The sequence below is a fragment of the Janthinobacterium sp. BJB426 genome (assembly GCF_002735705.1).
Lineage (GTDB): Bacteria > Pseudomonadota > Gammaproteobacteria > Burkholderiales > Burkholderiaceae_D > Janthinobacterium.
Genome location: NZ_PDZL01000013.1, coordinates 1 through 55,535, shown reverse-complemented (window position 1 = coordinate 55,535; position 55,535 = coordinate 1). Strand labels below are relative to the sequence as shown.

The following is a 55,535-nucleotide window of genomic DNA, read 5'->3' as shown; positions in this document are numbered from 1 at the left end:
AGATGGCGACCGTTTCATTGAAATCTGGAATCTGGTGTTCATGCAGTTCAACCGCGACGAAGCGGGCGTCATGCACAAGTTGCCGAAGCCATGCGTCGACACGGGCATGGGCATGGAGCGCCTGGCCGCCGTGCTGCAGCACGTGCATTCGAACTATGAAATCGACCTGTTTCAGCACCTGATCAAGGCCGCCGCGCGCGAAACGGGCGCCACGGACCTGGAAAACAAGTCGCTGCGCGTGATCGCCGACCACATCCGCGCCGCCGCCTTCATGATCGTCGACGGTATCATTCCGGGCAGCGAAGGCCGCGCGTACGTCTTGCGCCGCATCATCCGCCGCGCCTTGCGCCATGGCCACAAGCTGGGCCAGACGAAGCCGTTCTTCTACAAGCTGGTGGCTGACCTCGCCATCGAGATGGGCGGCGCCTATCCGGAGCTGGAAGAAGCGAAAGACAACGTCGCCAACATGCTCAAAGCCGAGGAAGAACGTTTCGGCGAAACCCTGGAAACGGGCATGAAAGTGCTGGAAGCGCAGCTGGCCAAGGATGCCACCGGCATCGACGGCGCCACCGCTTTTACTTTGTACGAAACCTACGGCTTCCCGCCAGACCTGACGGCCGACATTTGCCGCGAACGCGACATCACCTTTGACCAGGCCGGCTACGACGCGGCGCTGAAGGAAAGCCAGGAACTGTCGCGCAAGGGCGGCAAGACGCACAAGGACAGCAAGGTCGAGTACACGGGCGAGAAAAACACCTTCGTCGGCTACGATCAACTGACGTTCAGCAGCAAGGTCGTGGCGCTGTACGCAGCCGGCACGCCAGTACAGGAACTCAAGGCCGGTGAAGCGGGCATCGTCGTGCTCGACACGACGCCGTTCTACGCGGAATCGGGCGGCCAGGTGGGCGACCAGGGCGTGATTGCCTCGGGCGCGGGCAGCTTTGCCGTCAGCGACACGCTGAAAGTTCAGGCCGATGTGTTCGGCCACCATGGCGTGCTGGAATCGGGCAGCTTGAGCGTGGGCGACGCCGTCTCGGCGCAAGTCGATACGGCCAAGCGCGCGCGCACCATCCGCAATCACTCGGCCACGCATTTGATGCACAAGGCCTTGCGCGAAGTGTTGGGCAGCCACGTGGCGCAAAAGGGTTCGCTGGTCGATCCGGACAAGACCCGTTTCGACTTCAGCCACAATGCACCGATGACGGCCGAGCAAATCGCCGCCGTGGAAACCATTGTCAATAAAGAGATCCTGGAAAACCGCGCCACGCAAGCGCATTTGATGTCGTTTGACGATGCCGTCAAGCATGGCGCGATGGCCTTGTTCGGCGAGAAATACGGCGACGAAGTGCGCGTGCTCGACATCGGCAGCTCGAAAGAGCTGTGCGGCGGCGTCCACGTGCAGCGCACGGGCGACATCGGCCTGTTCAAGATCATCGGCGAAAGCGGCGTGGCCGCCGGCATCCGCCGCGTGGAAGCCGTGACGGGTGAGGGCGCGCTGGCGCTGGTGCAAACCATCAACCGCCGCCTGGTCGAAGCGGCCAATGCCCTGAAGGCGCAGCCGGAAGAGCTGACTGCCCGCATCGTCCAGGTGCAGGACCACGTCAAGGCGCTGGAGAAGGAACTGGCCGCGCTGAAATCGAAACTGGCGTCGGGCCAGGGCGATGAACTGGTCACGCAAGCCGTCGATGTCAATGGCATCAAGGTGCTCGCTGCCGTGCTGGACGGCGCCGACGTGGCCCGCTTGCGCGAAACCATGGACAAGCTGAAGGACAAGCTGAAAACGGCCGCCATCGTGCTGGCCAGCGTGGCGGACGGCAAGGTCAGCCTGATCGCCGGCGTGACGGCGGACGCGACTTCCAAGGTCAAAGCGGGCGAGCTGGTGAACTTCGTTGCACAGCAAGTGGGCGGAAAAGGCGGCGGACGCCCCGATATGGCGCAAGCGGGCGGTACCGATCCGAGCGGCCTGGCGAACGCCCTGGCAGGCGTGCCGGCCTGGGTCGGCGAACGCGCAAAATAAGGCGTAAGCTAGGGGACATGCGCGGTTTTCGCCCCACAGCCCCTTGAAAACGGCCCGCAGACACTGTTTGTGGGCCGTTTTGCCGTGTGGAATCTCGTTGTGACACCACAACAGCCGATGAACTATTTTGGTGCAGCGCGTCAATGCCCCTGATTTAGAGTAGTATGTCGAAAATCAGTACAACAAAAATGGCGGGATATTGATGATGAGCGACACACTACTTGATACCGAGATTATGGAATTTCACAAAGAACTCGACGCGCGGGGCTTGAATTGCCCCTTGCCGATTCTGAAGGCGAAAAAGGCTTTGTCAGAGCTGCAGAGTGGGGAAGTGCTGCGCATCATGGCAACCGATCCCGGTTCCGTGCGCGACTTCCAGGCTTTCGCCAAGCAAACGGGCAACGCCCTGCTGTCGCACGTGCAGACGGGCACCGAATTCGTCTTCCTGATGCAACGCAAATAATTCTGCCAGCCGGGGCCGCCGTGGCGCGGCCTGGTTTTCCTTTCCATGCCGGCTCTTTTGCTGCCCTGCAGCGTAGCGGCGGACTCCCCTGAAATCCTCAAAGCCGGACAGTTTAGATGGATTGCTCTAACAAAAAATCGCACGATCGTGCTTAAATTCGGTTCAGGATTCAAATTTCTCTTATAATCGAACGCACAATCAGCACTTGATCCGTCATTTTTATAATTTCCCAAAGGCATAGCTATGAAAGTCTTGGTACCCGTCAAACGCGTGGTCGACTATAACGTCAAAGTCCGCGTCAAGAGTGACGGCACTGGCGTCGATACCGCCAACGTCAAAATGTCGATGAACCCTTTCGATGAGATCGCACTGGAAGAAGCGATGCGCCTGAAAGAAGCCGGCAAGGTCACTGAAGTGGTCGCCATCTCCTGCGGCGTGACGCAGTGCCAGGAAACCCTGCGCACGGCCATGGCCATTGGCGCCGACCGCGGCATCCTGGTGGAAACGACGACCGAACTGGAACCGCTGGCCGTCGCCAAGCTGGTGAAAGCCCTGGCCGAGAAAGAGCAGCCGCAACTGATCATCCTGGGCAAGCAAGCCATCGATGACGACAGTAACCAGACCGGCCAGATGCTGGCAGCCCTGCTGGGTTGGCCGCAAGCCACGTTCGCTTCGAAAGTCGTGCTGGAAGACGGTAAAGTCACCGTTACCCGCGAAGTCGACGGCGGCCTGGAAACCCTGGCATTGACCTTGCCAGCAATCATCACCACCGACCTGCGCTTGAACGAGCCACGCTATGTGACCTTGCCGAACATCATGAAGGCAAAGAAAAAGCCGCTCGAGACCGTCAAGCCGGAAGACCTGGGCGTCGATGTTGCGCCACGCCTGAAGACCCTGAAAGTCGTCGAGCCAGCCAAGCGCTCGGCCGGCATCAAGGTCCCGGACGTCGCTACCCTGGTCGCCAAGCTGCGTACCGAAGCCAAAGTCATCTAAGCGGCTTTGCCGTCTATCCAGAACAATTACAGGACATATCATGGTCGCATTAGTTATTGCTGAACACGACAACGCTACCTTAAAGGGCAGCACCCACCACACCGTGACCGCGGCTGCCCAGTGCGGCGGCGACGTGCACGTACTGGTCGCAGGTTCGAACGCATCGGCTGCCGCTGCTGCTGCCGCGCAAATCGCCGGCGTGACGAAAGTCATCGTGGCCGACGCGCCATATTTTGCCGACGGCCTGGCCGAAAACGTGGCCGAGCAAGTGCTGGCCATCGCCGGCAACTACAGCCACATCCTGGCGCCAGCCACCGCCTACGGCAAGAACATCCTGCCGCGCGTGGCCGCCAAGCTGGACGTGGCGCAAATCTCGGAAATCACCAAGGTCGACTCGCCTGACACCTTCGAGCGCCCGATCTACGCCGGTAACGCCATTGCCACCGTGCAATCTGGCGACAAGGTCAAGGTCATCACCGTGCGCACCACCGGTTTCGACGCCGCTGCCGCCACCGGCGGTTCGGCTGCCACGGAAACCGTCGCCGCCGTTGCCGACAATGGCAAATCGGCTTTCGTGGGCCGCGAACTGGCCAAGTCCGACCGTCCTGAACTGACCGCCGCGAAAATCATCGTGTCGGGCGGCCGTGGCATGGGTTCGGCTGAAAACTTCCACATCCTGGAGCCGCTGGCCGACAAGCTGGGCGCCGCCATGGGTGCTTCGCGTGCCGCCGTCGACGCCGGCTTCGTGCCGAACGACTGGCAAGTGGGCCAGACGGGCAAGATCGTCGCCCCATCGCTGTACATCGCCGTCGGCATCTCGGGCGCGATCCAGCATCTGGCCGGCATGAAAGACTCGAAAACCATCGTCGCCATCAACAAGGATCCGGAAGCGCCGATCTTTGCCGTGGCCGACTACGGCATCGTGGGCGATCTGTTCGAGATCGTGCCGCAATTGGTCAAAGAACTGGGTTAAGTCACACCCCTTCCGGTTTTGTTACTGACAAAGCCACGCCGGCCCGCCCCACACGGCGAGCCGCGCGTGGCTTTTTTCTTGGAGAAAAGAAGATGAGCTATCAAGCCCCGTTGAAAGACATGTTGTTCGTGATGAACGAACTGGCCGGCCTGGCCGAAATCCATACGCTACCTGGCTGCGAAGACGCAACGCCCGACACGGCTGAAGCCGTGCTGGAAGAGAACGCCAAGTTCTGCGGCGGCGTGGTGGCCCCCTTGAACGGCCCCAGCGACAAGGAACCGAGTTTTTGGCACGACGGGCAAGTGACCACCTCGAAAGGCTTCAAGGAAGCGTTCAAGGCGTATGGCGAAGCGGGCTGGCAGGGCGTGCAGCATCCGACGGAGTTCGGCGGCCAGGGCTTGCCCAAGCTGCTGGCCACGCCCTGCATTGAAATGCTCAACTCGGCCAGCATCTCGTTCGCCCTGGTGGCCCTGCTGTCGGACGGCGCCATCGAAGCGCTGCTGACGGCTGGCAGCGATGAGCAGAAGGCGGTCTACCTGGAAAACCTGGTGTCGGGCAAGTGGACGGGCACCATGAATCTGACGGAGCCGCAGGCCGGTTCCGACCTGGCCGCCGTGCGCACGCGCGCCGTGCCGCAGGAAGATGGCACCTATAAAGTGTTCGGCACGAAGATTTTCATCACGTACGGCGAACACGACATGGCGGAAAATATCGTCCACCTGGTGCTGGCCCGCACGCCGGATGCGCCCGCTGGCGTGAAAGGCATCTCGCTGTTTATCGTGCCGAAATTCCTCGTCAATGCCGATGGCAGCCTGGGCGCGCGCAACGACGCCCATTGCGTGTCGATAGAACACAAGCTGGGCATCAAGGCCAGCCCGACGGCCGTATTGCAATTTGGCGACCACGGCGGCGCCATCGGCACCCTGGTGGGCGAGGAAAACCGCGGCCTCGAATACATGTTCATCATGATGAACGCGGCCCGCTTCGGCGTCGGCCTGCAAGGCATCGGCCTGGCCGAGCGCGCTTACCAGCAGGCCGTGGCGTTCGCCAAGGACCGCGTGCAGTCGCGCGACCTGGCCGGTTCACCCGGCCCCGTCTCCATCATCCACCACCCGGACGTGCGCCGCATGCTGATGTCCATGCGCTCGCAGACGGAGGCGGCGCGCGCGCTGGCCTACGTGGGCGCGGCCATCAGCGACGTGGCGCACCACCATCCGGACGCGGACGTGCGCGCGGAAAGCCTGGCGACCTATGAATACCTGGTACCCGTCATCAAGGGCTGGGCCACGGAAATGTCGCAGGACGTCACGCGCGACGGCGTGCAAGTGCATGGCGGCATGGGTTTCATTGAGGAAACAGGTGCCGCCCAGCATTACCGCGACGCCAAGATTCTGACCATCTACGAAGGCACGACGGCCATCCAGGCCAACGACCTCGTGGGCCGCAAGACGGTACGCGACGGCGGTGCCGTGGCGAAAGCCATCATTGCCCAGGTGCGCGCCACGGAAGCCCAGTTGGGCGAACTCTCCGGTGCCGACTTCCAGGCCTTGCAACGCCACCTGGCCGAAGGCAGCGCCGCGCTCGAAGCGGTAGTTGAGTACGTAGTGGCGAACATGAAGACGGACATCAAGGCCGTGTTTGCGGGCAGCGTGCCGTATCTGAAACTGGCCGGCATCGTGCTGGGCGGCTGGCAAATGGCGCGCGCGGCCGTGGTGGCGCAGCAAAGGCTAGGAGAAGGCAGCGGCGACGCGGCGTTCTACAAGGCAAAAATCGCCACGGCACGCTTCTTTGCCGACCACATCCTGTCGCAAGCGCCAGGACTGCGCGCCACCATCATCGACGGCAGCGCCGGCGTGATGGCGCTGTCGGAAGAGCAGTTTTAAGTGGCATCCTGGCCGGTGAAAGCCGGCAGTATGTAAAAAAAGCGCTGGAGAGTGATCTCCAGCGCTTTTTTATTTAGTTCTGCGTTCTTAGCGGCGGGCGATGCCGTTGCCGGAATTACGCACGAGGTCGCCAGCTGCCAGGCCTGGATCCTGGTCAAAAGCGAAGTCAGCCTTGGCGCCCGTTTCATATTGCACGGTGACGGTCCACACCTTGCTGTTTTTCATGTGGCCTTCGACTTGCTTGCCCGCGAAAGCGCCGCCTGCTGCGCCGGCCAGGGTGGCCAGATCCTTGCCGCGTCCGCCGCCGACCTGGCGGCCCAGCAGGGCGCCGGCCACGCCGCCGCCGATCATGCCCAGGGCGCCACCTTCACCGGCTTTTTCAGCGACGTTGACTGCCAGCACCTTGCCGCAATCGGCGCAGATCTGCTGTTGAGCTGGCTTGTTGTTCTGGCCTGCATACGAGTTGCCGGCTTTTTGCGCGGCCTTGGCGTTGATGATGGCCTGGTCGTATTCGCCCTTGGCATCGCGCAGGCATTGCATGCGGGCTTTCGAGCTGCTTTCTTCTGCGCACAGTTTCTTGTCGTCCGCGTAGCGCGTGTTCGCTTGCTTCGTGTCGTAGGCGTATTGCGCCTTCGGCGACAGGTTTTGCGCGAAGGCTGAGGTGCTGAACAGGGCCGTGACGGCGACTGCGAGGATGAGTGGGCGACGAATCATGATCTTCTCCTAGGGGGTGTTGAATGTGCCAGTAATGTCGGCATTGTGAATGCAGTATAGAGGAAAATCATGATTGCTTACCAACACTTACATGTGCGTGCGGGGTATGGCAAATGATGGCATTTCCATGCGGAAATTAACCGTAGGCACCGCCTGTATACAGCAAGTCGAACAGGCGCGCCATGGTGGCGATCAGCACGCCTGCGCCTAGCATCAAGGTAGCGACCAGCACCACGGCCAGGGGCCAGCCCGTGTCCGACAGGTGGCCGGAGGCGGCGTTGTAGCGCGCATCCCACTTGTCGTCCGGCATCAGGCCCAGTACCAGCGCTTCCAGGAAGCCGGCCAGGGCGGACAGGGTCAGCGGCAATATCTGGTAAAACCAGTCGGCTTCGGGAAGCAACTGGCGCAGCAGCAAGGAGGCGGGCAGGGCGGCCAGGTGCAGCCATCCCCACCGGTCCTTGGCGCCATGCAGGTAGAAGCGGTGGGCGCCCAGCATGCCCAGCAGGAAGGCCAGCAGTGTCGTGAAAGCCTTGTTCTTGTGCGACTGTTGCAAAATGGTAGCGGTGGTCATGGGACTCCAGAGTTGCTCATCGGTAAAGATTGCCAGTATCGGTCATCCTCTCGCACAACGATAGCACTTTCCTGTGGCGTTTATGTAATGATTTCGCCTGATTTCAAGCCATGGCCGGCACGATAGGCGCACGCGCCTATTGCGTCTTCGGCCATGACTGGTCATAATGTTCGATTAGCCCAAATTACACGCCCGTCATCATAACGCTTGCTGCCTGGCGGTAAAGCGCGCTATAATTTGCGGCTTTTTCCGCCTCAGCACACTTTTTGGAAATATTATGGTCGTTATTCGTTTAGCTCGTGGAGGCGCCAAGAAGCGCCCGTTCTTCAACATCGTCGCTACTGATTCGCGCAATCGCCGCGATGGTCGCTTCATTGAGCGTATCGGTTTTTACAACCCGATGGCGCAAGGTGGCGAAGTTCCACTGCGTATCACCGCAGACCGTCTGGCCTACTGGCAAGGCGTTGGCGCACAATTGTCGCCAACCGTTGCTCGCCTGGTAGCTAGCAACAACAAAGCAGCAGCTTAATTAGATCACTGGTTTGACGGTCAAGACTGCATCCGGGGTGAAAGTCCCCGATGACCTGGTACAGGTAGGCTATGTCTCCGGTGCTTATGGCATTGCTGGCGGGGTCAGGATCACTCCTTTCTCCGACGACGCGGATGCATTATTAAGCGTCAAAACCTGGTGGTTTGATAAACCGACCTTGCATGATGTTCAAGTCAGGCAAGCGAAGTTACACGGCGGCGACGTCGTGGCCCAGCTGGTGGGTGTGGTCGGGCGGGATGCCGCAGAAGCGCTGAAAGGCGTCTCTGTGCAAATTCCGCGTAGCCATTTCCCGACGCTGACGGCCGATGAATTTTATTGGTCCGATCTGATCGGACTGACAGTCGAGAATTTGCAAGGCGAGTGCCTCGGCACAGTGCACGACATGATGAGCAATGGTCCGCAGTCGATCTTGCGCGTTACGCCCGTCGCCACTGCCGATGAGACCGTTGAAAAGGCGCCTGAGCGCCTGATCCCGTTTGTTGGCCAGTTTGTCATTAACGTTGACAAGGCTGCCAACAAGATCACGGTCGACTGGGGCCTCGATTATTAAACCGCCTGCGCTTAACAATGCGCCGGGCAAACGTTGCAGGATAGTGAGCGATGCAATTTGATGTCGTGACCCTGTTTCCGGAAATGTTTGCCGCGCTGACGCAGTCGGGTGTGACCCGGCGCGCCTTCGAGCAGGGGAAATGTGGCTTGTCGCTGTGGAATCCCCGTGATTTCACCACCGATAATCACCGTACCGTGGATGACCGCCCGTATGGCGGCGGCCCCGGCATGGTGATGATGGCCCGTCCCCTTGAAGCGACAATTCATGCCGCGAAGCAACGCCAGACCGAATTGGGCCTGGCGGCGCCCCGCGTGGTGTTCATGTCGCCGCAAGGCCGTCCGCTGACGCACGAGCGCGTCACGCAGCTGAAAGCCGAACCTGGTTTGGTGATCCTGTGTGGCCGCTATGAAGCCGTGGACCAGCGTTTGCTGGACCGTTGCGTCGACGAAGAAATCAGCGTCGGCGACTTCGTCCTGTCTGGCGGTGAATTGCCTGCCATGGCGCTGATGGATGCGGTGATCCGCTTGTTGCCGGGTGTCTTGAACACCGAGGCATCGGCCATCGAGGATAGCTTCGTCAATGGCTTGCTCGATTCGCCGCACTACACGCGGCCGGAAACGTATGAAGGCATGGCCGTACCGCCGGTCTTGATGGGTGGCAATCATGCCGAGATCGTCAAGTGGCGCCGCCAGCGCATGCTGGAAGCGACCGCGACAAAGCGGCCTGACCTGCTGGTCAGTGCGCGCGCCGCCGGCTTGCTCAGCAAGACCGACGAAAAATTCCTGGCCAGCCTGTAAGCCGTCTTCGGATGGTGGGCAGGGTGGCTTTGCAGTGCCGGGCATGTTGCCCAAATTGGTAATACCCATCCTCTACCGGGCGGATACTTGCTATCCACAGTGCGCCGGCATGATGGTTTTCGGAGTTATAAAATGGACTTGATTCAACAATTAGAGCAAGAAGAGATCGCCCGTCTGGGTAAATCGATTCCTGACTTCGCACCAGGCGATACCGTTATCGTCAGCGTCAACGTAGTCGAAGGTACGCGCAAGCGCGCCCAGGCTTACGAAGGCGTCGTTATCTCCCGTCGTAACCGTGGCCTGAACTCGAACTTCATCGTTCGCAAGATCTCGTCCGGCGAAGGCGTTGAGCGTACGTTCCAACTGTACTCGCCGCTGATCGCTTCGATCGAAGTGAAACGCCGTGGTGATGTTCGCCGCGCCAAGCTGTACTATCTGCGTGAGCGTTCGGGTAAATCGGCGCGTATCAAAGAAAAATTGCCAAATCGCCGCGTTGTGGCGAAAGCAAGCGCGTAATATCAGCGTCTGCGTTGGGAAAAGGGGTGCCTCTGATGGTGCCCCTTTTTTTATTCTGAATTGCTATTGAGGCAAGCTGCCATGGCCACTATCGCATTTGATCCAAAACAACTCGCCATCGATTCGATCGCCGGCGAGGCGGCGCTGGACGCCGTGCGCCTGACGCCCGGCTGGCTACGCCAGCGCCTGGCCGAACAGCCCGACTGGCAGCCCGAGATTACCCAGGATTTCCTTTCCGCCCGCGCCGTGCCCGTACGCGCCGCCGTGCTCATTCCCCTCGTGCAACGGCCGCAGGGCCTGACCATTCTGCTGACCATGCGGACCGATCACCTGAGCAGCCATGCGGGCCAGGTCAGCTTTCCCGGCGGGCGCAGCGAAGCTGTCGATGCGTCGCCCATCGCCACGGCCTTGCGCGAAACGGAAGAAGAAGTGGGCCTGGCGCGCGAGCACATCGAAGTGCTGGGTTGCCTGCCCGACTACCTGACGGGCACCGGCTACCAGGTCACGCCCGTGGTGGGCCTGGTGACGCCGCCGTTCGAGCTGCGCGCCGACCCGTCCGAAGTGGCGGAAATTTTCGAAGTGCCGCTGGCCTTCCTCATGGATGGCCTGAACCACCAGCGCCTGTCGGTGGAATTGCCCGGCGGGCGGCGCTCGTTCTACGCCATGCCCTACGAACGCTTCTATATTTGGGGCGCCACCGCCGGCATGCTGCGCAATCTGTTTCACCTCTTGCGCGCGTAAAATGATGCCCCGCACGTAATAAGTTTGATTCCAGCACTGCACTGCGCTATCGTAGCGGGCATTGCGGTATTGCTGAAAAAGACAAAAAGGACGTTTGATGACATTTCTCTCCATACTTTGCGCATTGCTGATCGAGCAGCTCAAACCTTTGCGCGCGGACAATCCGATCTACGCCGAAATCAAGAGCCTGGCAATGCGCATGGAGACCTGGTTCAATGCCGGCCACGCCAACCATGGCCGCATGGGCTGGTTCCTCATGATCGGCGTGCTGATGGTGCCGACGGCAGGCATTTACTGGCTCTTGCAGCATTATCAGCTGACCCTGCTGGCCTTTGCCTGGAACGTCCTCATCGTCTACCTGACCCTGGGCTTCCGTCACTACAGCCATTACTTTACCTCGATCCAGCTGGCCCTGAGCGCCGGCGACGAAGCGACCGCGCGCACCTTGCTGGCCGAGTGGACCAAGCTCGACACAGTGGGCATGGAAGCGAGCGAGATCGCCCGCATCGCCGTGGAAAAAGCCCTGGTCACCACGCACCGCAATGTATTTGGCGTGTTCTTCTGGTTCCTCATGCCGCTGGGCCCTGCCTGCGCCGTGATGTACCGCGTGGCCGAATACCTGGCGCGCGCCTGGAACGAACCCGAGCACATGCGCAATGAAGCGTTCGGCCAGTTCGCCGCGCGCGCCTTTTACTGGATCGACTGGATTCCCGTGCGCCTGACGGCCGTGGCGTTTGCCGTGGTAGGCAATTTCGAGGATGCCATCTACGCCTGGCGCAACTTCGCCCAGCGCTGGCAGGATGAGGCCATCGGCATCATCCTGACGGCCGGCGGCGGCGCCATGGGTGTACGCCTGGGCACGCCAGCGGAAACGGCGGCCCGCGTGGTCGTCACGCCGGACATGGCCGTCGATGACAGCGACAGCGAAAGCGATATCCTGCCGGGCGAAGAGCCGGGCGCGCGCGCCTTGCAGAGCACGGTCGGCCTCGTGTGGCGCGCCTTGCTGCTGTGGATGCTGCTGCTGCTGTTGATGTCGGGCGCCGTTTTCCTCGGCTGACGCGGGCGCACATGCGCCATCCATGCGCCTTGCGCGTGGAACAAGGTTAAAATAGGGGCTGGCGCGCTAGGCGTGCCGGCCCCTGTTTGCATCGCCAGGGCAGATCGAGGTAGAACCCAAGTCTTCTATAAGATATAATACTGGCTTACCGCAGCAAACGTAGTTGAATTACCAGCCCGGCTTACCCGCCGGGGCCATTCACGCAATCCAGTCCCGACAAGCCACATGGCCGAGTTATCTCAAAAAACAGGGGAACTCTCAGACGAGTTCTTCATCCTTGGTCTCACCAGCAATGGCAAGCAATTCCGACCCAGCGATTGGGCCGAGCGCCTTTGTGGAGTGATGTCCTGTTTCAATCCCGAAGGTGGCGGGCGCAACGCGCACCTCCAGTATTCGCCGTACGTGCGCCCGACCGTCGTCAATGGCGTCAAGTCGGTGGTGGTCAACACCAAGTTGCGCGAGATCGAGCCGATGGCGTTTCACTTCGTGCGCGAATTTGCCAAGGATAACGACCTGCAAATTGTCGAAGCCTGCTTCCTGCCGCCTCCCGAAGAAAAGTAAGACCCGTTTCATTGATGTGCCTCAAACCTGCCAGCCTGCTGGTGGGAGACATCATGAGCGCGCAACTGCTGACGGCCAGCGAAGACGAAGACGAAGACGAAGACGTCTACGACACCATCGAACGCATGCGCGTCAACGGCATCCGCCGTCTGCCCGTGGTCAACAATCTGGGCGCGCGTTCCGGCGTCGTCAGCCTCGACGACCTGCTCGCCTTCCTGGCCCAGGAGATGGCCGAACTGGCCCGTATCAGCAGCGGCCAGCTGGTGTACGAAAAGCGCACTAGAAAATAAGCCCGTATTGCGCAATTTCAGTCAAATCCCCGTCACCCGAAAATGCTACAGTCGCTGCTCGTTCAACGGGAAGCGCGCATGCACTATCTGGCCAAGGCACTCTGGTATATCGAATCGCATTATGCGGAGAATATCTCGCTCGGCGATATCGCCCACGTGGGCGGCGCCTCGCCGTGTCACCTGACGCGCGCGTTTGGCCTGGCCACGGGCCACTCCGTGATGCGCTATGTGCGGGCGCGCCGGCTCAGCGAGGCGGCCCGCGCGCTGGCGCAGGGCGCGCAAGACATCCTCGCCGTCGCCCTGCAGGCCGGCTACAGTTCCCACGAGGCATTTACGCGGGCCTTCCGCGAGCAGTTCCAGCTCACGCCGGAAAAGGTGCGGGCCCAGCGCCACGTCGCCAACCTCGCGCTGGTGGACGCCATCAAACTGGATGTGGCGCCGGGCGTGGCCCTGGAAGCGCCCCGTTTCGAGCAGGGTCCCGCCTTGCTGCTGGCGGGCCTCGTCGAACGTTATCGCGCAGAAACGGTTGCCGGCATCCCCGCCCTGTGGCAGCGCTTCCTGCCCCATGCGGCGCCCGGTCAGGTGCTGTATGGCGTGTGCTGCAATAATGACGATACGGGCAATTTCGATTACCTGTGCGCGATGCCGGTGAGCGACTTTTCCCAGGCCCCCGAGGGCTGGATGCGGCTGCGCATCGCGCCGCGGCGCTATGCCGTGTTTCACCACCGCGGCCACATTTCCACCATCCGCGCCACCTGGCACACGGTGTGGAACGAATGGTTGCCCCAGTCGGGCCTGGAAGTGGCCGACGCGCCCGATTTTGAACGCTACGACCAGCAGTTCGACCCCGTCAGCGGTAGCGGCGGCGTGGAAATCTGGCTCCCCTTGAAAGCATGACCATGCTCAATACCTTGTCTGCGCCGATCCTGTTTGCGGGCGGCACCGCGCTGCGCCAGCGCCTGTTGCAAATCGCCGCGGCGCTGGCGGCGGGCCTGCCCCTGTACTGGGTGCTGGGGCCGCAGCCGCTGGGCGCGCTGGCCTGGTGCGCGCCGCTGCCCGTGCTGTGGCTGGCCCTGCGCTCGTCGCCCCGCGATGCGGCCTGGATGACGTTCCTGGCTGCCATGCTGGGCCTGTCATCGAACGTTGACTATTTCCGCCTGCTCATGCCCTTGCCGGCCGTGCTGGCCGCGATCGCCGTCAAGGCACTGCTATGGCTGCTGGTGGTGCTGGCCACGCGGCGCCTCGTGCTGCGCTACCGGGCAAGCTGGACGGTGCTGGTGTATCCCGTGCTGTGGGTGGCTATCGATACGCTGATGGCGGCCTTGCTGCCGGACGGCAACTGGGGCAGCCTCGCGTATTCGCAAGCGGATAACCTTGCCGTGCTGCAGCTGGCGGCCCTGGCGGGCGTGCCTGGCCTGCTGTTCATGTTGTGCCTGGCGCCATCCGCGCTGGCCCTGTTGCTGGCCGGTGGCCGTGTGTATGCGCCAGTGGCGGGCGTGACCGTGTTGCTGCTGGCGGCCGCGTTCGCCGGTGGCGCCTGGCGGGTGCACGGTACCCCGACTCCTTCCGGGCCGCTGGCGGGACTGGTGGCCATCGATGACTTTATCGGCCCGGCCACGCCGCCGGCGCGCGCGCAAGCCATCTGGGACCAGTACGCGCGCCACGTCGAAGCGCTGGCCGGACAGGGCGCCACGCTGGTGCTGCTGCCGGAAAAGATAGCCGTGCTGGAACCCGCGCAGGCGGACGCCGTGCGGCAGCGTTTCCAGGCGCTGGCGCGTAGCACGGGCGCGTGGATCACCTTGGGGCTAGGCGTGCAGGACGCTGCCGGCCGGCGCAACCTGGCCTGGCTGTTCGCGCCCGATGGCACCGCGCCCGTCAGCTATCAGAAACATCATCTGGCGCCGCCCGAGCGCGAGTTTCTTGCTGGCAGCGCGTACGCCGTGCAGCTGGTGGCGGGGCAGACCATGGGCCTGGCCATCTGCAAGGACATGCATTTCGCGCCCCTGGGGCAGGCGTATGGCGCGGCCGGGGCGCAGGCGATGCTGGTGCCGGCCTGGGATTTCCAGCTGGACGCCTGGATGGGCGCGCGCATGACCGTCATGCGCGGCGTGGAAAACGGCTATGCCGTGCTGCGCGCGGCGCGCGAGGGGATGCTGACGGTCAGCGACGCGTATGGACGCGTGCTGGCGGAGCGGGCCAGCAGTGCCATGCCGGGCAGCACCTTGCTGGCGCCGCTGCCGGCGCACCGGTCTGCCTCCCCTTCGGCTGGATGGCTGGGGCCGCTGTTCGGCTGGCTGTGCGTGGCGCTGGGCGTGATTTTGCTATGCATGGGCCGCCGCGCCGCGTCCGCGGCCTGACGCATCACGCCACGTTTTGCTGCAATGCGCAAAACCGTATCGCACGGCCTTCCTTTATATTCTCCGTACATAGCAACATAATCGCCGCCGATGATTGCACCATTGCCGTGCATATATTCGGCGCGATACCGGCATATATATTGCACTGCAATAAGTGGTGTTATCTGGTATTGAGAAATTCGGGCAGCTGGTATTAATTGGTACTTAATTCGGCCACGAAGTCATACATATCGCCGCGGAAGTAGGAGCGGCAAAATTCCACGGCGCGGCCATCGCGCAAAAAGCCCAGTCTTTCCACCGACAAGCCCGCGTCACCTTCCTCCGCCTGCAACAGGCTGGCCTGCTCCCCCGTCAACAACAAGGCGCTGAGGCGCTGCAAGGCGCGCACGGGCCGGTTGCCCGCCTGTTCCAGCGCGTCATACATGGAGATATCGACGGCGTCGAGGTCTGGCAGGCAACTGGCGACGATGGTCGCGTACTCCAGGCACATCGGCACCTCGTCCGCATAGCGGATGCGGTGGAAACGGTACACGGGCGCGCCCGGCGACAGCCGCAGGCGCAAGGCCTCTTCCGGCGTGACGGTGCCCTCTGCGCGCTTGAGCCACACGCTGCGCGGCGTGCGTCCGCGCGCCCGCATGTCCTCGGAAAACGAGGTCAGCTTGGCGAAATTTTTCTCGATGCGCGTATTGATGAAATTGCCCGAGCCGGGGCGCCGCACCAGCAAGCCCTCGTTGACGAGGCCATCGATGGCCTTGCGCACGGTGATGCGCGAGACGGACAGGTCGCTGGCCAGCTGTCGCTCGGCCGGCAAGGCTTCCTCGGGGCCGAGGATGCGCTTGTCGATCGCTTCGCGCAGCGCGCGCTGCAGTTGCTGGTACAGGGGCAGGCTACTCGTCTGCCCCAGGCCTTGCATGATGTGAGCCAGGGTTGTCATACGCTGAGGGTCTCCGTTACGGCGCGTTGCAGACGCGCTCTGTATCTGTTTTGTGTCGCTGGATAATACCAAAAAAGGCCGTTATAAAACCAATTTGAATTATCAGGCCAGCAATTTATGCCTGGCCTCGCAGGTATTTAGCCTGCTCATACGGGCTACAGATTGATTTGGATAAAGTGGTCTGTGTGATTCAAACAACGTTATAAAAAAAAAGTTGCAACTGGTAGTGTTCTGGTATTGGATAGTAGTATATTGGCGTTGAATTGGTTTTGTAAGTGGTTGTGCCGAAGGGTCTGCAGCATGCCGGCGAGAATGGGCGGGCTGGAAAGAAGACCTACATTAAAAATGAAAAGGTTCCAATCCTGGAGCCTAAATCAAGGGGGAGTACATGAAACGCAATTTGACACCTGCAACTGCCGTCGTGAAATCCGGATCGCGTAGCCGTACGCCGATCGCTGCGGCCGTTGCCGTGATGGTCGCCGGCCTGGCTTTTTCGGCACAGGCGCAGGAAGCAGCCGCCGATGACGTTGCTACCGTGACGGTGACCGGCGTGCGTGCCTCGCTGGAAAAGTCGCTGAAGCAAAAACGCAATGCGGATTCCGTGGTGGAAGTGATCACCGCCGAAGATATAGGCAAGATGCCAGACCGTAACGTGGCTGACGCGATCCAGCGCCTGCCAGGTGTGAATACCCAATCGTCGGCCGGTGGTGAAGGCGGCTTCGGTGAAAACGACCGCGTCAGCCTGCGCGGTACCAGCCCAAGCTTGCAGCAAACCCTGTTCAATGGCCATGCCATCAGCACAGGCGACTGGTTTGTCTTGAATCAATACGGCGGCAACGTCGGCCGCAGCAGCAGCTTCTCCTTGCTACCTTCCGAACTGGTGAGCTCGGTAGTGGTGAAAAAGAGCGCCACCGCTGATTTGGTGGAAGGCGGCGTGTCCGGTGCGATCGATGTGATTACGCGCCGTCCGCTGGAATTCAAGAACCAGCTCACGGCCGAAGGTTCGATCCAGGCTGTCTACAATGACCTGTCCAGCAAAACAGAACCTCAATTTTCCGGTTTGGTGAACTGGAAAAATGATACGAATACCTTGGGCATCATGGTGCAGGGTTTCTCGCAAAAGACGTCGGTACGCCGCGATGGCCAGGAAATCCTGGGCTACACCAGCATTACCGCGGATAGTGCGGCAGCCAAAGCTGATCCGTCCTTGGTCGGCGTGCGGGTGCCTACGTTTATTGGCGCGAGCTATTTCACCCAAAAGAAGACCCGCGAAGGCGGCGCGTTTGACGTCGAATTCAAGCCTAACAAAGACTTGACCCTGGACTTTAACGGCTTCTATTCCCAGTTGAAGGCGCCTAACCAGAATACCAACTTCCTGGCAGCGCCAGGCAATTCGGTCCGATCAGATCGATCGAACCTTGTTCCGACGAATTACACCGTCAAGAACGGTACCTTGGTCTCTGCTACGTTCGCCTCCAATGCTGGCGAAGTTGATAACGCATACCGTCCGGATGCCGGCGGCGAGACGTACTATCTCGATTTCAATTTTAAATATCGCGCGAGCAAAGATCTGACCTTTACCGGGAAACTGGGCAAGACCCACGGCGTGGGTTACGACCGCGACGATGTTTATTATCAAAACAATGTCAATGGCGGCATGGCGTACGCACTCAATGGCATGAGCCCGGCCTCCGTTTCTTATCCAGGTGGTAATATCAGCTCGCCACAGGGAACCGGCTGGATCGGCGGCGGCGAATCGCAATCGGTTGACAAAGAACTCTACACGCAGATCGATGGCGAATTGCGCCTGTCGAGCGGTATCTGGGATTCCATCAAGTTTGGCGCACGGCTCACCGATCATAAACGTAGCGCCGAGCACCCGTATGAAGCAGGCCCTGGCAAGCTAGGTTTTATCAATCCAGGACCGGTATGGAATGGCACCATGTTCCCAGGCAATTATGGTAATAATTTGGGTGGAAACCTGCCAAGCAATTACTTCCTTTACGATGGCCAGGCGCTGGCCAATTGGGGGGCAGTGCCAGGCAACCGCAATGTAGACCCCGCGGTGCGCCATAACTGGAAGGATGAGTTCAAACTGCAAGAAAAAACCCAGGCTGTGTATGGCATGGCCAATGTGGCCGGCGATAACTGGAGTGGTAACTTCGGCGTGCGTGCCGTGCATACCAAGCAAACGACGACGGTCAACTCCAGCGGCGGTCCGCTCTCCACGGCATTTGGTGCTTACTCGCAAAACACCTACGAGCGCAGCTACAATGACTTCCTGCCTAGCGCCAACATCAAGTTTGATGTCAACCGCGATATCGTCGTGCGGGCAGCTCTGGCCAAGACCATCGCGCGTCCTGACTATAGCGCATTGGGTGGCGCGGTTGCGCTGAATGACGATACCATCAGCGGTACCAAGGGGAATGTGAACCTCAACCCAGTGCGTTCGAACAACGCCGAAGTCAGTGCAGAGTGGTATTTCGCGCCGAAATCGGCGGTGTCGGCCGGTATTTTCTATATGGATTTGAACTCGATCGTGGCGCAACGCAACGTCAATGCGACCTATTTCAACACCAAGGTCGGCGCAAACAACCTATATCAAATTACCGAGTCTTTCAATACCAAGGGTAAGAACAAGGGTGTCGAGTTGAGTTATCAGCAACCGGTGCTGGGTGATTTCGGCATCCTGGCCAACTACACCTACGCCGACGGCAAGTTGAATGATGGCAGCGAACTGCTGAACGCGTCGAAAAATACCTATAACCTGACCGCTTTCTACGAAGCCCATGGTTTTAGCGCGCGCCTGGCCTACAACTATCGTTCGGCTTACAAGGCCGGCGTGGATCGTGGCGCCAGCCAGCACGTCGACGACAGCAGTTCTTTGGCTGGTTCGCTCAACTACAAGATCAATGAGAACTTCACGATCACGTTCGATGCGCTTAACCTGACCAATGAAACCATCAAGATGTACGCCGAAAACAAGGAACAGCCACGCGCGTTTTACAGCAACGGCCGCACCTTCTACCTGGGCTTGCGCGGCAAGCTGTAAGCAAGACGACCCGGCCTGGCGCACATGCACCAGGCTTGGTCTTCCTCGGTCTTTTCAAGGCAAGTCCCTGCATCAGGGCCTTGCCTTTTTTGCTGAGTGGGTGAGCTGTTTCCGTCATTGTTCCCCAGCAGCAGTACCGCCCGTCTGCCAGCAGCGGTCGGGTATCAATCTTTTTACATGGCATCATTATGACTATTGCACCTCAACGCTATCTTGCCCTCGACGTCCTGCGCGGCCTGACCGTGGCCCTGATGATCGTCGTCAATACGCCCGGCGACTGGGGCAGCGTGTATGCCCCGTTCCTGCATGCCGAATGGCATGGTTTTACCCTGACGGACCTGGTTTTCCCCAGCTTTTTGTTTGTCGTCGGCAATGCGCTGGCCTTTGCGCTGGGGAAATATGAGCACCTGGGCCATGGCGCCGTGCTGGCCAAGCTGTGCAAGCGCAGCGCGCTGATTTTTCTGCTGGGCTTCCTGCTGTACTGGTTTCCCTTCTTCAAGCTTGACGATGCGGGCCAGTTCGCCTGGTCGCCGCTGTCGCACACGCGCATCCCCGGCGTGCTGCAGCGCATCGCCGTGTGCTACCTGGCCGCCGCCCTGATCCTGCATTACTGGAAGACGCGCGGCGCGCTGGTGTTCAGTGCCTGCGCCTTGCTCGGCTACTGGGCCATCCTGGCGACCTGGGGCGATTACAGCCTGCACGGCAACGCGCCGGCCAAGCTGGACCTGATCCTGCTGGGCGACAGCCATTTGTACCACGGCGAAGGCATCGCCTTCGATCCGGAAGGCATCCTCGGCACCTTGCCGGCTATTGTCAATGTGATCGCCGGCTATCTGGCGGGCAGTTTCCTGCGCCAGGCGGCGCCGGCGCAATTGCGTTCGAGCCTGTATCAGCTGGCCGTGGCCGGCGCCATTTGCGTGGCGGTGGCCCTGTGCTGGAATGAAGTGTTTCCGATCAACAAGAAGCTGTGGACCAGCTCTTACGTGATGCTGGGCATCGGCCTGGACTTGCTGCTGCTGGCGCTGCTGATGTTCATCATTGACGTACGTCAAATGACGGGCTGGACCTACTTCTTTGAAGTCTTCGGCAAGAACACCCTGTTTATCTACCTGGTGTCGGAAGTACTGGTGATCATCGCGTTTACCGTGCGTATCGGCAGCGGCAACCTGTACCAGTGGCTGTACCAGCAGTGGTTTACGGGCTGGGCGCCGGCGCGCGTGGGGTCCATGCTGTTTGCCATCAGCTTCATGTTGCTGTGCTGGCTGATCGCCTACGGCATGGACAAGCGCAAGATCTACATCAAGGTTTGACACGCCACATCAAACTGCGCCGCGTGGACACGGCAGCGGGACGGATGGGTGAAAAAGGTCGAAAAAAAAGCAGCCCCGGCCTGAGCCGGGAACCGCTTTGCGTGTGCTGCCGGGAGCGGGAATTACTGCGCCGCTGCTGCCGGTGCTGCCGCTGCCGTGGCAGGACGGTTCAGCCACAGGATCCAGTAGCGGGCCAGGTCGCCCACGCCGTCGCCGCCCTTGACCGTTTCCAGGACCTTGATGGCGTCGTCTTTCTTGCCGGCCATGGCGTAGGAATAGCCGAGGCGCAGCTTGGCATCCTCAACGCGCTTCAGGCCGCCCTTGGCGATGCCTTTCTGGATCAGGTCGATACCTTTGTCGAACTGGTCCATCGTCACGAAGGCGTAACCGAGGTTGATCAAGCCCGTGCCATCCTTGCTCTTCATGGCCGAGGCTTCGCCGCTGGCGATGTTTTTCGCATCGTCGGCGGCAGCCTTGCTGGCCTGGTCGCGCAGTTTCTTGTGCTTGGCGGCATTTGCGCCCGTGCCCAGCACGCCTTTGGCAAAGCCGGCGTCGAGGACTTTTTTCGCTTCCGTCGGGAAGGCATTCTGCAAGGCGATTTCAGCCATGTCGCTGTAGTCCTGTGGCGGCATGGTGTCGACGGCCTTGAATTGCAGGCGCAGCACGTCCAGCGCGAAGCGGTCCGAATAGCCGGCCTTGCCTTGCAGGCGGCCCAGCAGGTCGCTCCAGTAGTCGTCCGACGGGTAATAGCGCACCAGGTTTTCCATGGCGATCAGGTAGGTGGCTGGATCCTTGCTTTTCGAACCCGTGTTGGCCAGCAATTGCAGCTCTTCGATGCTCGGCGTCTTGCCCGCTTGCTGCTTGGCCGTCACGTCGGCCATCAGTTCCTGCTTGGCGCGCGCGAAATCATTGCTGAAGTAATAGGAGCGGATGATGTAAGGACGCACGGTGGCCACGTCGCCCGTTGCCGTCTGGTAACGGGTGAACCATTTGATGGCGTTCGGGTAATCCTTGGCGTTGTAGTGGTAGTTCGCCAGTGCCTGGATGAAGTCGCCTTCCGATTTCTTGTCCAGCTTGCCCGATTCGATCACCGCTTCCAGCGCCGTCATGGCCATCGGCGCATTGTTGGTGGTCGAGGCCAGCGCCACGCGCAGGCGGTTCAGCACGAACGTTTCATACGGCGTCAGGGCCGGAATGGCGGCAGCCTGGTCGATGCGGCTTTGCACGTCGGCGTAGTTCTTGGCATCCATCGATGCCTTCACGGCGGTCGGATCGAGCAGCTTGAACACTTCAGGGCGCACCGAGTCGGCCGGAGCGGCAGCAGCGGCGGCTGGCTTGGCATCCTGCGCGTGCGACAGGGATGGCAGGACATTGAGGCCGATGGCGGCCAGGAGCAGGCTAAGACGGGCAAGACGGAATTGGGACATGGGTTATCCTTCAATCAATAACAAAAATACGCACCTGCACTGGCAGCCGCAACGTCGTGCATTGGCATTGCCAGAGGGGCAAGGAAGCTCGAAAAAACATCATTCTGCCAGTCTGCCTGCATAAGTCAAACAGAAGCGGCATGATACAGAGCGGCTATTGTCACATAAACGGCTGAGCGGGTGCGGCAAACGTGCGCGCCAGGGCTTGCCCTTTGGCATCGAACAGCAGGCAGCGCTGCGCCGGCAGATGCAGGCGCATGGCGTCGCCCGCCTGGCGCAAGCCTTCCTCGGCCGGCAGCTTGACGGACAGCATCTCGGCCACAGCTGGCATGCTGGCGTACACGATGGCCACGTCGCCCAGGTATTCGACATGGCTGACGGCCGCGTCGACGACGTTGTCGCCTGCATCGTTCGCGTGCCGCAGGCTGACATGCTCGGCGCGCACGCCCAGGGTCAGCTGGTCGCCCGGCGCCACGTTCTGCCCCTGCGCTTCGACGTCGATGACGGCGCCGCCGGGCAGGCGCACGGCCACCGAGCCGGGGCCGCTGGCGATGGCCTCGCAAGCGACGAAGTTCATCTTTGGCGCGCCGAGGAAGCCGGCCACGAACAAGTTGCCGGGATTGTTATACAACTCGTGCGGACTGCCTACCTGCTCGATGCGTCCGCCGTTGAAGACGACGATGCGCTCGCCCAGGGTCATCGCCTCGACCTGGTCGTGCGTGACGTAGATCATGGTGGTTTTCAGTTCCTGGTGCAGGCGCGAAATCTCCACGCGCATCTGTACGCGCAAGGAAGCATCGAGGTTCGACAACGGTTCGTCGAACAGGAACACCTTGGGTTTGCGCACGATGGCGCGGCCGATGGCCACGCGCTGGCGCTGGCCGCCTGACAGGTCCTTCGGCTTGCGCTTGAGCAAAGGCGTGATCTGCAGGATCTCGGCCGCGCGCTCGACGGCGGCGCGCACCTCGGCCTTCTTGTGCCCCGCCAGGCTCAGTGCGAAGGCCATGTTTTCGTACACCGTCATGTGCGGATACAGGGCGTAGCTCTGGAAGACCATGGCCAGGCCCCGCTCGGCCGGCGCGATATCGTTGGCCAGCTTGCCGCCGATATGCAGCTCGCCATCCGTGATGTCTTCCAGCCCGGCGATCATGCGCAGCAGGGTTGATTTTCCGCAACCGGATGGCCCCACGAAGACGACGAATTCGCCGTCGCGGATATCGAGGTCGATGCCGTGGATGACGGGGTGCTTGTCGTCATACAGCTTGACGATGTTCTTTAATGCGATATGTGCCATGGACTGTGCGATTCCTAGCTTGCGCTGGCCGGCGCGGACGTGGCGCCGGCGTCAGATTGGTCGGAGGTATCCTTGGGGCCGATGCGCATGAAGCGCGACAGGATCAGGACGGGCACGGCCGACACCAGCACCCACAGGAAAAAGGTCTTGTAGCCGAGCGCCGTCTGGATGTCGCCACTGATCATCTTGAACAGCACGAAGCCGAGCTGCATCACGCCGGTGGCGAACGCATAGTGGGCCGTCTGGTATTTGCCGACGGAAACCACTTGCATCATGAACAGGATGAGGCCGACGAAGCCGAAGCCGTAACCGAACATCTCCACGCTGAGCGCGGCCGTGATCAGGGTCAGGTCGGTCGGCATGCTGTGGCTCAGGTAATAGAACACCAGGTTTGGCAAGTTCATGGCCAGGATCAGAAAGAACATGGCGCGCTTCAGGCCCAGCCACGACGTGAAGTAGCCGCCGCCGATGCTGCCCAGCAGGAACGCGACGGTGCCGGCCGTGCCGTACACGGCGCCCACTTCCGTCGTCGACAGGCCCAGGCCGCCCAGTTCGCGCGCTTCGCGCAGGAACAGCGGGCCGATGGTCTGCACTTGCGCCTCGCCGGCGCGGAACAGGATGATGAAGGCGATCATGCCCCAGATGCCGGGTTTTTTCAGGAAATCGACCAGCACGTCCCACAGGGTGCGACTGATGCCAGCCACGCTCTTGTCGGCCACGGCCGCGTTGCGCACCTGCGGCAGGGCCCACAGGTGGTAGGCGGCCAGCGACAGCATCATGGCGCCGATGATCAGGAAGATCACCGACCAGGCAGGCTTGATGCCGATTTTTTTCTCCAGGTAGCCGGCCAGGATCACCAGGCCGCCCAGCGAGATGAATTTGCCCGCGTTGAAGAAGGCGCCTTGCCAGCCCGCGTAGGCCGCCTGCTGCTTGTCCGACAGGCTGGCAATATACAGGCCGTCGCACACGATGTCGTGCGTCGACGAGGCCAGCGCGGCGACGAACAGCACGGCGATGCAGGCGGCAAACCACAGCGGCGTTTGCAGGGCCAGCGCTATCAGACCCAGGCTCAGGCCACCGAGGAACTGGAATAGCACCACCATGGTCTTCTTGCTCGACGCCAGCTCCAGGAAGGGACTCCACAGCGACTTGAAGACCCAGGCAAAGCCGATCAGGCCCGTCCAGCGGGCGATCTGGTCGTTCGGCACGCCCATGCTCTTGAACATCAGGCCGGCCACCAGGGCCACGGCGTAGAACGGCAGGCCCTGGGCGAAGTACAAGGTGGGCACCCAGGAAATCGGACTGCGTGCTTTCTTGCTGATGCTGATGCGCTGGTCGTGCATGGAGGCTTCCTTATCGAGAGACGTTTTCATTTGACTGCGCCGTCCATGCCGCGCATGAAGAAGCGTTGGGTAAACAGGAAGGCGAGCAGGGTTGGCACGATGGTGATCAGGGTGCCGGCCGCGATCACGCGCGTGCTGCTGCCGAAGGTGCCGCGCAAGTACAGCACGCCCACCGACAGGGGGAATTCATCGGGTTTGCTCATGACGATGGAGGGCCAGATGTATTCATTCCACGATTCGACGGCCGTCAGGATGCCGACGGTGGCCAGCCACGGCGTAATCAGGGGCAGCATGATGCGGCTGAAGATGACCCACTCGGAGGCGCCATCGACCCTGGCTGCGTCGATCAGGTCTTGCGGCACTTCCTCGAACGCCTGTTTGAGCAGCAAAATGGCCACGGCCGTCACCACGTTGGGCAGGATCACGCCCGTGTAGGTGTCGACCAGGCTCATTTGCGTGATGGTGATGAAGTTGACGAGGAAGTTCACTTCCGATGGCAGCACCAGCGTGGCCAGGATCAGGCCGAACACGAGTTTGCGGCCGCGGAATTTCAGGCGCGCCAGCGGATACGCGGCCAGTGAGCACAGCAGCAGTTTCCAGAACACGGTAAACACGGCGATCAGCACGGAGTTCCTGAAGAACGACCAGATCGGGATCGCGTTGAACACTTCGATGAAGTTGTCGAAGGAGGGCGCCTTCGGCCAGAAGGTGGGCGGGAAGGCGAAGATATTGCCTTCCGTGGAAATGGCCGTCACCAGGGTCCACCAGAACGGGAAGACGCAGACGACGGCGATCGCGCACAGCACGGCATAGTGGCCCGCATATTGGCCAAACAGCTGCAAGCGGGTTTTCAGGGAGCGGGAGCGGTTTTTCATGGTCATGCCCCTGTCAGCGGTGCTTGGGTTTGAGGTAGCGCAGGCACAGCAGGGCGATGCCGATGCAAAATAGGGACACGACGAAGCTGGCGGCGAGCGCGCGCGGCAGTTTCAAGTGTTTGAGGCCCTGGTCATACGCGTAGTACAGCGCCGTGAAGGTGGAATTCATCGGCCCGCCCTGGGTCAGGACGTCGACTTCCTGGTACGCCTTCAGGGCCGCCAGCACGGACAGGATGGAGCACAGCATGATGGTCGGGCGCAGCATCGGCACGGTGATCTTCCAGAAGCGCTGCCAGCGGTTGGCGCCATCGAGCATGGCCGCTTCCTGCATGTCTGACGGGATAGCTTGCAGCGCCGCCAGATACATCACCATGTACCAGCCCAGGCCGCGCCACAGGGTGACGAACATGACGGCAAACAGGGCCAGGCTGTCGTTCGACAGCCAGCCCACGGGCGCATTCACCAGTTTTAAGGTCATCATCACGTAGTTCAGCGCGCCCTGTTCGTGGAACATGAAGCCCCACATGATGCCGACCACGGAAACGGTGGTCACCACCGGCACGTAGAAGGCGGCGCGGAACAGGCGGATGCCGGGCAGGCGGTTGTTCACCAGCACGGCCAGCGTGATGGCGCCCACCTGCACGAAGGGCACCATCAGCAAAAACATCAGCGAGTTTTTCAGGCCCGAGACGAACATCTCGTTGTTGAAGATGTAGCGGAAGTTATCGAGGCCGACGAAGCGCGTCTCGCGTATCAGGCTGTAGTCGGTAAACGCCAGCACGGAGCCGTAGCCGACGGGCCAGAAGGAAAAGGCGGCCAGCAGCAGCAGGGCGGGGGCGAGGAACAGCCAGGCTTGCACGGTATGGCGGTGGGCGGGTTTCATCATGTCCTCAGTGGCGCGGCAGGGTGGCCAGCTTGCGGTTCCAGATGGCGACGGCCTGGTCCAGCGCCTGTTTCACATCCTGCTTGCCCGTCACGCCCGCTTCGACGGCTTTCACCAGCGAGCGGCGCAATTCGTCGTAGTCGTCGATGCCGGCCACGTACAGGGTGCGCGAGTGGCCCATCGACAGGGCGCCGGCGGCCACCGCCTTTTCGGCCGCGCCCGCGTTCTTCGGCGTGGCGAGGAAGAACGTGTCGGCCGCCGCTTTCACCGTGGTGGGGAAGACGCTGGCCTGGCGCGCGAAGGCCAGCTGGTTTTCGTCGTTTGTCAGGAAGCGCGCGAACTTGCCCACCGATGGCAACTGGCGCGCCGGCACGCCTTTCGGAATGGCGAAGTGCACCAGCCAGCCGCCGTCGGCGATGCCGGTGGGGCCCAGCGGCGCGGGCGCCACATCGGTGATGGCGTAGATATCTTTCGCATCGCCACGGATGCGCTGCATGGCCGTGGGCGGCGCCAGCAACATGCCCAGGCGGCCGCCCTTGTAGGCGTCGATCACGGCCGGAAAATTGTCTTCGGCGAACAGGCTTTCCTTCAGCAGGCCGCCCACTTTATAGGTGTCGGCCAGCTTTTGCACCAGCGCCACGTGCTGCGGCGAATTGAAGACGGCGCGGTTGTCGGTGATCACGGCCAGGCCCTGCTGCATGAACAGGCCGTCGATTTTCGACAGGGCGGGGGCGATGCCGGCCTTGCCTGTGCGTTGCGCGATCTGGCGCGCAAACGCCAGCTGTTCATCGAGGCTGGCAGGGCCGCGCGTGAGTCCCGCCTGCTTGAAAATGGCGGTATTGAAGGCGATCACCGCGACATTGCTGTACATGGGAAAACCGTAGGTGCCGCCCTTGAAGCGCAAGTCTGCCAGGGCGCTGGGAATGTAGCTGGTGCGCGCCTCCGCGATCAGGCCATCGACTTGTGTGAGCAAGCCGTCGCGCGCAAATTCGTCGGCCCAGGGCACGTTCAGGCTGACCAGCGCGGGCGGCGTGCCGGCCACGATGCGCGTGACCAGCTTGGTCTGGATGACGTCCCACGGGAAGTCGATCCATTCGATCTTGACACCGGGATTCTGCGCCTCATAGCGCGCCACCACCGCATTGAAATACGGCGTGAACTTGGGCTTCATGCTGAAGGTCCAGAATTCGATTTTTTCGGCAGCCCATGCCTGCGGCGCGAGCATCCCCGCGCAGACAACAACCGCCAACAGTCTCTTGATCGTCATTTTTATCCTGGAGCGCGAGGCTCCAATGTCCATGAGTCCGCGGCGCGGGTACATGCCCTTGCCGTCGCTTATATTCGGGTGCTGCTGCCGGCAGCCACGCCCCGTGCCGGGGGCGGGACTGCCGGGTACTGCCTGTTAATTCGTCTTGGTGACCTTGCTCAGGTGACGCGGCGCATCCGGGTCCATGCCGCGCGCGGCAGACAGCTTGGCCGCCATCACGTAGAAGGACTGGATGGCGACGATCGGATCGAGGTCCGGCGTGGCCGCCACGGGCAGGGTCAGGTCGCGTTCGGCCACGTCGGCGGGGGCCGCCAGCAAGACCTTGGCGCCGCGGCCGCGCATCTCTGTGGCCAGTTGCAGCAGGCCGGCCTGGGTCGGGCCGCGCGTTGCAAAGATCAGCAGCGGGTAGCCGTCTTCGATCAGGGCCATCGGACCGTGCTTGATTTCGGCGCCGCTGAACGCTTCCGCCTGCAGGGCCGAGGTTTCCTTGAATTTCAGGGCCGCTTCCAGCGCCACGGGGAAGCTGATGCCGCGTCCCACGACCATGATGTTGCGGGCCGGAGCGAGCACGTCGATGGCGGGCGACCAGTCGACGCGGGTCGCTTCGAGCAGCGCTTCGGGCAGCGCTTCCAGGCCCGCCTGCAGCTCGGGGTCGTTCTGCCACTGGGCCACCATGCGCGCGCCGGCGACCAGGCTGGTGATGAAGCTCTTGGTGGCGGCGACGCTTTGTTCCTTGCCGGCGCGCAGGGGCATGGCCCACTCGGCGGCGTGCGCCAGCGGCGAATCGATGTCGTTGACGAGGGCCACGGTGGTGGCACCGCCGTCGCGGAAGTAGCGGATCGGCTCGACCACGTCCGGGCTCTGGCCCGATTGCGAGATCGAGATGGCCAAGGTGTCGCGCGTCACCAGCGGCGACTTGTTCAGCGTCACCAGCGACATCGGCAGGGACGCGACGACGCGGCCCAGGCGCGCCATGATCAGGTAAGCGACGTAGTTGCAGGCGTGGTCCGAGCTGCCGCGCGCGATGGTCAGCGCGGTCGAGAACGAGGTGCTCCTCAATTTGCGGCCCAGTTCCGTGTAGCGTTCCGTGTCGCTGGCCAGTTGCAGGGCGACGCATTCGGCGGCGGAAATGGCTTCTTTAAGCATCATTGAGGTCACAGATTTCTCCTTCTATATACACAGCTTTGAGTTTGAGATCGCGATCGAGTACCACCAGATCGGCGTAAGTACCGGGGGCCAGCCGGCCACGTTCTTCCAGGCCCAGGTAATCGGCGGCGTTGGTCGACACGCGCTTGGACGCATCGGCCAGGTCCAGTCCCAGTCCCACCAGGTTGCGCAGCGCCTGGTCCAGGGTCAGGGTGCTGCCCGCCAGGGTGCCGTCGGGCAGGCGCACGCCGCCCATGCATTTCTGCACGGCGTGGCGGCCCAGCATGTATTCGCCGTCCGGCATGCCGGTGGCGGCGGTGGAATCGGTGACGCAGTACAGGCGCGGGATGGCGCGCAGGGCCACCTTGATGGCGCCCGGATGCACGTGCAGCAGGTCGGGGATCAGTTCCGCGTATTCGGCGTGCGCCAGGGCGGCGCCGACCATGCCCGGCTCGCGGTGGTGCAGGCCGCTCATGGCGTTGAACAGATGCGTGAAACCCATGGCGCCGTGTTCCAGCGCGGCCACGCCGTCTTCATAGGAGCCGAGCGTGTGGCCGATCTGCACGCGCACGCCGGCATCGGCCAGTGCGCGCACCAGGTCCAGGTGGCCGGCGATTTCCGGCGCCACGGTGATGACGCGCAGCTTGGCCAGCGTTTGCAGGCGCTCGATCTCTGCCAGGTTGGCGGCGCGCGCATAGTTGGGCTGCGCACCGAGCTTGCCGGCATTGATGTATGGGCCTTCCAGGTGGGCGCCCAGCACGCGCGCCGTGTTCGGGCGGCGGTTGTTGGCGGCGATGCCGATGGCCGTCAGGGCCATGTCGATATCTTCCGGCGGCGCCGTCATGGTGGTGGCCAGCAGGCTGGTGGTGCCGTGGCGCGCATGGATGGCCGCGATGGTGTAGACGGCTTCACCGCCTTCCATGATGTCCTTGCCGGCGCCGCCATGCACGTGCAGGTCGATAAAGCCGGGCAAAATATAGTCGTCGCTGTTGTCCGACGGGTGGAGGGAATCGCCCGTGATGCTGTCGACCCGCTCGCCGAAGGCGATGGCGCCGTGGATCCAGCCGCCGGGGGTAAGGATATTGCCTTTGATAGTGCTGCTCATCTGCGCGACTCCGCTACGAATTCATAATAATCACTGCGGCAATACGAGTGGGTCAGTTCCACCGCTGCGCCGTTGTCGAGATAACTGACACGGGTGATGTGCAGCATGGCTTCACCCGTCTTGATATTGGCCAGCTTGGCCTGTTCCGCCGTCGCGTTGACGGCGCGGATATGCTGCAGCGCGCGCATCGGGATGGTGCCGCGCGACTCCAGGTAGCCGTACAGCGAATCGGTGACCTGCTGCGGGTCCGGCATGTACAGCGCGGGGATGGTGGTCGTTTCGATCGCCATCACCACTTCATCGGCCGTGCGCAGGCGGCGCAAACGCGCCACCGGCATGTGCGGCGACAGGCCCAGCGACAGCAATTCCAGCGGCGCGGCCGCGCCGATGTCGCGCTGCAGCCAGCGCGAGCCGGCCGTAAAGCCACGTTGGCGCAATTCTTCCGAAAAGCTCGTCAGGCGCGACAGCGGCTGTTCCAGCTTGGGCGTGATGTAGGTGCCCGAGCCGCGCTTGCGCGTCAGCATGCCCCGGTCGCACAGCATGTCGATGGCCTTGCGCGCCGTGACGCGCGAGATTTCCAGGATGTCCGACAGCACGCGCTCGGAAGGCAAGGCCTGGTTGGCGCGCCAGTCGCCGCTGGCGATGCCGTCCGACAGCATGTTCGCCAGCTGCATGTAGAGCGGCGTGTCGCTGGCCGGATTGGGTTTGAAGGCGGACAGTTTGGCCAGCATGGTCATTGCTCCTGCAAGTGCTTGCGTATCAGGCGCAGACCACCTGCGGCCGAGTCGCCCTGTGCCGGCACGACCAGTTTTAACAGTTCCTCCGGCAGGTAGCCCGACAAGGGCGCGGCCAGGCCGCCGCACAGGGCCACGGGCAAGGCGCCTGCCGGGTCGAGCGCCCTGGCGATGAGGGCGATCTGCTGGCCCGCAGCCGTCAGGATGCTGCGCGCCACGCCATTGCTGGCCGCGTGTTCGAGCACCAGGCGCGCCAGTTGCGCGAAATTGGTCTGGCTGGCGGCCGCCAGCCACACTTGCATGGCGTCGCGCTGGCCGCCGCAGGCGTCGATGATGGCCGTGGCGAAGGCGCTGCCGGGCACGCGTCCGTCAACCACTTGCTGCGCGTGGTTGATGGCATGCATGCCGATCCAGGCGCCGCCCGCTTCGTCACCGGAGGGGAAGCCCCAGCCGCCCACTTCATGGCGGCTGCCGTCCGCGTGCAGCACTTCGCCCACGCTGCCCGTGCCGATGGCCACGATGGCGCCCGGCTGGCCCGCATGCGCGCCCAGCAGGGTGGTCAGGGCGTCCGATTCGAGCGCCACCAAGGCATAGCCGGGATTGTGTTCGACGAAGCTGGCGGCCCACTGCTTGTTGTGCACGCCGGCCAGGCCCAGGCCGATGGCCATGCGCTGCAACGATGGCTGTTCCAGTCCGGCGGCGCGGAAGGCCAGGGTGACGGCGTGCGCCACGGAGGTCCAGGCCCGTTCGATGCCCAGTCCCAGGCCGGATGGGCCGCTTTGTCCCTGCGCCAGTTCCAAGCCATCGAGGCGCGCCAGGCGTACGCGGGTTCCGCTGCCCCCGCCGTCGACGCCGATTATGTATTCGATCATGTTGTGCAGTCCCGCGTTTGGTTGAGTGCGCCTGTCTCGGTTCTTTTATTTGTCGGGCGGCGAAAAAGCTGAAGGCACTATATTGTCGCCCAGATGGCTTGTCAACAGGTATTTAAGTGGTATTAATTAATGCGTTGTGCGATGCCGTGCCATGCCCGAGGGCGTGATTGCAAGTTGTTGTTAATAAAGGGATTTTTATGTTGGGCGAATGGTATTGAAATTGGCCTTGTTTAATGCCAATTTTTTCGGACTGGTCTGCGCCGCGCGCTGTGGTGTTGCTTGTGTGCATGCTTGGCAAGGGGCGCCATGAAGAGTAAAGTCCGCCTTTTACACCTGAGTTGGAAGAGCATGATGAACGACAAGGCAGCAAAGAGCGAGTACTGGGACGACTGGCAGCAAGAGGCGCTGGCCGCCGGCGTGTCGGCGCCGCTGGCTAAGCTGGGTATGGAAATGATGCGCACGCACCGCAAGAACCGCTGGCCGAAGGATTTCCTGGGCCGCGAAAGCGATGGTCCGGTCATGATCGAAATGTGCCTGGAAGACGAGGCCGAAACGGAATTGTTCTTTATCGAGAACCTGTATCCCTACGATACGGAGCTGATCGAAAAGACGCGCCGCCGCCTGTGCCTGCACTGAGTGTGCGCTGACGCGTGACTGGAACGGCCGCCCTGTGCGGCCGTTTTGCTTTTCGGGTGGCATTTTCATGGGGGAGTGTCATAATGGCCCAGGCATTTTCGCCCAGGTATGGAGTAGATAATGAGCAAGGCACAGGACAGCAAGAAGGAAGCCAAGAAGGAACCGGCCAAGACCATGAAGGAAAAGAAGGAAGCCAAGAAGGTCAAGAAAGAAGAGCGCAAGCGCTGATCATGCGCCTGCGTCGCTTACTGTCGCGCCCGTGGCGTGCGCCGGCCCTGCTGGCGGCGTTCGCCCTGCTGGCCCTGGGTACGCCCGTGTCCGGCGTGCTGGCGCAGCAAAAGCCGCCGCCGTCCACGTTCGGGCAAGTGGTGGGCAATGCCGTGCTGTGCATCGACCAGATCGACAACAAGGCCTTTTATGCCTATCTGCTGACGGCTTTCGGCCCCGCCTACAAGCATGAAGGGGGCGCCTACTGGTTCCGCACGGACGCCACCTTGTGGGGCGCGCCGATTACCGACGTCATCGTCAGCGACGACACCAGTCCCCTCGTCTTCATGGGCGTGGTGGCGGACTCGACACCGGAAAAGCTGGAGCCGGCCATCCGCGGCGTGTCGGGCCTGCGTTTCAATAAACTCGACAATTCCGCCTTTCCTGTCCGTGGTTCCGTGCCTGGCAGTAAAATCGTCTACTTTCGCAGCAAGGCGAAAGTGTATTGCGCCAAATACAAGCCGTTGCCGCCCGCCCGCACCCGATGAGGGGTTCGGCTTGCCGCCGCGCATTTTGATCGTTTCATCCGCAGGGTCTCCATGTACACGCATTATTTCCAGCTCAAGCAATCGCCGTTCTCGATCGCCCCCGATCCGCGCTACCTGTTCATGAGCGAACGCCACCGCGAAGCGCTGGCGCATTTGCTGTATGGCGTGGGCAGCGGCGGCGGCTTCGTGCTGCTGACGGGGGAAATCGGTGCCGGCAAGACCACCGTGTGCCGCTGCTTCATGGAGCAGATTCCGGAAAACTGCCAGCTTGCGTATATCTTCAATCCGAAACTGTCCGTCGAGGAATTGCTGCTGTCGATCTGCGAGGAATTCCGCATCGCCCTGGCGCCCGGCGTGGCCAGCGTGAAAGGCTATGTCGACGCCATCAATGTGCACCTGCTGGCCAGCCATGCGCAGGGCAAGAACAATGTGCTGATCATTGACGAAGCGCAAAACCTGTCCGCCGCCGTGCTCGAGCAGCTGCGTTTGCTGACCAACCTGGAGACGAGCGAGCGCAAGCTGCTGCAGATCATTCTCATCGGCCAGCCGGAATTGCGCGCCATGCTGGCGCGGCCCGAGCTGGAACAGTTGGCGCAGCGCGTCATCGCCCGCTATCACCTCGGTTCGCTGACGGCGGACGAGACGGCCAGCTACATCCGCCACCGCCTGGCCGTGGCGGGCAGCACGGCGCAGACACCGTTCGCGCCGCGTTTGATGGCGCACATCCATGCCTTGAGCAAGGGAGTGCCGCGCCGCATCAACCTGTTGTGCGACCGCGCGCTGCTGGGCGCCTACGTGGAAAACCAGCCGCAGGTGACGCGCCAGATACTGCGCCGCGCCGCCGAGGAAGTGTTTGCGGAAGAGGGCACGCCGGTTGCCGGACGGGGCCTGCGCTGGCCACACGTGGCCGGTGGCGTGCTGGCCGGCGCGCTGGTCACGGCCGCGCTGGCCTGGCATTTCATGCCGTCCCCGTCCGCCGTGCCTGCTGTACCTGTCTTGGCCGCCTCCGTGCCGGCCGCCTCCGCCGTGGTGGCTGCCGCCGCATCCGTGCCCGCACCGGTCAGCGTGCCGGACCGCAACGCCGTGCTGCGCCAGCTGGCCGCCCTGTGGGGCGAGCAGTTGCCGGCCGGCGACGCTTGCCAGGCGGGCGCCCGCGCCGGCCTGCGCTGCCTGCACAGCCGGGGCGGCATCGCCGAGCTGCGCGTGCTGGACCGTCCCGCCCTGCTGACCCTGCGCGACGGGGAGGGGCGGGAACAGCTGGCGCTGCTGACGCGCTTGCAGGACGAAATGGCCACCTTGATGCTGGACGGCAAGCAGCAAAGCCTGCCGCTGGCCCAGCTGGCGCAGCGCAGCGATGGCGGTTTCACGACCTTCTGGCGGGCCCCGCGCAGCTGGCGCGACGAGGTGCCGCTGGGCGCACGCGGCGCCGACGTGGACTGGCTGGCGCAGCGCCTGGCGCAACAGCGGGGCTTGCCTGCGCCGGCCGCCAATCTGCCGCTTGATGCCGAGATGCAAGGCCAGCTGCGGGCTTTCCAGCAAAGCCAGAACCTGCGGGCCGATGGCCTGGCGGGCCCGAAAACGTACATACGCCTGATGCAGCTGGGCGATAACACGGAGCCGCGCCTGAGCAGCGCAGCTCCTGCCGTGGCGGCGCCCGCTGCGACGGCGATGGTGGCGGGGAAATAAGATGTCCTACATACTTGAAGCACTGAAAAAATCGCAAGCCGAGCGCCAGCTGGGCGAGCTGCCGTCGATCCACGCACCGCAAGTGCAGCTGCATGATGCCGCCGCGTCCGGCGCGTCGCGGCGCGCCCCCGTCTGGCTGGCGCTGGGCGGCGTGACGGTAGTCGTGGCGGCCGCATTGCTGCTGTGGCAGCCTTGGCAGGCTGCGGCCACGGCACCTGCGGCGATTGCTGTCGTTCCAGCCGTGCTGGCCCAGGCTGTGCCCGCGCCGATGCCAGCAGCTGCACCACCGGCGGCCCCCGCACCTGCGCCGCTTCCTGTTGCGCAAGTCACGCCCGTGCCGCCGGCGGCCACCGCCGCGCCCGTGCACCATGCCAGGCCCGTGCCGGAACCGAAGCAGGAGTCGCCCGGTCAGGCCGCGCCGTCTGTCCCCGCTCCGGCTCCTGCCGTGCCCGTACCTGCGCCTGCAGCGGAAGAGAGCGTGCCCGGCATGCGCGACTTGCCCGAGCCGATACAGCGGCAAATCCCCGCGGTCGCCATCGGCGGCTATATCTATTCGAAGAATCCGGCCGACCGACTGCTGCTGATCGACAAGGTCTTGCGCCACGAAGGCGAGGAGCTGGCGCCCGGCCTGGTACTGGAAAAGTTGCAGCCGAAAGCGGCTATCTTCAGTTTCAAGGGCTACCGCTACCGCGTGCCGTATTGAGTTGTTGCGTATCAAGGTCATGCCGCCATAGCTGAACCATACTGGCGGGGCCTGGTCGAACCAGGGGCGCTGCGACCGTGTGCGCGGCCGGGGAGGTCCGATGATTGCTGCCGCTGCTGCTGGCGAGGGTGTGCTTGATGCGCATGGCTTGGGGAACCTGGCGCGCATCGACCATATCGTCGTGCTGATGATGGAAAACCGCTCGTTCGACCACATGCTTGGCTACCTGAGCCTGGAAGGCGGGCGCGCCGACATCGACGGCTTGCAGGCCAGCCATGCCAACGTGCATGCGGGCGTCAGTTACCCCGTGCACCATTTGCGGCGCACTGCCTTTGGCCCGCAGCAAGACCCGTCGCATACGGGCATGTCGGTGGCGCAGCAATTGCAAAACAATAACGGCGGCTTCATCGACGACTATGCGCAAACGCATCCGGGCGACCCCGACATCGACCTGGTGATGGGCTACTACAATGGGGCCGACTTGCCCATGTACGATTTCCTGGCGCGGGAGTTCTGTGTCTGCGACCGCTGCTACAGCTCCGTGCCGGGCGCCACCTGGCCCAACCGCCTGTATGCCATCAGCGGCAAGGCGGCCGGCAGCAAGGATAGCAAGCGCGTGCCCCTGTACGCGAACAAATCGTTCGTGCGCCACCTCGAGCGTGCCCAGGTGAGCTGGAAATTTTATTCCGCCTGGAAGCCCTGGAGCCTGGCGCTGACGGACGACCATTACCGTTCGTCGGAAATGTACGAACCGTTCGGCTCCAGCGCCCGCCGCTATGGCTTCATCGGCGATGCGCTGGCGGGCGCCTTGCCCTCCGTCAGCTGGATCGATCCGCATTTCTTTGACAATGACGACCACCCGCCGGCCGATATTCGCGCCGGCCAGGCGCTGGTGGCGCAGGTTTACCAGGCCCTGTCGCGCGGCCCGGCCTGGGCGCGCACCTTGCTCATCCTCAGCTATGACGAACACGGCGGCTTTTTCGACCATGTGCCGCCGCCCGCCGCCGTGGACGACGACCCCGCGTTTCGCCGCTACGGCGTGCGCGTGCCCATGCTGCTGGTGTCGCCGCTGATCGCACCGGGCAGCGTCAGCCACGAGGTGGTCGATCACACGTCGATCATCAAAACCATACTGCAGCGCTTTAGCCGCGCCGCCGATGGCGCCTTGCCCCAGATGGGCGCGCGCGTGGCGGCCGCCAGCGGCCTGGGCGCCGTGCTGACCCTGGCGCAAGCGCGCGCGGCGCCCGCCGTGCCCGCTGCTGTGCTGGCGCAGCGGGCCGCATGGGAGGCGGAGGTGCGGGCGCAGGATTTTTCCCCGCTGGCGTCCGCCTGCCCGCCCGATGGCGAGCTGGCCGCCGCTGCCGCCATCCCTTTCCAGTCCGATGCGGAGGCGGGCGCGATCGCCGCGCACCGGCAAGTGGCGCGCAGGGCCAGGAATGCGCAGGCGGTGAATAATAAAACGGCGAATAAAACCGCGGGAACGACAGCCCCGAAGTCCACAGGCCGGCGCCGGCGGCAGGTACCCGCCGGCGCGAAGAATGGTGGAAAACCCGGCGGCGCTTGACTTGGGCGATGAGCTGGGCAATGCAGGGCGCCTGTGCCGGATGGTCGCGCCCGTGGGGCTGCGTATAATCATTCCTTCTCAATCAAGGAGTGACCATGCACGATGCGATGCCCGCACACCCGGTACTCGGTGTGATCGGCCGTTCCGGTAGCGGCAAGACGACCCTGCTGGAATTTGTGGTGAAGGAACTGGCGGCGCGCGGCTTGCGCGTCAACCTGGTCAAGCACAGCCACCATGACCTGGCGCTGGAACCGCCGCAAAAAGACAGTGCCCGCCTGCGCCTGGCCGGGGCGGCGGAAGTGCTGGTGGCGTCGCCGTACCGTTTTGCCATCGTGCATGAGCTGCGCGGCGCGCCCGAGCCTAGCCTGGCGCAGCAATTGTCCCGCATGGGGCCGGCAGACCTGACCCTGGTCGAAGGTTTCAAGACGGACCCCATCCCCAAGCTGGAAGTGTTCCGCCCGGAAGTGGGGCAGGCACCCCTATATCCGCATGACCCGCATGTGATCGCCGTGGCGTCCGACAGCCCGCCGCCGGCCGATTTGCGCGAGGGCGTGCAATGGCTCGACTTGAATGCGCGCGAGCACGTGCTGGCCTGGCTGCTGCTGCAGTTGGAAAATAAGCTGGAAAAATAAGTTAAAGGTTTGCCGGCGGCATCCGTTAACAAGGGTAGAACCTCATTGGAGAAACGTATGGACGTCGGAAGCATTGCTCAACTGTCAACCACGATGGCGGAGACAGGCACGCGGCAAGCCGTCGGCTTGACTGTCCTGAAAAAAGCCCAGGATATCCAAAGCTCGACTGCCACGGCCTTGCTGGCGGCGTTGCCACCGGTACAGTCGGCACCCAGCCTGCCGGCTCACCTCGGCAACCGCATCAACACGACCGCCTGAGCGCAGTCCCGCGGCGCCAGCCTGGCGCTCGCACTACTTACGCCCACACCACCGTCATCGACGGTGGCAAGTGGGCGTTTTTGTCTGCCTTTTTGCTTCCTTTTCGCCTTCCTTCCCTCCTGTGCCAAGTTGATTAATTGACCATGGTTCGCCATGGCGCGGCCGATTCAGTAAAATGATGCCCATGACCTCGCGTTGCCCATGGCGCAGCATGGGGCGTGCCGTGACTTATCGATTACTTTGACCCAAGCAAGAGGAATCACCATGAACAAACGCCAAGCTCTCATCGCCGCCGCCCTCGCGGGCCTTTGCGCCGGCACTACCATCAACGCGGCCGCGCACGATGGTCCCGCCCCTGGCGACAAGGAAAAATGCTATGGCGTGGCCAAGGCAGGGCAGAACGATTGCGCTTCGTCCGATGGCGCGCATTCCTGCGCGGGCCAGGCGGAGGCGGACAACCTGCCGACCGAATGGACTTATGTTGCCAAGGGCACGTGCGAGCAGGCGGGCGGCTCCGTCAAGCCCATCAAGGCCGGCAAGGCTGCAAAACCGGCCACGCAGCCCTAAGCGTCCGCCGCCTGCCCATGCCGCCGCCCATCCAGGCGCTTGCCGGCGTCGGCCTGCGCGCCGCGCACTACCGCGACTTCCTGGCGCGCCGTCCCAAGGTGGGCTGGCTGGAAGTGCACACTGAAAATTATCTGCAGTCGTCGGGCTGGGATAATCATGTGCTGCAAGCCCTGCGCCAGGATTACCCTATCAGCCTGCATGGCGTGGGCCTGGGCCTGGGTTCCGCGCGCGGCTTTTCCGAAGCCCATTTGCAGCGCGTGCGCGCCGTGGTCGAGCGCATCGAGCCGGCCCTCGTGTCGGAACACCTGAGCTGGGGCGCCGTGGCGCAGCAGCAACTCAATGATCTGTTGCCGCTGGCCTTGAATGGCGCCGCCCTGGATTTGCTGTGCGCAAGAGTTGGGAGGGTGCAGGATGTGCTGAAAAGGCCGATCTTGCTGGAAAATGTCTCCACTTACCTGCGTTTTGCCGACGATTCCATGAGCGAGGCGCAATTCCTGGCGGAGCTGGCGCGCCGCAGCGGCTGTGGCCTGCTGCTCGATATCAATAATTTGTATGTGAACCAGTGCAACCACGGCGAAGACGCCTTGACGGCCATGCAGTCCATTGCACCGGGCAGCGTGGGCGAGCTGCACCTGGGTGGCCACCTGCAGACGCCGCATGCCGTGATCGACCACCATGGCGCCGCCGTGGCCGAGCCCGTCTGGGATTTATATGCGGCCGCCTTGCAGCGCTTTGGCGCCATGCCTACCCTGGTCGAATGGGATACGGATTTGCCCACCCTCGATATCCTGCTGGGCGAAGCGGACAAGGCGCAAGCCATGCTGGCGCGCCATGCGCCGCAAGCGCCATGGCAGGGAGCGATGCTGCCGTCCCCGCCGCCGCCCGTGTCGTTTGACGCGCTGGCGGCCGGCCAGCAAGCATTTGCCACGGCCTTGCTGGATGCTGAGGCCACATTGCCAGCGTTCGCGGGAGAATCGGTGCCGCAGCGTTTTTCACTGTACCGCGGCAATGCGAGTGCCACCTGGCGCCGCACCCTGGGCTACACCTATCCCGTCGTGCTGGCGCTGGTGGGCGAGGCATTCTTTGCTGGCCTGGCACGCGCGTATGGCCGCCAGTATCCGTCCGATAGCGCGGATTTGAATGAGTTTGGCGCCCGTTTCGCCGATTTTCTGACCAGTTTTCCGCCTGTGGCCGACTTGCCGTATCTGCCGGACATGGCGCGCCTGGAATGGGCCGTGCACCTGGCGCATTACGCGGCCGATGCGCAGGGCCTGGCGCCCGAGGCGCTGGCCGCCCTGCATCCCGATCAGCTGGAAGCGCGGCGTTTCCGCTTGCATCCCGCTTGCGCCTTGCTGGCGTCCAGCTGGCAAGTGGCGGCCCTGTGGCAGGCGCATCAGGAAGGTGAGGGGCAGGGGATGTTTCCGCAGGAGTTGCAGGTGGCCAGCCATGCGCTGGTATGCAGGACGCGCTGGAAGACGCAGGTGCTCGTACTGGATGCGGCCGCGCATGCGGCCTTGGTCATGTTGCAGCAGGGCCAGACGTTTGGCGCCGCGCTCGATGCGGCGTTCGAGCTGGACCCGGCATTCGACCTGGCCGCCCACTTGCGTCAGTGGCTGGCGCATGCGGTGTTGACGGCGTGACAGTTTACTCGAAGGCCCGCAGCAGGCGCGCTTCGCCCGTCTGATCGCGGTACAGGGCATTCGCGGCCAGGGTGGCATCCATCATGCGCGTGACTTGCTCTTCTTCAAAGCGGGCCAGCTCGGCCGTGGCCGCGACGAGGGCCAGTTCCAGCCTGGCGCGCGCGCTCTGGTACAGGCTGCTGGTGTATTTGTCTGTGTTACGCAGCAATTCTTCCGCGTTTTCTATTACCTGGCGCAAGTCGCCGATCAGGCGTTCCTGGCTGCGCGTACCTTGTTCGGGCTGGTCCATGGCGCTCCCCTTCTGCAATCGATATTTATCTGACAATAACGACATGTTGCAGCTTGATCCAGGCAGCCGGCTGGCAGCGGTGCTGGCTGGACGCATGGGGCCGCTTTCGCGCCCCATGCCGGCATCACACGGGAGCGACGACCGTGATACGGATATCGCCCACGCTGACGACCTGGCCGGCGCGGATCTTGGCGGTCTTGCGCAATTCCTTCTTGCCATCGACCTTCACCACGCCGCTATCGACCATGACCTTGCCTGCGCCACCGCTGTCGCACAGGCCGACCAGCTTCAACAGCTGGTTCAGCTCGACGAACTCGGATGTTAAATCAAAGCTTACTTTTTGCATTGTATCCCTTATTGCAATGATGTGTTTTCAACACTTGATGGCGACCTCAACTAACTCATAGTTTACCTGAAGCCGCCAGCAATGCAGGGTGGAAGTCAGCTTTTGTTGGGCCGCGTCATCTCCATGGGCACGATCCACGCACCGAATTGCTCTTCCGTCACAAAGCCCAGGGCCAGCGCCGCTTCCTTCAAGGTCGTGCCTTCGTGCTGGGCCTGCTTGGCGATTTGCGCTGCCTTGTCGTAGCCGATGTGCGGCGCCAGCGCCGTGACCAGCATCAAGGAACGCTCCATCAGGTCGGCGATGCGACCACGGTTCGGTTCGATGCCGTGCGCGCAATGCTCGTCGAAGCTGCGCATGCCGTCGCCCAGCAGGCGCGCGCTTTGCAGGAAGTTGTGTGCAATCAATGGCTTGAAGACGTTCAGCTCGAAATTGCCCGAGGCGCCGCCCACCGTGATGGCGACGTCATTGCCGAACACCTGGCAGCACAGCATGGTCAGCGCTTCGCACTGGGTAGGATTGACCTTGCCCGGCATGATGGAGCTGCCCGGCTCGTTTTCGGGGATGGTGATCTCACCGAGGCCGGAACGGGGGCCGGACGCCATCCAGCGCACGTCGTTGGCGATTTTCATCAGGGCCGTGGCCAGGGTTTTCAGCGCGCCATGGGCGGCGACCAGGGCATCGTGGGCGGCCAGGGCGGCAAACTTGTTGCTGGCTGTCTCGAACGGCTGGCCCGTCAGGCGTGCCAGTTCTTGCGCGATGCGGCCGGCAAATTCCACGTGGGCATTCAAACCTGTGCCCACGGCCGTGCCGCCGGCGGCCAGTTGCAGCAGCGGCGGCAACGATGCCGTGATGATGTGCTCGGCGAAGTTCAGCTGCGCCACGTAGCCGGAAAACTCCTGGCCCAGGGTCAGCGGCGTCGCATCCTGCAAATGGGTGCGGCCGATCTTGACGATGTCGGCAAATTCCGTGGCTTTCGCATCGAGCGTGACGCGCAGCTGGCGTAGCGGCGGCAAGACCGTGTTGGCGACGGCCAGGGCGGCGGCCACGTGGATTGCGGTGGGAAAGATATCGTTCGAGGACTGGCCCAGGTTGACGTCGTCGTTCGGGTGCAGCAGGCGCTCTTCTCCCCGCAATCCGCCGATCAGCTCGGAGCCGCGGTTGGCCAGCACTTCGTTCATGTTCATATTGCTTTGCGTGCCAGAACCCGTCTGCCAGACGGCCAGCGGGAATTCTGCATCATGCTTGCCGGCCAGCACTTCGTCGGCGGCCTGCGTGATGGCAACTGCCTTCTTGCCGTCTAGTAAGCCCAAGTCCAGGTTGACGTGGGCGGCCGCGCGCTTGACGGTGGCCAGGGCGGCGATCAGTTCGGGCGGCATCTTTTCCGTGGAGATATGGAAGTGCTCAAGCGAGCGCTGCGTTTGCGCTCCCCACAGCCGGTCGGCGGGTACGTCGATCGGGCCGAAACTGTCGCGTTCGATTCTGCTACTCATGGCATCCCTTTCATCGATGGAGGTGGATCGAGTGTACTCCAGGCGCCAAAAAGGCACAGGATGAGGCTGTATTGCATCATTTTTGCCGTAGCCCATCTATATTTTTGCGTTTTCCTGCCGTTAAAGACAGGCGAGTCCCCATTATTTATCTTGTTATCAAAGCGATCAGTCCATGCAGAGCAGCATTATTCCCCGTTGGTCCCTGATCGCGTGCGCCGCCGCCAGCCTGGCCTTGCCGCCTGTCATGGCGGCCGAACTGGGTGACATGGCCGTGCTGTCGCACATGGGCCAACCCCTGCTGGCTGAAATCGAACTGACGGCCTTGGCGCCCGAGGAAGTCAACGGCGTGGCCGTGCGCCTGGCCTCGCCCGATGTGTACCGCGGTGGCGGCATCGGCATGGATCCGGCCCTGCAGGGATTGACGATCAGCCCGCTGGAGCGCGGTGGACGCCATTATGTGCGCGTGACTACGCGGCAAGCGATCCAGGCGGGCCATGTGCATTTGTATTTGTTGCTGGGCAGTGGTAATGGCGCCGTGGTGCGCCTGGGCACCGTGTGGCTGACGCCGGCGCCGCCTGCTGCCGCTGCCGTCAGTGCGCCGGCCAGACCCGCCGTTCCGGTACCCATGCCTGTCCCCGCGCCGTTGCCACGTGCAGTGGCCGGCGCACCATCGCCTGATGCCGCCGTGCTGGCGGCCCGCGCGCGTGCCGAGGGCTTGGTGCGCCCGGCGCGCGTCTTCGTGCCGCCGCCTGCCGCGCCCAAGCCGCCTGCTCCCGCGCTGCGTGCGCCGCCGCTGCGCCGCGCCACGGCGCCCGTCGCCGCCTGCGCACCCCAGGCGGATGCCGGGCAGGCGCAAGCGTGCGTGGCGCTGGATGAGAAAAACGCGGCCCTGAATGACAAGCTCGGCGAATTGGAAGGCAAGATCGGCGCCTTGCAAAAAGCACTGGCTCAGCCCGCCACCGCTGCGCCGGCTGCCGCGCCGGCCGAGGCGCCGGTGCCGCATGCCAGGCCGAAGCCCCTGCACGCGGCGCCAGCGGTCGAGAAGGAAAAGAAGGCGGGCGGCAACGGCTTGCTGTGGCTCGGTATCGGCACCTTGCTCTTCCTGCTGCTGACGGCGCTCATCGTGTATGTCGTGCGCAAGCGCAGGCAGGCGGCAGTGCCGGGTGCGCCGTCGAAATACTGGGTCTTGCTGCGCAAGCCGTTCCGCCGCAAGAAGAAGGAGGTGCCCGTGCTGACGGAAGCGGTGGAAGAGGGGGCGGCAGACGAGCCGGAACCGGAGCCGTTCTCGCGTTAAGCGTGCTCAAGGCGGTACAGTAATTTGATATAAAAAAAGATATTGAAAAAGATAGGAAAATGCTTGTCTATCGTATTGCCTATTTTTCAAAGATGGTGATATGATTAATTCAGTGGACTTGCTCTACGACAAAACAGCCCCAGCCTGGCGCAGTCACCAACGATAGTGTGGCGCGGCAAACAGGTGTAGCGTTGCATAAACGCCTGGGTCTGGAAGCGGTTCGCGATGCCGACGATGTGCTCGCGAACGCCGGATGCAACCGGCAGCGAGGCGACGCCAGGAGATACCTGGGGCTCGCCTTCCAAATTTCCCCTCCTTGTTCCTGAGCGCCGCAACTGCCGCGCTTCTTGCCAGGGAATAGATGTAAAAAAAGCACCCGCGGGTGCTTTTGTCGTTTCTGGTGCTGTAACTTCTTACATGCGCGCGCGCGCGCCCTGCATGGTGTTCGGCAGCTGCGTCATCCACGGTTCCGTAATGGTGCGGATTTCGCGGTCGTTTGCCAGGATTTGCTTGAGCAAGTCGATCTTGCGCAGGCGCGAGGCACCGGTCAGGGCAGGCACCTTGCCCGTCATGGTCGCGCTGGCGGCGCTGGCGCACTGGTTTTCCAGGGCATCCAAGTCATTCCAGTCGCTCGAACGTGCGGCCACGACCATTTTATTGGTCATTCCTGCAATATTTTCATACATCGAGAGAACGTCGTTGGAGGTCATGAGCACACCCGTAACTAGTGAATGGATTACCGCTTGTCTAGATTAACGGCGTGCTTATCCGGAACTTGAGGGTGTTTTTGAAAAAAAAGTGAAAATAATTTGGATAGTTTTGGCGGGCCGCCGGAATCGCCCGCCAAGCCGCATGGATGCTGGGCCGACGATGCCGGCGCTGATGGATTTATTTGACGAGTTCTTCCAATCCTGCACTCAGTTCGGCAGGCGGCGGCATCTTGTCCACGAGAACCGAGGGTGGCAAACCGAGCGCTTCAGCCACGTTGCTGGGGTAGCAGGCGATGATTTCTTCATTGCTCAGCGCGTTTTCATCGATACGGGCCCGCCAGGCTGCCAGGTGGATGATGGCGGCCAGGCGGTTCAGGGGCGCCTTGGCCAGGGGATCGGGAAAGGCGGCGATGGCCTCGGCAAAGGCAGGGGGAAACTTCCAGCGGCGCGCCAGTTCGGCGCCCACCTGCGCATAGTCATAGCCCAGGGAAACCCGCTCCGCGTCGAGCCGGCGCGCATCGAGCGGCGGGGCGATCTTGTCGAGCTGCATGGCTTGCTCGGGCATGGCGGCATGGATCACCAGTTGTCCGATCGCATGCATCATGCCGATAGTGAAGGCCAGGTCCTGGTTGTCGCCCGTCTGTCTGGCGATCCAGCGGGCCGACACGGCGCTGTGCAGGCTGTAGCGCCAGAATTGCGGCAGATTCAGTCCGGGCACGGCCTTGTAGCCGCTGACCAGGCCCGAGCTGATGACAAGCGTGCGCACGGTTACAAAGCCGAGCATCAGCACGGCGTCTTCCACCGTGCCGATGCTGCGCGAGACGTGGTAATACGCCGAGTTGGCCAGCCGCAGCAGCTTGGTGCTCAAGGCCGGATCCGCTCCCAGCTGGCGCGCGATGTCTTCGGTGGCAATGGCGGGGTTGTCGAAACTGCGCACCAGTTCATCGACGATCTTCGGGGCGGCAGGCAGGGCGTGGGGTTGCTGAAACAGCGCTTCCAGTTGCATGGCAATCTCCTTGGCGTACACGCGGCGCGGGGTCGTGAAACTATAGGCCGATTTTTTGTCCGTATGCAAAAAAGTTCCGGGACGCTTTTTTCATGGGAAACAGGCTATGATTTTGACTATTCCATTGAAAGGATCGCCATGCACGGTTTGCGTTTTTCCTGGTCCCGGACGCCAGTCCAGGCCGCCATCATCCTCGCCCTGGCCGGCGTTTCGCTGGCCGGCTTGCCCGCCCAGGCGCATGCCCAGCCAGCGGCGGCCGATGTTGCTGTCCCCGCTGCCTTGCCCGGCGACGATTTCTACGATTACGTGAATGGCGACTGGCTGCGCGGCACGGAGATTCCCGCCGACCGCAGCAGCTGGGGCTCGTTCGCCATCCTCGCCAACGCCACCAACGAGCGCATCATCGGCCTCGTCGAAAGCCTGGCGGCGGCACCGCAGGCGGATGCCTCCGCGCGCCAGGTCAGCGATTTTTACCGTTCCTGGATGGATGAATCGGCTATCGAAGCGAAAGGCTGGGCGCCGATCAAGCCCTTGTTGACAAAGATCAATGGCATACGCGACCAGGCAGGGCTGGCCCGCGCGCTGGGCGAGAGCCTGCGCGCCGATGTCGACCCGCTCAATTCCACCAATTTTTATACGGAAAACCTGTTCGGCCTGTGGGTGGCGCAAGACTTGAACGACACCACGCGCAATGTCGCCTACCTGCTGCAGGGCGGGCTGGGCTTGCCTGACCGCGCGTTTTACCAGGGCGACAGCGCCCGCATGCAGGGCTTGCGCGCGGGCTACCAGGCGCATATCGCGGCCATGCTCAAGCAGGCCGGCTACAGCGATGCGCCGGCCCGCGCTGCGCGCGTGTTTGCGCTGGAGCAGAAAATTGCCGCCAGCCACGCCAGCCGCGAGGATTCGGCCGATGTCGCCAAGGGCAATAACGCGTGGCGCGCCGCCGACTTCCCCAGCAAGGCGCCGGGCCTGGACTGGAAAGCCTTCTTCCAGGCGGCCGGCCTGGGCCAGCAGACGGATTTCATCGTCTGGCACCCGACGGCCATGACGGGCAGCGCGGCGCTGGTGGCAAGCGTGCCGCTGGCCACGTGGAAGGATTTCCTGGCCTTCCACGCCATCAACCATTTCAGCACCACCTTGCCGAAGGCGGCCGCCGACCAGCGCTTCGCCTTCTATGGCAGCGCCCTGAGCGGCACGCCGCAGCAGTCGCCGCGCAGCAAGCGCGCACTGGCCGCGACGAATGCGGCCCTGAGCGACGCCGTTGGCAAGCTGTACGTGGAGCGCTATTTCCCGCCGGAATCGAAAGCCCGCGTGCAGGACATGGTGACGAATATCGTGGCCGCCTTCTCGCGCCGCATCGACAAGCTGGACTGGATGGCGCCGGCCACCAAGGCGCAGGCGCAGGAAAAGCTCAAGACCCTGTACGTGGGCGTGGGCTATCCGGAGCGCTGGGACAGCTATGCGGGCTTGCGCGTGGTGCGCGGCGACGCGCTGGGCAATGTGCAGCGGGCGGAACAGTTCCACTACCGCCAGGAGCTGGCCAAGCTGGGCCAGTCGCCCGACCGCAAGGCCTGGGCCATGCCGGCCCAGCTGGTCAACGCCGTCAACTTGCCGCTGCAAAATGCGCTGAACTTCCCGGCCGCCATCCTGCAGCCGCCGTTCTTCGACCCGCAGGCATCCGATGCGGCCAACTATGGCGGCATCGGCGCCACCATTGGCCACGAAATCAGCCACAGTTTTGACGACCAGGGCGCCCAGTTCGACGCCCAGGGCAAGTTGCGCGACTGGTGGACGCCGGCCGACCTGGCGCATTTCCAGACGGCATCCAAGCAATTGGTGGCGCAGTTCGCGGCCTACAAGCCATTCCCCGACCTGGCCGTGAATGGCCAGCTGACCCTGAGTGAAAACCTGGCGGACCTGGCCGGCGTGGCGGCCGCGCATGACGCGTTCACCCTGTCGCAGCAAGGCAAGCCGGTGCAGGCGGGCGCGGACCGCGATTTCTTCACGGGCTATGGCGTCAGCTGGCGCAGCAAGGCGCGCGAAGCGGCGGCACGCCAGCAAATCCTCACGGATGGCCATGCGCCGGCGCAATACCGCGCCGCCACCGTGCGCAACCTCGACGCCTGGTATCCGGCCTTCGACGTCAAGCCGGGACAGCAGTTGTACCTGGCGCCGGAACAGCGCGTGCGCGTCTGGTAAGAGTGCTGACGCTGCCGGCCGGGGAGCCGGTCGGCAGCGTAAAATGCGCCCATCGATGACAGGAGCGCCATGAAGCCGACCCCACCGCAAGATCCGCAAGACCCCATCCACGCCATCACCGAACGCACCCTGGCCCATTACGACGCTAGTGCCGAGCAGTTTTTCGAAGGCACGCGCGACCACGACGTCAGCCAGAATATCAGCGCACTGCTGGCCGCCATCGGCAAGCCGGCGCCGCTGGCGATCCTCGACCTCGGCTGCGGCCCTGGCCGCGACCTGAAGGCGTTCACGGCCATGGGCCATCACGCCACGGGCGTCGATGGCTGTCCCCGTTTCGTCGAGATGGCGCGCGCCTACAGCGGCTGCACTGTCTGGCAGCAGGATTTTGTCGACCTCGCTTTGCCTGCAGGGCACTTCGACGGCGTGTTCGCCAATGCCGTGCTGTTCCACGTGCCCAGCGCCGCCTTGCCCGGCGTGCTGCGCGCTTTGTACGCGTGCCTGAAGCCCGGTGGCGTGCTGTTCAGCTCGAACCCGCGCGGGCAAAACCAGGAAGGCTGGAATGGCGCCCGCTACGGCAGCTACCATGACGAAGCGACGTGGGCCGCCTACGTGCAGGCGGCCGGTTTTACCTTGATCGAGCAGTATTACCGCCCGCCCGGCTTGCCGCGCGACCAGCAGCCGTGGCTGGCGACGGTCTGGCGCAAGGGCGCGCAGGCGTAATTGATGATGTCGGCGCTGTGTTAGGAACCGTACAGAGCCTTTGATCCCCACTGCGTACTATGGACACATCGACACGCAACAAGCAGCGTGTGAGCCGCAGTACCGGCCCTTCGGGGCAGGACAACAGATGTACCAACTACAGTGAGGATCCATCATGAACAAAGATCAAGTCGAAGGTAAACTGAAGGAAGTCGGCGGTAAAATCCAGGAACAAGCTGGCAAACTGGTCGGCAGCGAAGAACAGCAAGCCAAGGGCCTGGCAAACCAGGTCGAAGGCAAAGTGCAGAAGAAAGTTGGCGATGTGAAAGATGCGGTCGAAACTGTGACTCGCAAGCCATAATTCTGGCAGCAAGAATGTAAAAAAACCGCCGCCTGTCGCGAGACAGGCGGCGGTTTTTTATCTGATGCAGCGCAATCTTACTGTGCTGGCTTCATCAGGTTCTGCTTGAAGAACATTTCGATTTTCTTGTACACGTGGCGCTGGCCTGCGCGCGACGAGATGCCGTGCTTGGCGCCCGGATACGTCATCAGGTCGAATTGCACGCCACGGTTCACGAGCGCGTCGATCAGTCGCGTGCTGTTGCTGAACAAGACGTTATCGTCGGCCATGCCGTGTACCAGCAGCAGCGGCGACTTCAGGCCGTCGAGGTGGGCGAACACGGTGCTGGCCTTGTAGCCATCCACGTTTTCCTTCGGCATGCCGAGGAATTGCTCCGTGTAGTGGGTGTCGTACAGCGACCAGTCTGTGACGGGTGCCACGGAAACACCCATGGCGATCTTGTCGGACGCAGCCGACAGCAGACGCAGGGTCATGAAGCCGCCGTAGCTCCAGCCGAACACGCCGATGCGTTTCGCATCGACGAAGCTTTGCTTGCCCAGCCAGTCGATGCCGACCAGCTGGTCCGCCACTTCGGCCGCGCCCAGGTTGTGATAGATGGCGTCCGTGAACGCGCGCTCGCGGCGCGACGAACCCCGGTTATCGAGGCGGAAGACGACAAAGCCCTGCTGCGCCATGTACTGGTCGAAGTTGTTGCCCCAGCGGCGCGCCACGTGCTGCGAGTGCGGACCGCCATACGTCGACAAGTAGACAGGATAGCGCTTATTTGCGTCGAAGTTCGACGGCTTGACGATGGAGTAATACAGCGTCTGGCCATCGTTGGCCTTCAAGGTGCCGTATTCCGTCTGCAGGTGGTCCGCCTTGTACTTGGCGTACGGGTGGCTGGCGTTCAGCGCATTTTCTTCCAGCCAGCCCACCATGGCGCCGTCCGGGCGGCGGATGCTCACTTGCGGCGGCGTGGCCGGGTCGGAGTACGTGTCGACGAAGACTTCGCCATTGCGCGAGAACGTCGTGTCGTGCCAGCCATCGGCCTTCGTTACGCGCTGCGGCTTGTCGGCCGTGCTGCCATCGAGGGCCAGGGCGTAGGTCTGCTTGTCGATGACGGCGTCGCGGTTCGACGCGACGAACACTTTACCCGTCTTCTGGTTCACGGCCAGCACGCTGTCGATGCCCCATGCGCCGGAAGTGACCGGGTGCAGCAGCTTGCCGCTCATGTCGTACAGGTACAAATGGTTGCGGCCCGTGCGCTCGGACGACCAGAGGAAGGTGCCGTTCGACAGGAAGCGCAGGTCGTCATGGATGCTGACCCAGGTTGTCGACGTTTCCGTCAGCAGGGTGCGCTGCGCCAACGTGCTTGCATCGACGGCCACCAGGTCGAGGGTCTTCTGGTCGCGCGACTGGCGCTGGTAGACGAGAGACTTGCTGTCCGCGCTCCAGTCGGCGCGCACCAGGTAGATGTCGGGGTTCGTGCCCAGGTCCACCTGGCGCTGCGCGCCCGTTTCCGGCGAGACGATCAGCAGTTGCACCAGCACGTTCGGGTCGCCGGCAGCCGGGTAGCGCTGCTCGACGACGTCCGTGCGGTCGGCGAAGATTTCGAAGCGGCGCACGACGGGCACGGGCGCTTCGTCATAGCGCTTATAGGCGATGGCGGAATCGTCGGGGGCCCAGTAGTAGCCGGTGCGCTGACCCATTTCTTCCTGCGCCACGAATTCGGCTTCGCCGTTGCGGATGGCGCCCTTGCCATCGGTCGTCAACTGGCGTTCCTTGTCCGTCTTGAGATCGATCACATAGATGTTTTGATCGCGCACAAACGAGACATAGCGGCCTTTCGGCGAAATTTTCGGATCCAGCACATTGCCCTTGGCGACCAGGCGCGCCTTGTCCGGGTGGGCCGCGTCGACCAGGTACAGGTTGCCGGCCAGCGGCACCAGCAGCTGCTTGCCATCGGGCGACCAGCTGTAGCTGAGAATGCCGTTCAGGCTGGCCGTGCGCTCGCGTTCGCGGCGCGCCTGCTCTTCGGGCGAAATCGTTTCATTCGGCACCAGCGCCTTCGAGTCGATCAGGCGGTGCGTGCTCTTGTCCTTCAGCTTGAATTCCCACAGGTCGAGCTGGAACTGGTTGTCCGCGCGGCCGCGCAGGAACGTGACGCGCTCGCCATCGGGCGAGACCTTCAGGTAGCGCACGCCGGGGCCGGCCAGCGCCGGATCGGCGTGAATGCGTTCCAGGGTCAGCTTTTCAGCCGATGCGGGAACGCTGGCCATCGCGGCCAGAAAACAAAGAATAAAACGCATGGATGTCTCGGTGATTGTAAAGGGATGTCAAGAAGATGCTTGACAGCAAACGATACCAGAGCACGGCGTTTAATGCGATAGGGCCAGCCACGGAATAATCCGGCAATTGCCTTCTTTACTTTGGCGGAAAGAGTCGGGCGGTGGGGCTTTGTATGGCGAAGCAAGGAGAGCGGGGCGCATAAATTGCGCGCCGCCCTGGGTTCAATGCACTGTGTTCAATGCGCCGCGTGCAGGCGCTGCAGCGACAGCCGGTTCAAATACCAGGTCAGCAGCACGGCCGCCACCGTCAGGCCTGTGACGAGGCCGATCCAGAAGCCGGCGGCGGCCATCGGTTCTGCCGGCGACCAGGGGAAGCCTGCCGGCGCGAGACCCAGCACATAGCCGATCGGCAGCGAGAAGCCCCAGAAGGCCAGCAGCTGGATCAGCATCGGCTGGCGCGTCACCTTGTAGCCGCGGATGGCGCAGGACGTGGCGACCTGCGTCGCGTCGGACAGCTGGAACAGGGCGGCGAACAGCAGCAGCTGCGCGCACAGGGCCTGCACTTGCGGATCGGACGTATAGGCTTGCGCGATCTGGTGGCGGAAGACGGTGATGACGGTGGCCGAGACGATGGCCGCCGTCAGCGACATGGCCACGCCTACCCATGAAATGAAGCGGGCCTTGCGCAAATTGGCTTCGCCCACGGCATGGCCCACGCGCGTGACCAGCGCGATGCCGAAGGTGAGCGGCACCATGAAGACGACGGACGAGAAATTCAGGGCGATCTGGTGCGCCGACACCTGGATCACGCCGAAGCGCGCCACCAGCAGGCTGATGACGCCAAACGCGCTCACTTCGGCAAAGTAGGTCACGCCGATGGGCAGGCCCAGGCGCAGCATGGGGCCGATGGACGACAACTGCGGCCCTTCCCAGTGCGTGAACGGATACGTGGCGCGGTAGGCAGGCGCGATTTTGATCCAGGCCAGCATGGCCAGCAGCATCATCCACACGCAGCAGGTAGTGGCCACGGCGCAGCCCACGCCGCCCATCTTCGGCATGCCCCAGTGGCCGTAGATCAGCAGGTAGTTGACGAGGATATTGAGGCCCAGCGCGGCCAGCGCGATCACCATCACGGGCTTGGTCTGGTTGATGCTGGTGCTGTAGCCGTACAGCGCGCGGTAAGCGGCGAACGGCGGCAGCGCGCAGCTGATGATGTGCACGAACAGCTTGGCCTTGGATGCCACGGCGGGTTCCAGCATCAGGTGGTCGAATACCAGCGCCGCCATGTTCGTCAGCAGGCAAGCCACCAGGCCCACGAGCAGCGCCTTCCACAGCGACTGGCGCACGATGTGCGGCACCTTGTCGTGGCGCGCGGCGCCGATCTCATGCGCCACCAAAGTATTGATCGCCATCATGATGCCGCTCACGGTGACAAGCACGATGGACCAGATGGCCGCGCCCAGCGAGACGGCCGCCAGTTCCTCGGGATTCGTATGACCCGTCATCGCCACGTCGGCCGCGCCCATGCCGACGGTGGCCAGCTGGCCGATCAGGATAGGCCAGGCCAGCTTCCACAGTGAAGAAATTTCAGTACGGACGGCGGGCAGGGTGAACGAGGTAGTGTGTGGCATGGGCGGCAAGCTTGACTAAACACAAGATTCTACCGGCATTCGCCGTGCTTGTCCGCCGTGGCACCCGGAGGAGGCCGGGCGCGGTAATCATTTGTTACAGCTAAGCGGGCCAGTCGCGGATAGACTGCGCGCTCTATTTGGCAAAATGACCAAATAGTCAACCGCAGTACCCTGACTATGGAGCAAGACCATGCTGAGACACACCCTGAACTGCGCCCTGCTGCTGGGCGCCGCCATGACGGCCGAACTGGCCGGCGCCGGCGAACTGACCTTGTATTCGCGCGACGATTATCACGGCCGCTCGCAGACCGTGCGCGACGCCGTCGCCGACCTGGAAGACGTCCGTTTCAACGACACGACGCAAAGCATCCGCGTGCGCTCGGGCCGCTGGGAAGCGTGCGAGGAAGCCGATTTCCGCGGCGATTGCTTCCTGCTCGAGGCGGGCGAGTATCCGTCGCTCGATGGCCATGCCAATAAAATCACCTCGCTGCGCGAAGTGCGCGGCGGCTGGGGTGGTCATCCGGGCCGCGATCGTGACCGGGATCGTCACTGGGAGCGCGACCGGGAGCGTGGCCATTTGCCAGGGCGCTCGCTGGGCGGCGAACTGACCTTCTATACGCGCGACGATTTCGCCGGCCGCAGTTTGAGCGTGCGCAATGCCTCGGCCGATTTGCGCGAGCGCGATTTCAATGACACGGTGCAAAGCGTGCGCGTGCGCTCCGGCTATTGGGAAGTGTGCGAGGACGTGGATTTCCGCGGCCGCTGCCGCACCCTGGAACCCGGTGAATACGCGAGCCTGGAGCGCCTGAGCAACCGCATTTCGTCGGTGCGCGAAGTGCGCTGATAAGGTAAATGGCAAGGTAAATGGCAATGACGGGCTCCTGCGCGAGCCTGTTATTGCTTTTGGTAACAATTTGTTGTCCTTTTTTCATACTTTGTTACACCGTTTTTTCCACGGATGGCTACACTGACATCAGTTGTCATGTCGATCACTCACCTTTGCCGCCACCGGAGACCGCCCCCATGAATCGCCCGTTCGCCCTCGCCCTGCTGTGCGCCAGTTCGCTGTTTGTCCACCTCGGGGCGCAGGCCGGCGAAATCCGCCTGTACACCGATGACAATTTCAAGGGACGCGTAGTCGTCTTGCGCGATACGACGGATGACCTGTCACGCGTCAGTTTCAATGACACCGTGTCGAGCATCCAGGTCGATTCGGGCAGTTGGGAAGTGTGCACGAACGCCGATTTCAAGGGCGATTGCAAGACGCTGGAACGGGGCGACTACCGCTCGCTGCCGGGCATGAACGACAAGATCTCGTCCGTGCGCGAAATCGGCGGCGGGCAGGGGAGCGGCAGCAGCGGCGGCCGCCGCGCGGCGCTGGAACTGTATGCCGACGGCGGCCAGCGCGGCGCATCGGCCGGCGTGAATGCGGACCGCGACGACCTGGTCGACATCAGCTTCAATGACCGCGCCAGCAGCGCGCGCATCGAGCATGGCTACTGGCAGCTGTGCAGCGATTCCAACTACCGTGGCAGTTGCCGCGTGTTCGGGCCTGGCAGCCACGATGACCTGGGCAGCCTGAATGGGCGCGTGTCGTCGGCGCGCCTGGTCGATCCGCGCGAAGAGAACCGGCCGCAAAACGACGAAGGCCTGGTGGTGCTGTACGGTCGTGCCTTCCTGAAGGGCCCGGGGCTGCAGGTGAACCGCGACGTCAGCGACCTGGTGCGCCTGAATTTCAACGACCAGGCCGGCTCCATGGCCATCAATGAAGGCACCTGGGAAGTGTGCACGGACTCGCAGTTCAATGGCACCTGCGAGCGCATGGGTCCGGGCAAGTATGAAATCCTGGACGCGCAGCTCGACAAGCGCATTTCTTCGCTGCGCCGCCTGTATTAACGCGTCGCCGGGCCGTCCACGCGGCCTTGTATTTGTTACACTAGCATCCTGGCGCAATCGCCAGGCAAATCATCACCAAAGAATGAAGAATGGAGTTAATCATGACGGGCCCTTTCAAACATGCTGCGGCATGCACCGCAACCTTGCTGCTGTCGCTGGCGGCCCACGCCGGCGCCCATGCGGGCGAAATCACCCTGTTCGAGGATGACAATTTCCGCGGCCGCGCCGTGACGCTGCGCGAGACGACGGACGATCTGTCGCGCATGGGCTTCAACGACAAGACGTCCAGCATCATGGTGCGTTCGGGTACCTGGGATGTGTGCACGGATTCCGGTTTTCGCGGCAATTGCCGCAGCCTGGGGCCAGGCGAATACCGCTCGATGCCTGGCATGAACGACGCCATCACCTCGGTGCGCGAAACGGGGCGCGGCGATGGCTACAATCCGGGGCGCCCGGGGCGCGATCCAGACCGTGGCAATGGCGGCTATGGGCGCGGCGGCACCCTGGAAGTGTATTCGGGCGCGGGCCAGAATGGCGGTTCGGCGCGCCTGAACCGCGATACGGACGATTTCGTCAACATCGGTTTCAACGACCGCACCACCAGCATCGTCATCCATAACGGCTACTGGCAGTTGTGCAGCGATTCGAATTACCAGGGCACTTGCCGCATTTTCGGCCCCGGCCGCCACGATGACCTGGGACGGGGCCTCGATGGCCGCGTGTCGTCGGCGCGCATGGTCGACGAGCGCGAAGCGCGCCGCCAGCAGCAGTACGAGAATCAGTACCAGCGGCCGCAGTACGAGCAGCAGTATCCGCAGTATCAGCAGCCGCAGTACCAGCAGCGCGGCGCCGTCCTGCTGTTCCCCGAGGCGGGCATGCGCGGCGAACCGCTGGCGCTGGACCGCAGCACGGAAGACCTGGTGCGTCTCAATTTCAATGACCGCGCCTCGTCCATCGTCGTCAACGAGGGCCAGTGGGAAGTGTGCAGCGATTCGAACTTCCGCGGCCGCTGCGAAGTGATCGGGCCGGGCGAATATGGCCGCCTGAATGGCATGGAAAACCAGATTTCCTCGCTGCGCCGCGTGCGCTGACCGCGTCCTGACGCCGTGCTGACAGGCCGCCTGCCGGGAATGCCCCGCCAGGCGGCTTTTATATTGGCTCTGTCATCGGTAAATAGGGGAAATGCCGGAATCTTCCCTTGGCATTGCTGTCTGACTCTGCATACTTACCACACAGGGAGCAGATCATGCAGCCAGCCGAATGGATCCGTTTTATCGCCCAGTTTGCTCACCTGAACCGACGCCAGCGGCAGACAGGCATGGCCCTGCTGCGTGGCAACGTACCGCACGATGCGACCGTCGCGTTGCTGGAAAGCGTGGCGCAGCCGCGCTTGGCCTGTCCTGCCTGCCGCTCGCCTCACCTGCACCGGCATGGCCATGCGCACAGCTTGCAGCGCTACCGCTGTGTGCCTTGCGGACGCACTTTCAATGCCTTGACGGGCACGCCGCTGGCCCGCTTGCGTCACAAGGCGCTATGGATCGCGTATGCCGATTGCCTGCTTGATTCCAGGTCGGTGCGCCAGGCCGCTCAGCAGCTGGGATTACACCGCAACACCACGTTTCGCTGGCGCC

The 55,535-nt window shown here is 62.8% G+C and carries 54 protein-coding genes (1 of these 54 running past the window's edge); 34 read left to right on the top strand and 20 right to left on the bottom strand.

The annotated features are described in order from the left end of the window. The 5 genes from alaS to CSQ93_RS19530 form a co-directional block, all read left to right on the top strand. Window positions 1-2,017, top strand: partial view of an alanine--tRNA ligase gene (alaS, locus tag CSQ93_RS19550; protein WP_099379461.1) — the 3' portion only. 596 nt of this gene lie to the left of the window's left edge; 2,017 of the gene's 2,613 nt are visible here — the last part of the coding sequence; the start codon falls outside the window, past its left edge; it ends in the stop codon at window positions 2,015-2,017. Between the two features lie 235 nt (window positions 2,018-2,252). Next, entirely contained in the window at window positions 2,253-2,480 is a 228-nt protein-coding gene (locus CSQ93_RS19545) for a sulfurtransferase TusA family protein (protein WP_010395510.1), read from the top strand. A 243-nt stretch (window positions 2,481-2,723) separates the two neighbouring features. Beyond that, window positions 2,724-3,473, top strand: a complete 750-nt coding sequence (locus CSQ93_RS19540; RefSeq protein WP_099379460.1) for an electron transfer flavoprotein subunit beta/FixA family protein — start codon at window positions 2,724-2,726, stop codon at window positions 3,471-3,473. A 40-nt stretch (window positions 3,474-3,513) separates the two neighbouring features. Next, on the top strand, window positions 3,514-4,446 hold the full coding sequence (locus CSQ93_RS19535) for an electron transfer flavoprotein subunit alpha/FixB family protein (RefSeq protein ID WP_086145064.1): 933 nt from the start codon (window positions 3,514-3,516) through the stop codon (window positions 4,444-4,446). Window positions 4,447-4,538: 92 nt separating this feature from the next. Then, the gene (locus CSQ93_RS19530; RefSeq protein ID WP_099379459.1) at window positions 4,539-6,329 is read left to right on the top strand and encodes an acyl-CoA dehydrogenase; all 1,791 of its coding nucleotides are present in this window, start codon (window positions 4,539-4,541) and stop codon (window positions 6,327-6,329) included. Window positions 6,330-6,416: 87 nt separating this feature from the next. On the opposite strand, the gene CSQ93_RS19525 is transcribed toward CSQ93_RS19530, so the two are convergent. Next, window positions 6,417-7,043 carry a glycine zipper 2TM domain-containing protein gene (locus tag CSQ93_RS19525; RefSeq protein WP_099379458.1) on the bottom strand — a complete coding sequence of 209 codons (627 nt, stop codon included), beginning with the start codon at window positions 7,041-7,043 and terminating at the stop codon, window positions 6,417-6,419. 136 nt (window positions 7,044-7,179) lie between these two features. Beyond that, on the bottom strand, window positions 7,180-7,614 hold the full coding sequence (locus tag CSQ93_RS19520) for an NINE protein (protein ID WP_099379457.1): 435 nt from the start codon (window positions 7,612-7,614) through the stop codon (window positions 7,180-7,182). A gap of 277 nt (window positions 7,615-7,891) precedes the next feature. On the opposite strand from CSQ93_RS19520, the gene rpsP reads away from it, so the two are divergent. From rpsP to CSQ93_RS19470, 10 genes are all read left to right on the top strand, one after another. Continuing rightward, the gene (gene rpsP / locus CSQ93_RS19515; RefSeq protein WP_010395524.1) at window positions 7,892-8,143 is read left to right on the top strand and encodes a 30S ribosomal protein S16; all 252 of its coding nucleotides are present in this window, start codon (window positions 7,892-7,894) and stop codon (window positions 8,141-8,143) included. Window positions 8,144-8,156: 13 nt separating this feature from the next. Next, the gene (rimM, locus tag CSQ93_RS19510; protein WP_058051091.1) at window positions 8,157-8,714 is read left to right on the top strand and encodes a ribosome maturation factor RimM; all 558 of its coding nucleotides are present in this window, start codon (window positions 8,157-8,159) and stop codon (window positions 8,712-8,714) included. A 50-nt stretch (window positions 8,715-8,764) separates the two neighbouring features. Beyond that, complete coding sequence (gene trmD / locus CSQ93_RS19505) at window positions 8,765-9,511, top strand: tRNA (guanosine(37)-N1)-methyltransferase TrmD (protein ID WP_099379456.1); 747 nt, start codon at window positions 8,765-8,767, stop codon at window positions 9,509-9,511. Between the two features lie 132 nt (window positions 9,512-9,643). Next, window positions 9,644-10,027, top strand: coding sequence for a 50S ribosomal protein L19 (rplS, locus tag CSQ93_RS19500; protein ID WP_035825414.1), 384 nt, complete (start codon window positions 9,644-9,646; stop codon window positions 10,025-10,027). Window positions 10,028-10,108: 81 nt separating this feature from the next. Next, window positions 10,109-10,768 carry a CoA pyrophosphatase gene (locus CSQ93_RS19495; protein ID WP_099379455.1) on the top strand — a complete coding sequence of 220 codons (660 nt, stop codon included), beginning with the start codon at window positions 10,109-10,111 and terminating at the stop codon, window positions 10,766-10,768. A gap of 97 nt (window positions 10,769-10,865) precedes the next feature. After that, the gene (locus CSQ93_RS19490; protein ID WP_099379454.1) at window positions 10,866-11,825 is read left to right on the top strand and encodes a CobD/CbiB family protein; all 960 of its coding nucleotides are present in this window, start codon (window positions 10,866-10,868) and stop codon (window positions 11,823-11,825) included. 225 nt (window positions 11,826-12,050) lie between these two features. Then, a complete protein-coding gene (locus CSQ93_RS19485; protein WP_029496213.1) occupies window positions 12,051-12,386 on the top strand; it encodes a DUF3579 domain-containing protein in 336 nt (111 codons plus the stop codon). Between the two features lie 53 nt (window positions 12,387-12,439). Continuing rightward, the gene (locus tag CSQ93_RS19480; protein ID WP_233516263.1) at window positions 12,440-12,676 is read left to right on the top strand and encodes a CBS domain-containing protein; all 237 of its coding nucleotides are present in this window, start codon (window positions 12,440-12,442) and stop codon (window positions 12,674-12,676) included. A gap of 78 nt (window positions 12,677-12,754) precedes the next feature. Then, complete coding sequence (locus CSQ93_RS19475) at window positions 12,755-13,573, top strand: AraC family transcriptional regulator (protein WP_099379547.1); 819 nt, start codon at window positions 12,755-12,757, stop codon at window positions 13,571-13,573. Continuing rightward, a complete protein-coding gene (locus CSQ93_RS19470; protein ID WP_099379452.1) occupies window positions 13,570-15,033 on the top strand; it encodes a nitrilase-related carbon-nitrogen hydrolase in 1,464 nt (487 codons plus the stop codon). Before CSQ93_RS19475 ends, CSQ93_RS19470 begins: the two co-directional genes overlap by 4 nt. A 193-nt stretch (window positions 15,034-15,226) precedes the next feature. Here the strand turns inward: CSQ93_RS19470 and CSQ93_RS19465 are convergent, their stop codons facing one another. After that, window positions 15,227-15,967 carry a GntR family transcriptional regulator gene (locus tag CSQ93_RS19465; protein WP_077400572.1) on the bottom strand — a complete coding sequence of 247 codons (741 nt, stop codon included), beginning with the start codon at window positions 15,965-15,967 and terminating at the stop codon, window positions 15,227-15,229. 388 nt (window positions 15,968-16,355) lie between these two features. Between CSQ93_RS19465 and CSQ93_RS19460 the strand changes: the two genes are divergently transcribed. Beyond that, complete coding sequence (locus CSQ93_RS19460) at window positions 16,356-19,019, top strand: TonB-dependent receptor (RefSeq protein WP_099379451.1); 2,664 nt, start codon at window positions 16,356-16,358, stop codon at window positions 19,017-19,019. Between the two features lie 188 nt (window positions 19,020-19,207). Next, window positions 19,208-20,329, top strand: coding sequence for an acyltransferase family protein (locus CSQ93_RS19455; protein WP_099379450.1), 1,122 nt, complete (start codon window positions 19,208-19,210; stop codon window positions 20,327-20,329). A gap of 122 nt (window positions 20,330-20,451) precedes the next feature. Here the strand turns inward: CSQ93_RS19455 and CSQ93_RS19450 are convergent, their stop codons facing one another. The 10 genes from CSQ93_RS19450 to CSQ93_RS19405 form a co-directional block, all read right to left on the bottom strand. Further along, the gene (locus CSQ93_RS19450; RefSeq protein ID WP_099379449.1) at window positions 20,452-21,756 is read right to left on the bottom strand and encodes a hypothetical protein; all 1,305 of its coding nucleotides are present in this window, start codon (window positions 21,754-21,756) and stop codon (window positions 20,452-20,454) included. Between the two features lie 160 nt (window positions 21,757-21,916). Continuing rightward, window positions 21,917-23,050, bottom strand: a complete 1,134-nt coding sequence (locus tag CSQ93_RS19445; RefSeq protein WP_099379448.1) for an ABC transporter ATP-binding protein — start codon at window positions 23,048-23,050, stop codon at window positions 21,917-21,919. A gap of 14 nt (window positions 23,051-23,064) precedes the next feature. Further along, entirely contained in the window at window positions 23,065-24,393 is a 1,329-nt protein-coding gene (locus CSQ93_RS19440) for an MFS transporter (protein ID WP_099379447.1), read from the bottom strand. Window positions 24,394-24,419: 26 nt separating this feature from the next. Next, window positions 24,420-25,268, bottom strand: coding sequence for a carbohydrate ABC transporter permease (locus CSQ93_RS19435; RefSeq protein WP_233516262.1), 849 nt, complete (start codon window positions 25,266-25,268; stop codon window positions 24,420-24,422). Window positions 25,269-25,281: 13 nt separating this feature from the next. After that, window positions 25,282-26,154 (bottom strand): carbohydrate ABC transporter permease, encoded by an 873-nt coding sequence (locus CSQ93_RS19430; protein ID WP_233516261.1) that lies wholly within the window; start codon window positions 26,152-26,154, stop codon window positions 25,282-25,284. Between the two features lie 4 nt (window positions 26,155-26,158). Next, complete coding sequence (locus CSQ93_RS19425) at window positions 26,159-27,418, bottom strand: ABC transporter substrate-binding protein (protein ID WP_099379445.1); 1,260 nt, start codon at window positions 27,416-27,418, stop codon at window positions 26,159-26,161. Window positions 27,419-27,553: 135 nt separating this feature from the next. Continuing rightward, window positions 27,554-28,567: an SIS domain-containing protein gene (locus tag CSQ93_RS19420; protein WP_099379444.1), complete on the bottom strand. Its 1,014-nt coding sequence runs from the start codon at window positions 28,565-28,567 to the stop codon at window positions 27,554-27,556. Next, a complete protein-coding gene (gene nagA / locus CSQ93_RS19415; protein WP_099379443.1) occupies window positions 28,557-29,669 on the bottom strand; it encodes an N-acetylglucosamine-6-phosphate deacetylase in 1,113 nt (370 codons plus the stop codon). Before nagA ends, CSQ93_RS19420 begins: the two co-directional genes overlap by 11 nt. After that, complete coding sequence (locus tag CSQ93_RS19410) at window positions 29,666-30,400, bottom strand: GntR family transcriptional regulator (RefSeq protein WP_070282815.1); 735 nt, start codon at window positions 30,398-30,400, stop codon at window positions 29,666-29,668. The genes nagA and CSQ93_RS19410 overlap by 4 nt, the downstream gene beginning before the upstream one ends. 2 nt (window positions 30,401-30,402) lie before the next feature. Further along, window positions 30,403-31,275, bottom strand: coding sequence for a BadF/BadG/BcrA/BcrD ATPase family protein (locus CSQ93_RS19405; protein ID WP_099379442.1), 873 nt, complete (start codon window positions 31,273-31,275; stop codon window positions 30,403-30,405). 348 nt (window positions 31,276-31,623) lie between these two features. Here CSQ93_RS19405 and CSQ93_RS19400 point away from each other — a divergent pair, with 348 nt between their 5' ends. The 9 genes from CSQ93_RS19400 to bufB all read left to right on the top strand — a co-directional run bounded on the left by CSQ93_RS19400 (window position 31,624) and on the right by bufB (window position 39,716). Then, entirely contained in the window at window positions 31,624-31,911 is a 288-nt protein-coding gene (locus CSQ93_RS19400; RefSeq protein WP_099379441.1) for a hypothetical protein, read from the top strand. 230 nt (window positions 31,912-32,141) lie between these two features. After that, window positions 32,142-32,666 carry a hypothetical protein gene (locus tag CSQ93_RS19395; RefSeq protein WP_099379440.1) on the top strand — a complete coding sequence of 175 codons (525 nt, stop codon included), beginning with the start codon at window positions 32,142-32,144 and terminating at the stop codon, window positions 32,664-32,666. Window positions 32,667-32,717: 51 nt separating this feature from the next. Beyond that, on the top strand, window positions 32,718-34,352 hold the full coding sequence (locus tag CSQ93_RS19390) for an AAA family ATPase (RefSeq protein ID WP_099379439.1): 1,635 nt from the start codon (window positions 32,718-32,720) through the stop codon (window positions 34,350-34,352). Window position 34,353: 1 nt separating this feature from the next. Beyond that, the gene (locus CSQ93_RS19385) at window positions 34,354-35,055 is read left to right on the top strand and encodes a general secretion pathway protein GspB (protein ID WP_099379438.1); all 702 of its coding nucleotides are present in this window, start codon (window positions 34,354-34,356) and stop codon (window positions 35,053-35,055) included. A gap of 100 nt (window positions 35,056-35,155) precedes the next feature. Further along, on the top strand, window positions 35,156-36,619 hold the full coding sequence (locus tag CSQ93_RS19380) for an alkaline phosphatase family protein (RefSeq protein WP_099379437.1): 1,464 nt from the start codon (window positions 35,156-35,158) through the stop codon (window positions 36,617-36,619). Window positions 36,620-36,714: 95 nt separating this feature from the next. Further along, the gene (gene mobB / locus CSQ93_RS19375; RefSeq protein ID WP_099379436.1) at window positions 36,715-37,251 is read left to right on the top strand and encodes a molybdopterin-guanine dinucleotide biosynthesis protein B; all 537 of its coding nucleotides are present in this window, start codon (window positions 36,715-36,717) and stop codon (window positions 37,249-37,251) included. Window positions 37,252-37,308: 57 nt separating this feature from the next. Next, window positions 37,309-37,509 (top strand): YjfB family protein, encoded by a 201-nt coding sequence (locus CSQ93_RS19370; RefSeq protein ID WP_034781856.1) that lies wholly within the window; start codon window positions 37,309-37,311, stop codon window positions 37,507-37,509. 264 nt (window positions 37,510-37,773) lie between these two features. After that, entirely contained in the window at window positions 37,774-38,076 is a 303-nt protein-coding gene (locus CSQ93_RS19365; RefSeq protein ID WP_099379435.1) for a BufA1 family periplasmic bufferin-type metallophore, read from the top strand. A 17-nt stretch (window positions 38,077-38,093) separates the two neighbouring features. Next, window positions 38,094-39,716: an MNIO family bufferin maturase gene (bufB, locus tag CSQ93_RS19360; RefSeq protein ID WP_099379434.1), complete on the top strand. Its 1,623-nt coding sequence runs from the start codon at window positions 38,094-38,096 to the stop codon at window positions 39,714-39,716. A gap of 4 nt (window positions 39,717-39,720) precedes the next feature. On the opposite strand, the gene CSQ93_RS19355 is transcribed toward bufB, so the two are convergent. From CSQ93_RS19355 to fumC, 3 genes are all read right to left on the bottom strand, one after another. Continuing rightward, the gene (locus tag CSQ93_RS19355; RefSeq protein WP_035825472.1) at window positions 39,721-40,005 is read right to left on the bottom strand and encodes a hypothetical protein; all 285 of its coding nucleotides are present in this window, start codon (window positions 40,003-40,005) and stop codon (window positions 39,721-39,723) included. A 124-nt stretch (window positions 40,006-40,129) separates the two neighbouring features. Further along, window positions 40,130-40,351: an RNA-binding S4 domain-containing protein gene (locus CSQ93_RS19350; protein ID WP_035825476.1), complete on the bottom strand. Its 222-nt coding sequence runs from the start codon at window positions 40,349-40,351 to the stop codon at window positions 40,130-40,132. A gap of 95 nt (window positions 40,352-40,446) precedes the next feature. After that, the gene (gene fumC, locus CSQ93_RS19345) at window positions 40,447-41,841 is read right to left on the bottom strand and encodes a class II fumarate hydratase (RefSeq protein WP_099379433.1); all 1,395 of its coding nucleotides are present in this window, start codon (window positions 41,839-41,841) and stop codon (window positions 40,447-40,449) included. A 172-nt stretch (window positions 41,842-42,013) separates the two neighbouring features. On the opposite strand from fumC, the gene CSQ93_RS19340 reads away from it, so the two are divergent. Then, entirely contained in the window at window positions 42,014-43,135 is a 1,122-nt protein-coding gene (locus tag CSQ93_RS19340) for a type IV pilus assembly protein FimV (RefSeq protein ID WP_099379432.1), read from the top strand. Window positions 43,136-43,548: 413 nt separating this feature from the next. Here CSQ93_RS19340 and CSQ93_RS19335 read toward each other — a convergent pair whose 3' ends face one another. Continuing rightward, window positions 43,549-43,800, bottom strand: a complete 252-nt coding sequence (locus CSQ93_RS19335) for a flagellar protein FliT (protein WP_233516260.1) — start codon at window positions 43,798-43,800, stop codon at window positions 43,549-43,551. A gap of 223 nt (window positions 43,801-44,023) precedes the next feature. Continuing rightward, window positions 44,024-44,851, bottom strand: coding sequence for an HDOD domain-containing protein (locus CSQ93_RS19330; protein ID WP_099379545.1), 828 nt, complete (start codon window positions 44,849-44,851; stop codon window positions 44,024-44,026). Window positions 44,852-44,989: 138 nt separating this feature from the next. Here CSQ93_RS19330 and CSQ93_RS19325 point away from each other — a divergent pair, with 138 nt between their 5' ends. From CSQ93_RS19325 to CSQ93_RS19315, 3 genes are all read left to right on the top strand, one after another. Further along, the gene (locus tag CSQ93_RS19325) at window positions 44,990-47,050 is read left to right on the top strand and encodes a M13 family metallopeptidase (protein WP_099379430.1); all 2,061 of its coding nucleotides are present in this window, start codon (window positions 44,990-44,992) and stop codon (window positions 47,048-47,050) included. 69 nt (window positions 47,051-47,119) lie between these two features. Beyond that, window positions 47,120-47,770, top strand: a complete 651-nt coding sequence (locus CSQ93_RS19320; protein WP_099379429.1) for a class I SAM-dependent methyltransferase — start codon at window positions 47,120-47,122, stop codon at window positions 47,768-47,770. A 154-nt stretch (window positions 47,771-47,924) separates the two neighbouring features. Continuing rightward, window positions 47,925-48,110, top strand: coding sequence for a CsbD family protein (locus CSQ93_RS19315; RefSeq protein ID WP_035825486.1), 186 nt, complete (start codon window positions 47,925-47,927; stop codon window positions 48,108-48,110). A gap of 77 nt (window positions 48,111-48,187) precedes the next feature. Here the strand turns inward: CSQ93_RS19315 and CSQ93_RS19310 are convergent, their stop codons facing one another. Next, window positions 48,188-50,398, bottom strand: coding sequence for a S9 family peptidase (locus CSQ93_RS19310; RefSeq protein WP_099379428.1), 2,211 nt, complete (start codon window positions 50,396-50,398; stop codon window positions 48,188-48,190). A gap of 215 nt (window positions 50,399-50,613) precedes the next feature. Continuing rightward, on the bottom strand, window positions 50,614-52,008 hold the full coding sequence (locus CSQ93_RS19305) for an MATE family efflux transporter (protein WP_099379427.1): 1,395 nt from the start codon (window positions 52,006-52,008) through the stop codon (window positions 50,614-50,616). A gap of 190 nt (window positions 52,009-52,198) precedes the next feature. On the opposite strand from CSQ93_RS19305, the gene CSQ93_RS19300 reads away from it, so the two are divergent. The 4 genes from CSQ93_RS19300 to CSQ93_RS19285 form a co-directional block, all read left to right on the top strand. Beyond that, window positions 52,199-52,852: a beta/gamma crystallin family protein gene (locus CSQ93_RS19300; protein WP_099379426.1), complete on the top strand. Its 654-nt coding sequence runs from the start codon at window positions 52,199-52,201 to the stop codon at window positions 52,850-52,852. Between the two features lie 179 nt (window positions 52,853-53,031). Then, window positions 53,032-53,904, top strand: coding sequence for a beta/gamma crystallin-related protein (locus CSQ93_RS19295; RefSeq protein WP_158301288.1), 873 nt, complete (start codon window positions 53,032-53,034; stop codon window positions 53,902-53,904). A 101-nt stretch (window positions 53,905-54,005) separates the two neighbouring features. After that, entirely contained in the window at window positions 54,006-54,995 is a 990-nt protein-coding gene (locus tag CSQ93_RS28605; protein WP_158301287.1) for a beta/gamma crystallin-related protein, read from the top strand. Window positions 54,996-55,150: 155 nt separating this feature from the next. Beyond that, window positions 55,151-55,535 (top strand): IS1 family transposase (locus CSQ93_RS19285; protein ID WP_199534456.1); only part of this gene is annotated, 385 nt, incomplete at its 3' end.

What these genes read in the sequence shown, in the direction of transcription:
- CSQ93_RS19460 (WP_099379451.1), top strand. Translation starts at nt 16,356, where the DNA reads ATGAAACGCAATTTGACACCTGCAACTGCCGTCGTGAAATCCGGATCG.
- CSQ93_RS19425 (WP_099379445.1), bottom strand. Translation starts at nt 27,418, where the DNA reads ATGACGATCAAGAGACTGTTGGCGGTTGTTGTCTGCGCGGGGATGCTC.
- CSQ93_RS19540 (WP_099379460.1), top strand. Translation starts at nt 2,724, where the DNA reads ATGAAAGTCTTGGTACCCGTCAAACGCGTGGTCGACTATAACGTCAAA.
- CSQ93_RS19320 (WP_099379429.1), top strand. Translation starts at nt 47,120, where the DNA reads ATGAAGCCGACCCCACCGCAAGATCCGCAAGACCCCATCCACGCCATC.
- CSQ93_RS19520 (WP_099379457.1), bottom strand. Translation starts at nt 7,614, where the DNA reads ATGACCACCGCTACCATTTTGCAACAGTCGCACAAGAACAAGGCTTTC.
- CSQ93_RS19395 (WP_099379440.1), top strand. Translation starts at nt 32,142, where the DNA reads ATGCGCCTGCGTCGCTTACTGTCGCGCCCGTGGCGTGCGCCGGCCCTG.
- CSQ93_RS19380 (WP_099379437.1), top strand. Translation starts at nt 35,156, where the DNA reads ATGATTGCTGCCGCTGCTGCTGGCGAGGGTGTGCTTGATGCGCATGGC.
- CSQ93_RS19475 (WP_099379547.1), top strand. Translation starts at nt 12,755, where the DNA reads ATGCACTATCTGGCCAAGGCACTCTGGTATATCGAATCGCATTATGCG.
- CSQ93_RS19430 (WP_233516261.1), bottom strand. Translation starts at nt 26,154, where the DNA reads ATGATGAAACCCGCCCACCGCCATACCGTGCAAGCCTGGCTGTTCCTC.
- CSQ93_RS19315 (WP_035825486.1), top strand. Translation starts at nt 47,925, where the DNA reads ATGAACAAAGATCAAGTCGAAGGTAAACTGAAGGAAGTCGGCGGTAAA.
- rpsP (WP_010395524.1), top strand. Translation starts at nt 7,892, where the DNA reads ATGGTCGTTATTCGTTTAGCTCGTGGAGGCGCCAAGAAGCGCCCGTTC.
- CSQ93_RS19355 (WP_035825472.1), bottom strand. Translation starts at nt 40,005, where the DNA reads ATGGACCAGCCCGAACAAGGTACGCGCAGCCAGGAACGCCTGATCGGC.
- CSQ93_RS19295 (WP_158301288.1), top strand. Translation starts at nt 53,032, where the DNA reads ATGAATCGCCCGTTCGCCCTCGCCCTGCTGTGCGCCAGTTCGCTGTTT.
- CSQ93_RS19330 (WP_099379545.1), bottom strand. Translation starts at nt 44,851, where the DNA reads ATGCAACTGGAAGCGCTGTTTCAGCAACCCCACGCCCTGCCTGCCGCC.
- CSQ93_RS19385 (WP_099379438.1), top strand. Translation starts at nt 34,354, where the DNA reads ATGTCCTACATACTTGAAGCACTGAAAAAATCGCAAGCCGAGCGCCAG.
- CSQ93_RS19465 (WP_077400572.1), bottom strand. Translation starts at nt 15,967, where the DNA reads ATGACAACCCTGGCTCACATCATGCAAGGCCTGGGGCAGACGAGTAGC.
- CSQ93_RS19525 (WP_099379458.1), bottom strand. Translation starts at nt 7,043, where the DNA reads ATGATTCGTCGCCCACTCATCCTCGCAGTCGCCGTCACGGCCCTGTTC.
- CSQ93_RS19305 (WP_099379427.1), bottom strand. Translation starts at nt 52,008, where the DNA reads ATGCCACACACTACCTCGTTCACCCTGCCCGCCGTCCGTACTGAAATT.
- CSQ93_RS19350 (WP_035825476.1), bottom strand. Translation starts at nt 40,351, where the DNA reads ATGCAAAAAGTAAGCTTTGATTTAACATCCGAGTTCGTCGAGCTGAAC.
- CSQ93_RS19335 (WP_233516260.1), bottom strand. Translation starts at nt 43,800, where the DNA reads ATGACCAATAAAATGGTCGTGGCCGCACGTTCGAGCGACTGGAATGAC.
- CSQ93_RS19365 (WP_099379435.1), top strand. Translation starts at nt 37,774, where the DNA reads ATGAACAAACGCCAAGCTCTCATCGCCGCCGCCCTCGCGGGCCTTTGC.
- CSQ93_RS19405 (WP_099379442.1), bottom strand. Translation starts at nt 31,275, where the DNA reads ATGATCGAATACATAATCGGCGTCGACGGCGGGGGCAGCGGAACCCGC.
- CSQ93_RS28605 (WP_158301287.1), top strand. Translation starts at nt 54,006, where the DNA reads ATGACGGGCCCTTTCAAACATGCTGCGGCATGCACCGCAACCTTGCTG.
- CSQ93_RS19490 (WP_099379454.1), top strand. Translation starts at nt 10,866, where the DNA reads ATGACATTTCTCTCCATACTTTGCGCATTGCTGATCGAGCAGCTCAAA.
- CSQ93_RS19470 (WP_099379452.1), top strand. Translation starts at nt 13,570, where the DNA reads ATGACCATGCTCAATACCTTGTCTGCGCCGATCCTGTTTGCGGGCGGC.
- rplS (WP_035825414.1), top strand. Translation starts at nt 9,644, where the DNA reads ATGGACTTGATTCAACAATTAGAGCAAGAAGAGATCGCCCGTCTGGGT.
- CSQ93_RS19545 (WP_010395510.1), top strand. Translation starts at nt 2,253, where the DNA reads ATGGAATTTCACAAAGAACTCGACGCGCGGGGCTTGAATTGCCCCTTG.
- CSQ93_RS19480 (WP_233516263.1), top strand. Translation starts at nt 12,440, where the DNA reads ATGAGCGCGCAACTGCTGACGGCCAGCGAAGACGAAGACGAAGACGAA.
- CSQ93_RS19495 (WP_099379455.1), top strand. Translation starts at nt 10,109, where the DNA reads ATGGCCACTATCGCATTTGATCCAAAACAACTCGCCATCGATTCGATC.
- CSQ93_RS19400 (WP_099379441.1), top strand. Translation starts at nt 31,624, where the DNA reads ATGATGAACGACAAGGCAGCAAAGAGCGAGTACTGGGACGACTGGCAG.
- mobB (WP_099379436.1), top strand. Translation starts at nt 36,715, where the DNA reads ATGCACGATGCGATGCCCGCACACCCGGTACTCGGTGTGATCGGCCGT.
- CSQ93_RS19450 (WP_099379449.1), bottom strand. Translation starts at nt 21,756, where the DNA reads ATGTCCCAATTCCGTCTTGCCCGTCTTAGCCTGCTCCTGGCCGCCATC.
- CSQ93_RS19530 (WP_099379459.1), top strand. Translation starts at nt 4,539, where the DNA reads ATGAGCTATCAAGCCCCGTTGAAAGACATGTTGTTCGTGATGAACGAA.
- CSQ93_RS19435 (WP_233516262.1), bottom strand. Translation starts at nt 25,268, where the DNA reads ATGAAAAACCGCTCCCGCTCCCTGAAAACCCGCTTGCAGCTGTTTGGC.
- trmD (WP_099379456.1), top strand. Translation starts at nt 8,765, where the DNA reads ATGCAATTTGATGTCGTGACCCTGTTTCCGGAAATGTTTGCCGCGCTG.
- CSQ93_RS19420 (WP_099379444.1), bottom strand. Translation starts at nt 28,567, where the DNA reads ATGATGCTTAAAGAAGCCATTTCCGCCGCCGAATGCGTCGCCCTGCAA.
- CSQ93_RS19325 (WP_099379430.1), top strand. Translation starts at nt 44,990, where the DNA reads ATGCACGGTTTGCGTTTTTCCTGGTCCCGGACGCCAGTCCAGGCCGCC.
- CSQ93_RS19390 (WP_099379439.1), top strand. Translation starts at nt 32,718, where the DNA reads ATGTACACGCATTATTTCCAGCTCAAGCAATCGCCGTTCTCGATCGCC.
- CSQ93_RS19485 (WP_029496213.1), top strand. Translation starts at nt 12,051, where the DNA reads ATGGCCGAGTTATCTCAAAAAACAGGGGAACTCTCAGACGAGTTCTTC.
- CSQ93_RS19310 (WP_099379428.1), bottom strand. Translation starts at nt 50,398, where the DNA reads ATGCGTTTTATTCTTTGTTTTCTGGCCGCGATGGCCAGCGTTCCCGCA.
- CSQ93_RS19410 (WP_070282815.1), bottom strand. Translation starts at nt 30,400, where the DNA reads ATGCTGGCCAAACTGTCCGCCTTCAAACCCAATCCGGCCAGCGACACG.
- CSQ93_RS19370 (WP_034781856.1), top strand. Translation starts at nt 37,309, where the DNA reads ATGGACGTCGGAAGCATTGCTCAACTGTCAACCACGATGGCGGAGACA.
- CSQ93_RS19300 (WP_099379426.1), top strand. Translation starts at nt 52,199, where the DNA reads ATGCTGAGACACACCCTGAACTGCGCCCTGCTGCTGGGCGCCGCCATG.
- nagA (WP_099379443.1), bottom strand. Translation starts at nt 29,669, where the DNA reads ATGAGCAGCACTATCAAAGGCAATATCCTTACCCCCGGCGGCTGGATC.
- fumC (WP_099379433.1), bottom strand. Translation starts at nt 41,841, where the DNA reads ATGAGTAGCAGAATCGAACGCGACAGTTTCGGCCCGATCGACGTACCC.
- CSQ93_RS19440 (WP_099379447.1), bottom strand. Translation starts at nt 24,393, where the DNA reads ATGCACGACCAGCGCATCAGCATCAGCAAGAAAGCACGCAGTCCGATT.
- bufB (WP_099379434.1), top strand. Translation starts at nt 38,094, where the DNA reads ATGCCGCCGCCCATCCAGGCGCTTGCCGGCGTCGGCCTGCGCGCCGCG.
- CSQ93_RS19455 (WP_099379450.1), top strand. Translation starts at nt 19,208, where the DNA reads ATGACTATTGCACCTCAACGCTATCTTGCCCTCGACGTCCTGCGCGGC.
- CSQ93_RS19535 (WP_086145064.1), top strand. Translation starts at nt 3,514, where the DNA reads ATGGTCGCATTAGTTATTGCTGAACACGACAACGCTACCTTAAAGGGC.
- CSQ93_RS19445 (WP_099379448.1), bottom strand. Translation starts at nt 23,050, where the DNA reads ATGGCACATATCGCATTAAAGAACATCGTCAAGCTGTATGACGACAAG.
- CSQ93_RS19340 (WP_099379432.1), top strand. Translation starts at nt 42,014, where the DNA reads ATGCAGAGCAGCATTATTCCCCGTTGGTCCCTGATCGCGTGCGCCGCC.